63 protein-coding genes and 1 pseudogene are annotated in these 51,552 nt (G+C 43.0%); 15 read left to right on the top strand and 49 right to left on the bottom strand.

Annotation, left to right across the window (positions count from 1 at the left end; all coding sequences use genetic code 11):
* Positions 1-411 precede the first annotated feature (411 nt).
* The 7 genes and pseudogenes from H5300_RS10210 (at position 412) to H5300_RS10180 (ending at position 10,331) form a co-directional block, all read left to right on the top strand.
* Positions 412-1,512 (top strand): annotated as a pseudogene (locus tag H5300_RS10210) (glycosyltransferase).
* Positions 1,509-2,696 (top strand): glycosyltransferase family 2 protein, encoded by a 1,188-nt coding sequence (locus tag H5300_RS10205; RefSeq protein ID WP_102573093.1) that lies wholly within the window; start codon positions 1,509-1,511, stop codon positions 2,694-2,696. Before H5300_RS10210 ends, H5300_RS10205 begins: the two are co-directional and overlap by 4 nt.
* 9 nt (positions 2,697-2,705) lie before the next feature.
* Positions 2,706-3,365: a sugar transferase gene (locus H5300_RS10200; protein WP_182795916.1), complete on the top strand. Its 660-nt coding sequence runs from the start codon at positions 2,706-2,708 to the stop codon at positions 3,363-3,365.
* A gap of 216 nt (positions 3,366-3,581) precedes the next feature.
* Positions 3,582-4,460: a LysR family transcriptional regulator gene (locus H5300_RS10195; protein WP_182795915.1), complete on the top strand. Its 879-nt coding sequence runs from the start codon at positions 3,582-3,584 to the stop codon at positions 4,458-4,460.
* A gap of 99 nt (positions 4,461-4,559) precedes the next feature.
* A complete protein-coding gene (locus tag H5300_RS10190; protein ID WP_017091047.1) occupies positions 4,560-5,693 on the top strand; it encodes an efflux RND transporter periplasmic adaptor subunit in 1,134 nt (377 codons plus the stop codon).
* Positions 5,694-5,703: 10 nt separating this feature from the next.
* Positions 5,704-8,820, top strand: a complete 3,117-nt coding sequence (locus H5300_RS10185; RefSeq protein ID WP_182795917.1) for an efflux RND transporter permease subunit — start codon at positions 5,704-5,706, stop codon at positions 8,818-8,820.
* 2 nt (positions 8,821-8,822) lie between these two features.
* A complete protein-coding gene (locus H5300_RS10180) occupies positions 8,823-10,331 on the top strand; it encodes an efflux transporter outer membrane subunit (RefSeq protein WP_182795914.1) in 1,509 nt (502 codons plus the stop codon).
* Positions 10,332-10,440: 109 nt separating this feature from the next.
* Here the strand turns inward: H5300_RS10180 and H5300_RS10175 are convergent, their stop codons facing one another.
* From H5300_RS10175 to artP, 18 genes are all read right to left on the bottom strand, one after another.
* Positions 10,441-10,893 carry a hypothetical protein gene (locus H5300_RS10175; RefSeq protein WP_182795913.1) on the bottom strand — a complete coding sequence of 151 codons (453 nt, stop codon included), beginning with the start codon at positions 10,891-10,893 and terminating at the stop codon, positions 10,441-10,443.
* A gap of 87 nt (positions 10,894-10,980) precedes the next feature.
* On the bottom strand, positions 10,981-11,277 hold the full coding sequence (locus H5300_RS10170) for a hypothetical protein (RefSeq protein ID WP_182795912.1): 297 nt from the start codon (positions 11,275-11,277) through the stop codon (positions 10,981-10,983).
* Between the two features lie 104 nt (positions 11,278-11,381).
* On the bottom strand, positions 11,382-11,831 hold the full coding sequence (locus tag H5300_RS10165; protein WP_017088441.1) for a DUF3291 domain-containing protein: 450 nt from the start codon (positions 11,829-11,831) through the stop codon (positions 11,382-11,384).
* Between the two features lie 44 nt (positions 11,832-11,875).
* Positions 11,876-12,334: a GNAT family N-acetyltransferase gene (locus tag H5300_RS10160; protein WP_182795911.1), complete on the bottom strand. Its 459-nt coding sequence runs from the start codon at positions 12,332-12,334 to the stop codon at positions 11,876-11,878.
* 192 nt (positions 12,335-12,526) lie between these two features.
* On the bottom strand, positions 12,527-13,042 hold the full coding sequence (locus tag H5300_RS10155) for a GNAT family N-acetyltransferase (protein WP_182795910.1): 516 nt from the start codon (positions 13,040-13,042) through the stop codon (positions 12,527-12,529).
* Between the two features lie 78 nt (positions 13,043-13,120).
* Positions 13,121-13,402 carry a hypothetical protein gene (locus H5300_RS10150; protein WP_182795909.1) on the bottom strand — a complete coding sequence of 94 codons (282 nt, stop codon included), beginning with the start codon at positions 13,400-13,402 and terminating at the stop codon, positions 13,121-13,123.
* A 194-nt stretch (positions 13,403-13,596) separates the two neighbouring features.
* Positions 13,597-14,001 (bottom strand): DUF1801 domain-containing protein, encoded by a 405-nt coding sequence (locus H5300_RS10145; RefSeq protein WP_182795908.1) that lies wholly within the window; start codon positions 13,999-14,001, stop codon positions 13,597-13,599.
* A gap of 103 nt (positions 14,002-14,104) precedes the next feature.
* On the bottom strand, positions 14,105-14,557 hold the full coding sequence (locus H5300_RS10140) for a hypothetical protein (protein ID WP_182795907.1): 453 nt from the start codon (positions 14,555-14,557) through the stop codon (positions 14,105-14,107).
* A gap of 26 nt (positions 14,558-14,583) precedes the next feature.
* Positions 14,584-15,006, bottom strand: a complete 423-nt coding sequence (locus H5300_RS10135; RefSeq protein ID WP_182795906.1) for a hypothetical protein — start codon at positions 15,004-15,006, stop codon at positions 14,584-14,586.
* 197 nt (positions 15,007-15,203) lie between these two features.
* Positions 15,204-15,695, bottom strand: a complete 492-nt coding sequence (locus tag H5300_RS10130; RefSeq protein WP_182795905.1) for an ATP-binding protein — start codon at positions 15,693-15,695, stop codon at positions 15,204-15,206.
* Complete coding sequence (locus H5300_RS10125; protein WP_182795904.1) at positions 15,692-15,898, bottom strand: hypothetical protein; 207 nt, start codon at positions 15,896-15,898, stop codon at positions 15,692-15,694. Before H5300_RS10125 ends, H5300_RS10130 begins: the two co-directional genes overlap by 4 nt.
* Before the next feature lie 603 nt (positions 15,899-16,501).
* Positions 16,502-16,930: a VOC family protein gene (locus H5300_RS10120; RefSeq protein ID WP_182795903.1), complete on the bottom strand. Its 429-nt coding sequence runs from the start codon at positions 16,928-16,930 to the stop codon at positions 16,502-16,504.
* A gap of 139 nt (positions 16,931-17,069) precedes the next feature.
* The gene (locus H5300_RS10115; RefSeq protein WP_182795902.1) at positions 17,070-18,704 is read right to left on the bottom strand and encodes a UvrD-helicase domain-containing protein; all 1,635 of its coding nucleotides are present in this window, start codon (positions 18,702-18,704) and stop codon (positions 17,070-17,072) included.
* Entirely contained in the window at positions 18,697-20,421 is a 1,725-nt protein-coding gene (locus H5300_RS10110; RefSeq protein WP_182795901.1) for an ATP-dependent endonuclease, read from the bottom strand. The genes H5300_RS10115 and H5300_RS10110 overlap by 8 nt, the downstream gene beginning before the upstream one ends.
* Before the next feature lie 368 nt (positions 20,422-20,789).
* A complete protein-coding gene (artM, locus tag H5300_RS10105) occupies positions 20,790-21,458 on the bottom strand; it encodes an arginine ABC transporter permease ArtM (RefSeq protein ID WP_017087151.1) in 669 nt (222 codons plus the stop codon).
* On the bottom strand, positions 21,455-22,141 hold the full coding sequence (artQ, locus tag H5300_RS10100) for an arginine ABC transporter permease ArtQ (RefSeq protein WP_182795900.1): 687 nt from the start codon (positions 22,139-22,141) through the stop codon (positions 21,455-21,457). The genes artM and artQ overlap by 4 nt, the downstream gene beginning before the upstream one ends.
* A 3-nt stretch (positions 22,142-22,144) precedes the next feature.
* Positions 22,145-22,876 carry a lysine/arginine/ornithine ABC transporter substrate-binding protein gene (locus H5300_RS10095; protein WP_004733839.1) on the bottom strand — a complete coding sequence of 244 codons (732 nt, stop codon included), beginning with the start codon at positions 22,874-22,876 and terminating at the stop codon, positions 22,145-22,147.
* 120 nt (positions 22,877-22,996) lie between these two features.
* Positions 22,997-23,725: an arginine ABC transporter ATP-binding protein ArtP gene (artP, locus tag H5300_RS10090; protein WP_004733840.1), complete on the bottom strand. Its 729-nt coding sequence runs from the start codon at positions 23,723-23,725 to the stop codon at positions 22,997-22,999.
* A 541-nt stretch (positions 23,726-24,266) separates the two neighbouring features.
* Between artP and H5300_RS10085 the strand changes: the two genes are divergently transcribed.
* Together H5300_RS10085 and H5300_RS10080 are read left to right on the top strand one after the other, a co-directional pair.
* The gene (locus H5300_RS10085) at positions 24,267-26,090 is read left to right on the top strand and encodes an ABC transporter ATP-binding protein/permease (protein WP_108117439.1); all 1,824 of its coding nucleotides are present in this window, start codon (positions 24,267-24,269) and stop codon (positions 26,088-26,090) included.
* Positions 26,091-26,332: 242 nt separating this feature from the next.
* Positions 26,333-26,797, top strand: a complete 465-nt coding sequence (locus H5300_RS10080) for a thioesterase family protein (protein WP_182795899.1) — start codon at positions 26,333-26,335, stop codon at positions 26,795-26,797.
* A 202-nt stretch (positions 26,798-26,999) separates the two neighbouring features.
* On the opposite strand, the gene H5300_RS10075 is transcribed toward H5300_RS10080, so the two are convergent.
* Positions 27,000-29,255 (bottom strand): peptidase U32 family protein, encoded by a 2,256-nt coding sequence (locus H5300_RS10075; protein ID WP_017083618.1) that lies wholly within the window; start codon positions 29,253-29,255, stop codon positions 27,000-27,002.
* A 173-nt stretch (positions 29,256-29,428) separates the two neighbouring features.
* Here H5300_RS10075 and H5300_RS10070 point away from each other — a divergent pair, with 173 nt between their 5' ends.
* The 3 genes from H5300_RS10070 (at position 29,429) to gltS (ending at position 32,949) form a co-directional block, all read left to right on the top strand.
* Positions 29,429-30,025: a glutathione S-transferase gene (locus H5300_RS10070; protein ID WP_310736121.1), complete on the top strand. Its 597-nt coding sequence runs from the start codon at positions 29,429-29,431 to the stop codon at positions 30,023-30,025.
* A 249-nt stretch (positions 30,026-30,274) separates the two neighbouring features.
* The gene (locus H5300_RS10065) at positions 30,275-31,648 is read left to right on the top strand and encodes a patatin-like phospholipase family protein (protein ID WP_182795897.1); all 1,374 of its coding nucleotides are present in this window, start codon (positions 30,275-30,277) and stop codon (positions 31,646-31,648) included.
* Between the two features lie 77 nt (positions 31,649-31,725).
* Positions 31,726-32,949, top strand: coding sequence for a sodium/glutamate symporter (gene gltS, locus H5300_RS10060; RefSeq protein WP_182795896.1), 1,224 nt, complete (start codon positions 31,726-31,728; stop codon positions 32,947-32,949).
* A 174-nt stretch (positions 32,950-33,123) separates the two neighbouring features.
* Here gltS and H5300_RS10055 read toward each other — a convergent pair whose 3' ends face one another.
* The 3 genes from H5300_RS10055 to H5300_RS10045 form a co-directional block, all read right to left on the bottom strand.
* Positions 33,124-33,573: a GyrI-like domain-containing protein gene (locus H5300_RS10055; RefSeq protein WP_029224136.1), complete on the bottom strand. Its 450-nt coding sequence runs from the start codon at positions 33,571-33,573 to the stop codon at positions 33,124-33,126.
* A 67-nt stretch (positions 33,574-33,640) separates the two neighbouring features.
* Positions 33,641-33,874 (bottom strand): hypothetical protein, encoded by a 234-nt coding sequence (locus tag H5300_RS10050; protein ID WP_004733848.1) that lies wholly within the window; start codon positions 33,872-33,874, stop codon positions 33,641-33,643.
* A gap of 8 nt (positions 33,875-33,882) precedes the next feature.
* Positions 33,883-34,134, bottom strand: a complete 252-nt coding sequence (locus H5300_RS10045) for a Rho-binding antiterminator (RefSeq protein ID WP_182795895.1) — start codon at positions 34,132-34,134, stop codon at positions 33,883-33,885.
* Between the two features lie 244 nt (positions 34,135-34,378).
* Between H5300_RS10045 and H5300_RS10040 the strand changes: the two genes are divergently transcribed.
* Both H5300_RS10040 and H5300_RS10035 read left to right on the top strand, forming a co-directional pair.
* Positions 34,379-34,744, top strand: a complete 366-nt coding sequence (locus tag H5300_RS10040) for a cytochrome c (protein WP_017083614.1) — start codon at positions 34,379-34,381, stop codon at positions 34,742-34,744.
* Positions 34,745-34,819: 75 nt separating this feature from the next.
* Positions 34,820-35,998 carry a BamA/TamA family outer membrane protein gene (locus H5300_RS10035; protein WP_182795894.1) on the top strand — a complete coding sequence of 393 codons (1,179 nt, stop codon included), beginning with the start codon at positions 34,820-34,822 and terminating at the stop codon, positions 35,996-35,998.
* 82 nt (positions 35,999-36,080) lie between these two features.
* Here H5300_RS10035 and catB read toward each other — a convergent pair whose 3' ends face one another.
* From catB to H5300_RS10015, 4 genes are all read right to left on the bottom strand, one after another.
* Complete coding sequence (gene catB / locus H5300_RS10030) at positions 36,081-36,707, bottom strand: type B chloramphenicol O-acetyltransferase (RefSeq protein WP_182795893.1); 627 nt, start codon at positions 36,705-36,707, stop codon at positions 36,081-36,083.
* A gap of 93 nt (positions 36,708-36,800) precedes the next feature.
* A complete protein-coding gene (locus H5300_RS10025) occupies positions 36,801-37,532 on the bottom strand; it encodes an SDR family oxidoreductase (protein ID WP_102537096.1) in 732 nt (243 codons plus the stop codon).
* Between the two features lie 70 nt (positions 37,533-37,602).
* Complete coding sequence (locus H5300_RS10020) at positions 37,603-37,986, bottom strand: nuclear transport factor 2 family protein (RefSeq protein WP_017083611.1); 384 nt, start codon at positions 37,984-37,986, stop codon at positions 37,603-37,605.
* A gap of 96 nt (positions 37,987-38,082) precedes the next feature.
* Positions 38,083-38,799, bottom strand: a complete 717-nt coding sequence (locus tag H5300_RS10015; RefSeq protein WP_017091407.1) for an HAD family hydrolase — start codon at positions 38,797-38,799, stop codon at positions 38,083-38,085.
* A gap of 253 nt (positions 38,800-39,052) precedes the next feature.
* Between H5300_RS10015 and H5300_RS10010 the strand changes: the two genes are divergently transcribed.
* Positions 39,053-39,385 carry a PBPRA1643 family SWIM/SEC-C metal-binding motif protein gene (locus tag H5300_RS10010; RefSeq protein ID WP_004733856.1) on the top strand — a complete coding sequence of 111 codons (333 nt, stop codon included), beginning with the start codon at positions 39,053-39,055 and terminating at the stop codon, positions 39,383-39,385.
* 97 nt (positions 39,386-39,482) lie between these two features.
* Here the strand turns inward: H5300_RS10010 and H5300_RS10005 are convergent, their stop codons facing one another.
* The 23 genes from H5300_RS10005 to H5300_RS09895 all read right to left on the bottom strand — a co-directional run bounded on the left by H5300_RS10005 (position 39,483) and on the right by H5300_RS09895 (position 51,438).
* Positions 39,483-39,707 (bottom strand): hypothetical protein, encoded by a 225-nt coding sequence (locus H5300_RS10005; RefSeq protein WP_032555842.1) that lies wholly within the window; start codon positions 39,705-39,707, stop codon positions 39,483-39,485.
* Positions 39,708-39,839: 132 nt separating this feature from the next.
* Positions 39,840-40,355 (bottom strand): adenylate kinase, encoded by a 516-nt coding sequence (locus H5300_RS10000; RefSeq protein ID WP_182795892.1) that lies wholly within the window; start codon positions 40,353-40,355, stop codon positions 39,840-39,842.
* 266 nt (positions 40,356-40,621) lie between these two features.
* Entirely contained in the window at positions 40,622-41,080 is a 459-nt protein-coding gene (locus H5300_RS09995; RefSeq protein WP_029406454.1) for a DUF302 domain-containing protein, read from the bottom strand.
* 200 nt (positions 41,081-41,280) lie between these two features.
* Positions 41,281-41,802 carry a GNAT family N-acetyltransferase gene (locus tag H5300_RS09990; protein ID WP_182795891.1) on the bottom strand — a complete coding sequence of 174 codons (522 nt, stop codon included), beginning with the start codon at positions 41,800-41,802 and terminating at the stop codon, positions 41,281-41,283.
* A 69-nt stretch (positions 41,803-41,871) separates the two neighbouring features.
* Entirely contained in the window at positions 41,872-42,129 is a 258-nt protein-coding gene (locus H5300_RS09985; protein WP_004733861.1) for a hypothetical protein, read from the bottom strand.
* A gap of 199 nt (positions 42,130-42,328) precedes the next feature.
* Positions 42,329-42,727, bottom strand: coding sequence for a hypothetical protein (locus H5300_RS09980; RefSeq protein ID WP_065681846.1), 399 nt, complete (start codon positions 42,725-42,727; stop codon positions 42,329-42,331).
* A gap of 122 nt (positions 42,728-42,849) precedes the next feature.
* Complete coding sequence (locus H5300_RS09975; protein WP_102488014.1) at positions 42,850-43,431, bottom strand: HD domain-containing protein; 582 nt, start codon at positions 43,429-43,431, stop codon at positions 42,850-42,852.
* Positions 43,432-43,498: 67 nt separating this feature from the next.
* Positions 43,499-43,906 (bottom strand): GNAT family N-acetyltransferase, encoded by a 408-nt coding sequence (locus H5300_RS09970; protein WP_102488013.1) that lies wholly within the window; start codon positions 43,904-43,906, stop codon positions 43,499-43,501.
* 80 nt (positions 43,907-43,986) lie between these two features.
* Complete coding sequence (locus H5300_RS09965; protein WP_182795890.1) at positions 43,987-44,406, bottom strand: GNAT family N-acetyltransferase; 420 nt, start codon at positions 44,404-44,406, stop codon at positions 43,987-43,989.
* Positions 44,407-44,462: 56 nt separating this feature from the next.
* A complete protein-coding gene (locus H5300_RS09960) occupies positions 44,463-44,879 on the bottom strand; it encodes a VOC family protein (protein ID WP_017061801.1) in 417 nt (138 codons plus the stop codon).
* 110 nt (positions 44,880-44,989) lie between these two features.
* Positions 44,990-45,604 carry a LysE family translocator gene (locus H5300_RS09955; protein ID WP_182795889.1) on the bottom strand — a complete coding sequence of 205 codons (615 nt, stop codon included), beginning with the start codon at positions 45,602-45,604 and terminating at the stop codon, positions 44,990-44,992.
* Positions 45,605-45,682: 78 nt separating this feature from the next.
* Positions 45,683-46,027 (bottom strand): VOC family protein, encoded by a 345-nt coding sequence (locus tag H5300_RS09950; protein WP_017066545.1) that lies wholly within the window; start codon positions 46,025-46,027, stop codon positions 45,683-45,685.
* A gap of 88 nt (positions 46,028-46,115) precedes the next feature.
* Positions 46,116-46,586, bottom strand: coding sequence for a GNAT family N-acetyltransferase (locus H5300_RS09945; protein ID WP_017066546.1), 471 nt, complete (start codon positions 46,584-46,586; stop codon positions 46,116-46,118).
* 36 nt (positions 46,587-46,622) lie between these two features.
* Positions 46,623-46,979: a hypothetical protein gene (locus tag H5300_RS09940; RefSeq protein WP_017070704.1), complete on the bottom strand. Its 357-nt coding sequence runs from the start codon at positions 46,977-46,979 to the stop codon at positions 46,623-46,625.
* Between the two features lie 89 nt (positions 46,980-47,068).
* Positions 47,069-47,503, bottom strand: coding sequence for a GNAT family N-acetyltransferase (locus H5300_RS09935; protein WP_061024747.1), 435 nt, complete (start codon positions 47,501-47,503; stop codon positions 47,069-47,071).
* 34 nt (positions 47,504-47,537) lie between these two features.
* The gene (locus tag H5300_RS09930) at positions 47,538-47,957 is read right to left on the bottom strand and encodes a GNAT family N-acetyltransferase (protein WP_182795888.1); all 420 of its coding nucleotides are present in this window, start codon (positions 47,955-47,957) and stop codon (positions 47,538-47,540) included.
* An 80-nt stretch (positions 47,958-48,037) separates the two neighbouring features.
* Positions 48,038-48,469, bottom strand: coding sequence for a DUF2000 domain-containing protein (locus tag H5300_RS09925; RefSeq protein WP_182795887.1), 432 nt, complete (start codon positions 48,467-48,469; stop codon positions 48,038-48,040).
* Between the two features lie 133 nt (positions 48,470-48,602).
* Positions 48,603-49,010, bottom strand: coding sequence for a VOC family protein (locus tag H5300_RS09920; protein ID WP_182795886.1), 408 nt, complete (start codon positions 49,008-49,010; stop codon positions 48,603-48,605).
* A gap of 87 nt (positions 49,011-49,097) precedes the next feature.
* Positions 49,098-49,535, bottom strand: coding sequence for an NUDIX pyrophosphatase (locus H5300_RS09915; protein WP_102511426.1), 438 nt, complete (start codon positions 49,533-49,535; stop codon positions 49,098-49,100).
* Positions 49,536-49,560: 25 nt separating this feature from the next.
* Positions 49,561-49,977: an NUDIX hydrolase gene (locus H5300_RS09910; protein ID WP_182795885.1), complete on the bottom strand. Its 417-nt coding sequence runs from the start codon at positions 49,975-49,977 to the stop codon at positions 49,561-49,563.
* A 98-nt stretch (positions 49,978-50,075) separates the two neighbouring features.
* The gene (locus H5300_RS09905) at positions 50,076-50,333 is read right to left on the bottom strand and encodes a hypothetical protein (protein ID WP_004733879.1); all 258 of its coding nucleotides are present in this window, start codon (positions 50,331-50,333) and stop codon (positions 50,076-50,078) included.
* A 96-nt stretch (positions 50,334-50,429) separates the two neighbouring features.
* The gene (locus tag H5300_RS09900) at positions 50,430-50,783 is read right to left on the bottom strand and encodes a tRNA-binding protein (protein WP_108162260.1); all 354 of its coding nucleotides are present in this window, start codon (positions 50,781-50,783) and stop codon (positions 50,430-50,432) included.
* A gap of 139 nt (positions 50,784-50,922) precedes the next feature.
* Entirely contained in the window at positions 50,923-51,438 is a 516-nt protein-coding gene (locus H5300_RS09895; protein WP_182795884.1) for a nucleotidyltransferase family protein, read from the bottom strand.
* Positions 51,439-51,552: the final 114 nt, after the last annotated feature.

The raw sequence follows: 51,552 nt of genomic DNA, 5'->3' as shown, positions 1-51,552 counted from the left end.
TAGCTTCTTAGCTTCTTAGCTTCTTAGCTTTCTATTTTCGTGCTTCCTAGCTTCTTAGCTCCCTAGTTTCCTAGTTTCCTAGCTTCGTGCTTCCTAGCTCTTTAGTTTCCAAGTACTAAACGCCAACACTCGGTTGGCGTTTTGCTTTTATAAAGCCCCAATTATTAATCCCACTTTCGACTTCCCAAAGCGCCACGATTCAAATAGCCATTCACTCGTATCTTGTTTTGATTCCCATTTTGAGAAACGAAAACCTCCTTGGAACCATTCACAATAAGCCACTGAAATATAATAATTATTTAATTGGCATAACTCCTGCAATCTCCTTGTGTAGTCAAACGTTTTAAAGAAGTTACTTCAATAGAAACGTCAGAAAAGCGAAACAAGAATTATAAAGGCAGGGTCCAAATTATGAATAACCAGATAACAAAGCATGGCAAGAAGATCATACACGTTGTTCAACACCTTGCCCCAGGCGGATTAGAAACCCTAACGTTAGATTTGCTGCGCCTTGCTAAACCAACAGACCAAGTGTTGATCGTCAGTTTAGAAGGCACGAAAGCAGAATCCATCGCAAACTGGCCGAAGCTGAAGCCTTACCACAACCAAATCGTGTTTTTAGATAAAGAGCCCGGTGTTCAATTCAACATCATCATAAAACTCATCAAAGCATTTAGAGGAATTCGCCCTGATGTTGTTCATACCCATCACATTGGCCCACTGCTCTACGCGGGTTACGCTGCCCGTGTATGAGGGGTTCCTACTCGAATTCATACCGAGCATGATGCTTGGCATTTGAAAAATAACAAACGTCGTCGCTTACAAGCATTAGCACTTAAAGCCGCTCAGCCAACTTTGGTGGCCGATGCAACCCGTGTTTACAACCAACTGCGCTCTGCCTTTTCATACAACAACATCATCACGATTAAAAACGGTGTGGATTGCGAGAAGTTCAAACCGATGTCAAAAACAGACGCGAGAGCAACACTCGATCTACCAACCGATAAACACATCGTAGGTTGTGCGGGACGTTTAGAACACGTGAAAGGTCAAGACCAACTGATTAAAGCGCTTAGCTTACTTCCTACTAACACCGTTGTCGCATTGGCTGGTGATGGTTCAAAACGCAAGCAACTGGAACAACTCACTGACCGCTTGAATTTGAGCGACCGTGTGATCTTTCTTGGCCTAATTGAAGACATGACTACCTTTTACGGCGCGTTAGACACCTTCTGTCTACCTTCTCGTCATGAGGGGCTGCCACTTTCTACACTAGAAGCTCAGGCGTGCAACATCCCTACCGTCGCGATGAATGTAGGAGCTGTCGATGAAACCTTATGTCCAGTCAGCGGCGCCCTCGTCAAAAACGGCAGCATTGTGGGGTTAGCTAGTGCGCTATTAGAAAAGCAAAATGAACGCTTTTTGTCACCTCGTCGTTACGTACTCGACAACTTCGACATTGTAAAAATGGTTGCCTCTTACAACGATATCTCAAAAGGAGTTTGCGCATGATCGACTGGTTGCTTGCAGGACTTTGCTTATTCTCTGGTGCGCTGATTGTCTACCATCACGCTGCCTATCCACTGTTACTGCGTTGGTATGCGAAAAGTCACCCGGCGCGTCAGATTGAAGAGAGCCATCGTTGTTATAAAGACGAACAACAAGATTGCACACTACCCACCATTACCATTCTTGTCCCAGCATTTAACGAAGAGCAGTGGATCGCCGATAAAGTTCGTAACCTTGCTTCATTAGATTACCCAAAAAAGAAGCTACAAGTGATTATTGCTTGTGATGGCTGCACTGATAACACGGTAGAAATCGCCGAAATGACGATTCAAGAAGCGATGTGCAGCGATATCTATTTCGAGATACATGACCACAAGACCAACCGAGGAAAAGTTGCGGTTATCAATGAAGAAGTGACCAATATAGAAAGCGATATCACGGCACTAAGTGATGTATCAGCCCTTATTTCATTGGATGCATTGCTTATTGCAGCCGCTCATTTTGAAAGTGACAAGGTTGGTGTGGTAAACGCAACGTATCAACTATGCCCAACGGGCAACGAAGGTGAAAACGCGTACTGGCAGTATCAAACCGCCGTTAAAGAGTCTGAGGCTTCATTAGGTTCGAGCTTGGGTTCTCATGGCGCGTTCTACTTGTTTAGAACCCATTTGTTTGAACTACTGCCTCTAAACACTATTAATGATGATTTCATCTTACCAATGCAAATTGTTAAACAAGGTTACATTGCAGAATACGAAACACAAATGGTGGCACTGGAGCTAGAAGAATCGAACCTAGAAACAGACTTCAAAAGAAGACTTCGTATTTCAGCGGGCAACATGCAACAAGCAATTCGATTGTTTGGCTTGTTCAGCCCCAAGTTCAAAGGCATCGCGTTTGCGTTCTTCTCCGGAAAAGGGCTTCGCCTACTCACTCCATATTTAATGATTGTTTGCTTAGTGTGCTCAATCTTACTTAGCAACTACTTGGTATTTGAAGCACTGTTATGGGCTCAAGTTGCCGTTTATACCATTGGCGTACTTGGCTGCATCTTGCCAAAGCGTCTAGTAAACAAACCTATTTCATTAATCTCTTATTTGATAGTTGGACACTATGCCAACTTCATTGGTGGCATTCGTTACCTAATCGGACTAGAAAACTCACCTTGGACACGAGCGAATCATTAAGGACTTATTATGATGAACATTGAACAGCTATCTACTCAAAACTTATACCAATACAAAATCTCACGAGCTAAACGTACGTTCGATTTCGTAAGCTCACTAATTGCTTTGATTTTGTTAGCGCCAGTATTTCCATTGATTGCGATGGCAATTGCACTGACTTCTCGCGGCCCTATTTTCTACCGCCAATTGCGTGTCGGTAAATCTACGCCGGAGAAAATGGCAATCTTTGAAATCATGAAGTTCCGTAGCATGTACGAAGATGCAGAAACGCGTTCTGGCGCAATTTGGGCTACTGCGAATGACCCACGAATCACACCCGTTGGTCGCTTTTTGAGAAAGACACGTCTTGATGAGCTCCCACAGCTGTTCAATGTATTGAAAGGTGAAATGTCTCTAATTGGTCCACGCCCTGAACGCCCTACTTTTTACACCAAACTAGAGAACGAAATCCCTTACTTTGCTGACCGTACATACGGCGTAATGCCTGGTATTACGGGGCTTGCACAAGTAAATCAAGGTTATGATACCTGTATTGATGATGTACGTCGTAAAGTGGGCTTTGACCACAGTTACGCATTAAGCCTATGTTCTGTTAAGTCTTGGATTGTCGCTGATCTCAGCATCATTTCTAAAACTATCATTGTGATGGTCGACGGTCGAGGTCGTTAAACTGATATGGTGTGAGACGAAAGAACAAGCTGTCTAGTCCAAGGTGAAAAATAGAGCAGTCTGTCCCATGCGAACACAAAGCCAGCTTTGATAATGATTTGTCAGCTGGCTTTTTACTGTCTTAAAACAAGCCAAACCCAAGAACGCTTCGATTTTAAAATCCAATTGGTATACGATGCCAACATACTGTTCTAAAAACGATTAAATGCCGTTGTTATGAAAATCGCAGATCTTAAGCTGTTTACCACCGTTGTCGAACTGGGTAGTTTTACTGCCGCAGCCAATGCACTTGACCTTCCCCGAGCTAACGTTAGCCGTAGAATTAACGACCTTGAGAAGTCTCTCGGCATTCAACTGTTCTTTAGAACCACACGAAGCCTCTCCTTAACCAAATCTGGCGAGCTCTATTACAAAGAACTACTCAATGCATTGAGTGCGCTCGACAAAGCGAACCATGTCGCTTCCAACCTTTCAGAGGTTGCACACGGGCAAATTAAGATTGGTCTATTGCCTGAAACCAGCGACATCATGCAGTCGACTCTGTTTAAATTCCAAGATATGTACCCTCAGGTTGAGCTTGATATTCGCAACATTAGTAACGGCTTTGTCGACATGTACCGTCAAGGGTTAGACCTCGCTATGCATGGTGGTACGTTGAGCGATGCAAACGTGGTTGCTCGTAAAGTGATGGTTCTCCAGCGTATTTTTGTCGCAAGCCCTGAATTTCTAGAGAAACAAGGCAAGCCCTCAAACCTAAGAGAGCTCTCCAATTACCCATTTGTTTGCTTCAGATGGCCAAGTGGCGACATCGATAAACAATGGGACATCAAAGATCACACCATCAAAGTTGAACCTTTGGTCGTCAGCGACAGCATTGGGTTCGTGAAAGGCGGTGTAATTCGACATAGAGGCATCGCGTTGTTACCAGAACTCTTGGTACGACAGCAACTCAAAGACGGCACCTTGATTAACCTGTTCCCCGACGAGAACCTTCAAGAAGAAGAAGCATGGTTGCTCTATCCTCAGCGTAAAGCGTTAAGCCATTCAGCACAGCTTTTGATTGATTTTTTATTACAAGAGCTCCCGAAACTCTAGTTATTGTAACGAATATTGTGACAGTGTTTCACGTGAAGACTAGATTATCTAAACAAGACTGAAAGATAGAATTACTCCATAAATTGACAGGAGTAATCCATGAAGCCTATATCTCAACATTCATCTGTTTTGCAGCGTTCGTCTATCTTTCAGCAGACACCTATCTTCAAACACACAGTCATTGCACTAAGCCTAACCGCTCTGTTTGGTTGTAATGACTCTGAGGCGACGATAGCTCAAAAACAAACGCGCCCGATTCAAGTTATCCAACTTGAGCCTCTCTCTCATCAAGTTGAAAAATCGTTCACAGGCAAATTGCAGTCATCAGAAACCGCTGGCGTCGCGTTTCGTGTGCCTGGCACTATTCAAAAAATGATGGTCTCGGTTGGTGATTCAGTAAAGAAAGGCCAACCACTTGCGCAGTTAGACCCTCATGATTATCAAGTCGCGTTAGAAGAGTTACAAGCACGAGCACTAGAAGCGAAATCTGCACACAAATTAGCGAAATCCGAACTTGTACGAGTAAAACAAGCCATCGCTGATAATGCGATTGCCGATGTTAATCTAGACCGTGCAATCAGCGGTTATGAACGAAGTGAAGCGGCGGTTAAAGTCGTAGAACAGAACATACGCCGTGCGAAAGATTCGATTCGTTATACCCAACTGCTTGCACCCTTCGACGGCGTTGTAGCGGCATCGAACTTCGATCAGTTTGAACAAGTTCTGCCGGGCATTTCGGTTTTCACCATCCACAACCCTGATCAGCTTGAAGTTAAAATCCAAGTCCCAGAGAACTTGATTCATGAGTTCCAACCGAATCAAACCGCTGTTATTAATTGGTATGGCTCAGAGGAAAAGCTGATTGGGTACGCCGCTGAAATTGCCACGTCACCTCACCTTATCAAACAGACCTACGCGGTTACCTACCATGTAGAAACAACCGGCAAGTCAGTGTTACCGGGAAAAGCCGTCACTCTGACAACTCAACTTGGCGAAGCTAGCAACAATTTCTGTTTACCGTATTCAGCGTTGGTGAATCAATCTGGCATCGAGCAAGTGTTCACGGTTAAGAACGAGCAAGCTCATGGCGTGACTGTGGACGTGGTTTCGATGTCCCAAAATACCGTATGTGTTGAATCAACGCTCAACGATGGCGATTTCGTCGTGGTGAGTGGTGCTCAGTACGTCATGGAAGGCCAACACTTCTCCGATATTCAAGTTAAGAGTCTGTAGGTAAATCATGATGAATCTAGCTGATTTTGCGATCAAACAACGCACCTTCATCCTGTTTTTCACTGCATTGAGTGTTATCGCAGGCCTGTTTTCTTACTTTGATCTTGGCAAGCTCGAAGATCCAAGCTTCACCATCAAAACGGCCGTCGTAGTAACGCTCTACCCCGGCGCTTCTGCGGAAGAAGTGGAGCAACAAGTCACGGATACCGTTGAAACTAAACTGCAAGAGATGGGATCATTGAACCGACTGCGTTCATTGTCTCGTCCGGGCATGTCGATGGTGTTTGTCGATCTCAAAGAGTCTCTTAATTCAAAAGCACTTCCTCAAGAGTGGGACTTATTGCGTCGCAAAGTCTCTGACATGAAGCTGTTACTGCCTTCGACTGCACAGATCAGTGTCGTACAAGACGAGTTCTCTGAAGTCTACGGCATGCTTTTCTCGATCCACAGTAAGAATGCTTCTCCTGCTGAGCTAAGACGTTACGCAGAAGAGTTGCAACGTCGAATTAAAACCGTCGATGGTATTAAGAAGATCGAATTACACGGCGTTCAGCCACGCGTTGTTCATATCGACATCCCAGATGAAAGGTTAGCGCAATACGGCCTATCTATCACACAAGTTTGGTCGCAGCTGAATACGCAAAACATGGCGTTCGATGCCGGTAAGTTTTCAGCAGGAACTGAGCGAATCCGAGTTCAACAGTCGAGTGAGTTTGGTTCATTAGACGACATCAAAAACCTGATGATCAAAGGCGGCGTGAGTGAATTAGGAACCAGCTTAATCCGCTTAGGCGATATTGCAGACGTCACAATGGGCTACCAAGAGCCAATGATGACTGAGAACCGCTACAACGGCGTACCTGCAGTCACATTAGCGATGAGCCCAGTAACCGGCGTAAACGTGGTATCACTTGGTGATGAAATCAATCAAATCGTCAGCGATTTTCAAGCAACCCTGCCGTTAGGTGTTGATATCGCGACAGTTGCTAACCAACCGGAAGAAGTTCAAAAATCGATCGACAACTTCGTAAGCAACTTGCTAGAGAGTGTCGCGATTGTATTCATCGTCCTGTCTATATTCATGGGGCTAAAAAGCGCAACCATTGTCGGCTCAAGCTTACTGCTGACTATCTTGCTGACACTTATCTACATGAACATCACTTCAATCGATTTGCACCGAGTTTCGCTAGGTACCTTCATTCTTGCGCTTGGTATGTTGGTTGATAATGCCATTGTCATCACCGATATGATGATTGTGAAAATCAACAAAGGCATCGACCGAACCAAAGCCGCAATTGATTCTGTTAAAGAGACAGCCACACCACTCTTTGGTGCAACAGTCATTGCTATCATGGGTGCGAGCCCTGTTATCTTTTCAAAAACCGATGCCGCTGAGTTCGCAAGCTCAGTATTCCTAATTATCGCCTCTTCATTGTTGTTGTCATGGTTTGTCGCAATGACCTTTACAGCTTTGATGTGTTGGTTCTTCATCAAGCCGACTAAGCAAGCTGACAATACCAAAGTGAGCTTATACCGTAAGAGCGTAAACTGGACGGTAGATAACCCACTCAAAGCACTGACGGGGCTTATTCCGCTGATCTTGGTTACTGCATTGGCTATCCCGAATATTGCCGTTAACTTTATTCCACAAGCCGACAGACCCATTCTGTTCTTAGATTACTGGCTGCCAAATGGCGCCAAAGTTGAACAGACCTCAGAAGACATGAAGCGTATCGAACAATGGTTGTTAGAGCAGCCGGAAGTCGAGAGTATTTCAACGTACGTTGGTGCTGGCGCTCCTCGTTTCTCAGTGACCATTGAGCCAGAGCCGTTTGACTCTGCTTACGGTCAGATCTTGATTAACGCGACCGATTTCCCTTCACTCAGCCCGCTGATTGCGCGTGGCGACAAATGGTTAATGGAAGAGTTTCCAAACGCCGATCCTCGCTTTAGAAGCTTAAAGCTTGCGACTTCGGATAAATTCAGTGTTGAAGCGCGTTTTTCAGGCCCAGATATCGAGGTACTGCACGGCTTATCTGAACAAGCGAAAGCTATCTTTGCTCGACACCCAGACACCAAGTACGTGCGTGACGACTGGCGTCAAAAGAGCAAAGTGCTAGAACCTGTCATCAACCAAGACAAGATGCGTCTTGCAGGCATTAACCGTGCAGATATTGCATTCGCGATGAAACGCGCGTCAGAAGGCATGCCGCTAGGTCGTATGAACTTAAACGACGAACTGGTGACGATTCAACTGCGTGGTACAGAAAGCTCTATTCAATCGCTAGAAACTTTGCCAGTACGTTCTTTATTGGGCATCCACAGCGTTCCACTAGGTCAAGTCATTGACGGGTTTGAGCTTACCAGCGAAGAGACCATGATTTGGCGTCGCGACCGAGTAAAAACCATCACAGCACAAGCGGGCGTTGGTCGCTACACCACACCTGCAGCAGTGAGAGACTCAGTTAAAGAACAAATAGAATCCATTCACCTTCCACACGGTTACCACTTGGAATGGGGTGGCGAATATTACGACGAGCATAAAGCGGTCAGCGATATTCTTAAACAGCTACCTAAAGCGATGTTGTTGATGGTGATCATCCTAGTTGCGATGTTTAACGGCTTCAAACAGCCAGTGATCATCTTCACCACCCTACCGCTTGCGGCGACGGGTGCAACGTTCAGCTTGTTGCTGTTGGATAAACCGTTCGGCTTCATGGCGCTGATTGGCGCGGTAACGTTGACAGGTATGATCATCAAGAACGGCATCGTGTTGATGGACCAGATCGAGCTTGAACGTAAAGACGGTCGCTCACTGTCAGACGCAATTAAAGAAGCAACCGTGAACCGTACAATGGCGATCTCAATGGGCGCACTCACGACAGCACTTGGCATGATCCCGCTGCTTAGTGACCTGCTGTTTGACCAGATGGCGGCAACCATTATCGGTGGCTTGGCTGCGGCAACCGTGTTGTCTCTGTTTGTAATGCCTGCGCTTTACAAGCTCTTCTATCGAACTGAAGAAAAAAAGACAGTGGCCGAAGCCATTAAAGATGCAGTAGTTGTGCTCGATGCAACGCCTCAGTCTACAAACAACCGAACAACCTCATTCAACAAGGAGCAATAAACATGTATCCATTAACTAAGTTTAAAGTGGCTCCTATTACTCTTGCCTTCTTGCTGACAGGTTGTGCGGTTGGCCCTGATTACGATGAACCACAAACGACCATGGCTGAGACCTTCTTATATAGCCAAGGTGACGTGAACCAAGACGGAGTGAGCCAAAACGAACATCACAATCATTGGTGGACACAGTTCAATGACCCGACGCTCAATCAGTTAGTGGCCGATGTTCAAAACCAGAACATCCCACTTAAACTGGCCGCCGAGCGAATCAACATGGCGAACTCATATAAGAGCGTTGTGGAGTCATTCAAAGTTCCGACCATCAATGTCGGTGGCGGTTATTACAACTACCAATTGAGCGAGAACGACTCCCTACTCGGCCCGGTATTTGGCGCTTCTGATGCGGTTGAATCGGCCACAGGTATGTCGTTGCTTGAAGCACAACACGATGGCGGGTTCTTAGGCGCAAGCATCGCGTGGGAAATGGACTTGTTTGGGCGTATCGATAAACAATCCAACGCGGCGACAATTCGAGTGGAACAAGCTGAGATCTTTCAATCGGGTTTGAACACCTTGATCACCGCCGATGTTATTCACAACTACCTGCAATATCGTGGCGCTCAAGAGCGAAAAGCGATCGCACTAGAGAACATTGCCGACCAAAAGCAGACTTTAGAATTGGTCACCAAAGTGGTTCGAAGCGGCTACGGCTCTGAGTTAGATCTTGCTCAAGCCAAAGCCATGCTTGCCGCAACTGAATCCATTGTTCCTCAACTTGAAATCGCAGAGCAAGTACATAAACAACGTATGGCAGTGTTGTTAGGTGAATCACTTACGAACGTGAACCAACGTTTAGCGGGTGAATTTACCTTGCCGCGAATGAACGATGTGATTCCGACAGGCTTACCTTCTGACTTGTTAGAACAACGCCCAGACATCCGAATAGCAGAGCGTGAAATGGCTGCCATTAATGAAGAACTCGGCGCAAGCATTGCCAATCGCTATCCAAAGTTCTTCCTAACGGGCACGCCAGGTGTGACGGCAGGAAGCTTTGATGACCTATTCAGTAGCGACTCGTTCGGTTGGGCGGCCTCTGCAGGCATCAGTTGGAATGTATTCGATGGTGGCCGAGGCGAAGCCATGGTGGAAATGAACGAAGCAAGGTTCCGTTCTGCAGCGCTTAACTACCAACACTCGGTAGACAGCGCCTTTGCAGAAGTCGATTCAAGCTTGTTTGCCTATGGCCGTAGCCAAGAGAACCAAAAGCGCATCGATGAAGCCACCCTCGCCGTCGATAATGCAGTGAGCAAAGCAAAGTCACTCTATAAAGCAGGCCTAGTCGATTACTTGTCGGTGTTAGACGCACAAAGACAACAAAAAGCGATGCAAGATCGTCAAGTAGCCGCCAAGCTTCAAACCGCCAACACGACGATTGCAGTGTATAAAGCGTTAGGTGGCGATTGGAAAGTCGCCAATGAAACACTGAGTGTCGAATTAGCCCACGTTAACTAGGCTCTTTGTTCTCTGCTGAATGATGTTATAAGCGCAATAAAAAATACCGCCGTTGATTACGGCGGTATTTTTGTTACTGAAAGTCGCTGTAGCAATTGTGCACTTATGTTTAACGGATACGTACCTTTCCAATTGGGTTTAAACGACTAAATCGGTATTTAGGGTAATAGATCCAAAACAGTTCTTCGTTCTTAGAGTCTTGAGCTATCAATAACTCAACCTCGCCAGAGTTAATAACAATACGTACTTTACTTTTTGACAAAGGTTTCGTTCTATTCATCGTTACGTAGTTACTACTTCTCAAAGAATCTAACAATTTAGATTCTTCAAACTCCTCATGAGCCTCCACAACGAAACTCGACACGCTCAGCTCTTCAGCTAGGATCTTTCGGATTTGATACTTCTGAGAGAGAAACAGAACGATACTTATTGCTGCGACTCCACTTAATAGAATCAACGCTTTTATATTTTTACGCCAGACCCCAACAAAAAGTGCTAAAAGTAAGCTTACAATAAAAACTAAGGAGGTAACCGTAAACCAAATATCTAAATAATCGCCCATAATTACCCTATTCACCTCAACCTAGTTTAAGTACCCCTGATCATGTCTTCCATGACGAAAGTGAACTATTTTCGCGACAATCTGTGACTAGGAATTAGACGCTTCGTTGCTGTCTGTATCTACGGTTTTGATCAGAGGACCAGCACACTCGACAAAATCACCGATATCGAAAGTATCTGGCGCATCGGCTCCGCCCGTCACACCAAAACTGCCTTTGACCGTTGGATCCTTCTCAGTCTTATCTACGTCTAAAATGATCTCTACTTTATACGTGTGACCATCAGGAAGGAGTTTGGCACACTCTTCCAGTGTTGAAGCGCTAGCACTCATGCTGAAACCGCATAAACACACCGTAAGTACACTACTTTTCATTTTCAACATCATAAAACCTCTCGAAGACTATAGAAACATCATACCAATAATCGACTCATCTTCACGGGAATTGCCATAAAACGTCTAAAAAACATAACGTTGGTTATCTATGAACGCTATTTGGGCGCTTCTGACTCTGTAAAATTGGTTTTAAAAGTGAAGGCATACGGCGTATCACCGATTTCTCTGAGGTGTTCAAGTCGCTCTATCGCTTCTTCGAGTGTGGGAATATGGTCTTCTTCGATCCACCAAAGAACATAAGTATCTTCAGGTAAACGATGAAACCAATCCCCCTTTCGGCGCATGAAATCACGGTGATGTGTGCGGAACATGAAGTTCTTTAACGAATCCACAGAGTCCCACACCGACATGTTCACGATCATATTAGGATCCTCGAAAGCTTGGATGTTGGTGGCGTCCCCAGATTCATCTTTCAGACGCCAAACAAACCCTTCACTGCTTTCTGCGATTCCATTAACCAACTCTAAGTTATCGACAAACTCTTTGATTTCTGGCGCATCTAACGGGTATTTCGCCAGAGCGATATTTAACTGAGCTAATTTCATAATGTTTCTTCCTTGATAAATTATGAGTAATAAGCGACGTTTTGTTAGGCGTTCTTACTCAAGTAAACCCTAACAAATCCAAACTCTTCGTCGGTTTCTTCCCTATCAATCGACCAACCATTTTTCAGATAAAACTGAATCGCTTGCTCATTACCTTTGAATGTTTCAAGACGATAATGTTCATGGCCCAATGTGCTCATCTCATTCTCAACATGCTTGAGAAGAGTCGCGCCAAAGCCTGAACGTTGAATGCTCGGGGAAACCATTAAGATATGTACGAAGTCATTTTCAAACGCACAATAACCTTGAATCTGATTATTTGATTCAAGCACGACACAATTTGAGAGTTGTTTCTCAACTTCTTTATCAGACTCGCCACTGTTGATGAACCAATCCACGCCCTCGTCGCCTAAAAACGAACGGTAACACGCATTGATTGTGTCTCTCGCTAGCTCTTGGATTGACGCCAAATCAGATGCTTGGGCTTTTCTAATATTTTCCATATAACCTTTTTTGTTCTCGCGAATAACGCTTCACTCAATAGTGAGCAACGCGACTACTTTACCTAAAAGTTTGTGCTGTAAACACTAAAGTTGAATCAAACTGGTATTTTAAGCATTGGGGATGAATGTAAAACGCAGATATGACTTGAGTTAGGGATTAGAAATTAAGAACTGAGAGCTCAGAGTTAAGAATTAAGAGTTAAGACGAGAAAGCTTATATTGATAGAAAACCACGGGACTTTCATCAGAGGCTTGCTCAACAAAACCTAGCTTCTTAAGTAAGTTTGCAGAGGCTATGTTTGAACGATCGACGCCGCCAATCAGTGTTAACCATGACTCCGTTTTAGCGACTTCTGTGATGAAACTCTTCAGTAACTCACTAGCTAAACCCTTGCCCCAGAACTCTTCTGCAAGCAAATAGCCAATATGAGCATCACTTTGCACTTCCACATAAGCGAACAGAAAACCAATCAATTGATTATCGTTGGATTTCACTTGAAGTAAGCGGCTCTCCGACAACATTCGGTCGAGCCAAATTTCAGCCAGCTCACCTGACACAATACCGTGAAAGTATGGTGGAAGGTTTTCAACTACTGACGGGGTTAGAATTCCAGGTACTCGCTCAAGTAGAGCCGAACGTTCAGGAACAGTAAGTTCACCTGCAACTTCTTCTACTTTTAGTCTTTGAGTTTCAAACGAGATCGCCATGTGTTGTGCCTACTTCGATAAAAATGTGGATTATACACCTGAGTTCCCGTGTTGGCTTCGTTTCCAAACCAAAGCAAACTAAAGAGCAGCCACGCCTTCAACTTCAATCACAGAGTTAACATTAGCGCGTTCGATTATCTTGAGTAACGTTGTTTGGATCAGCTCATTATCTCGGATTTCAGTTTCACAAGAAAAACGTTCTTCTTGGACACCATCGCCCTCACCCAGCATAAATTGAACCGCGACTTCCGTTGCGAGATCTTTGGTCGTACCGTAGTACGCTAACGTGATTTTTGGGTATCCGTGGTCACCTTTTTTAACTTGCTTTGCGATACGTTTCTTGGCTTTATCTAAATTCATACAACTTCCTTTTAAGTCTGAAATACAAGGTGACTAGAACACCTTTTTAAACGGTAAGCAATACAATCAGCGTTGGTTATAGAGATTCCCTAGCCTCTTGATACTAATCAAGATGGTACAGTCTTAGCGCTTTAAAGAGTGATAGCTAGAACACAGATAACCAGTTTAAAAAATATAATGACAGCGCGTAAGAGTTACGCGCCAAGAAGCGGTAGATGTTTTCGTTGTTGATAAGTTAAGGCTAACTCTAAGCACTGCTTAATTGGTGCCTTGGGAAGTGGTTCAGTTAGGTTCAAGACGATTGCCCGATTACCTTGAAATGCCAATGTGCCATCGTGCAATTCTCTGAATGTGTCGACTAGCTTTGTTTGACAGTTAAAGAACAAGTAATACTTGTTTGGTGATTTTAATTTCCAGTCGATTCGAATTGGGCTACCCGTCTTAACGCTGTAACTCGGTTCGCCCCATTTCAGAGACTCTTCGACTTCACCTAAATCCAAATCAGAGCAAAGCTCAAAGATTAACGAACGCAACTCGTCAAGCCTAGCTCGAACATCATCGGGATACTCGTCGAAATGTGTTTTGATTGCTTTGTCCATTCAACCTCCGATTCACTTGTTGCGATATTAAAGTGTACTCACTTAAAGCATAGAACCTTAAACATTAGCCCAACTCAAAACAAAAAATGCCAAGCCTAATAAATCATTTTTCGGTTATCTGTTCGTTAGCGGTTTTCAAAGCTAGCTTTAAACCGTCTGTATCCTTACAACCAATGTAAACATGCTTTCCATTGGTTAGGCTTAACTTCAATGCTGAACCTATCGATGCATTATACAACCAGCCATCGCTCAGCATTCGGATGCCAATACCTTGATACCACTTGCTTTGATAGAACGATGCATCGGTAATGTCTGACACTTCTACATTCTTACGCCAAACACCAAAGCCGAAATACCAGCTTAGTACATTGTCTTTGACCTCAATGGTCATGGAGAAAAAGAGCAAAGCAATTAAGCCATTGATGGCATGAGCGACTAATGTCCCGGGGTTATTATCAGAGGTAACGACAATGAAAGCACTTATCGCAACAAGGATGAGCAGCAATCCCTTGTTGAATTCCTTACTATAAAACACAGCGACAACTCCTATAGACAACGAACAACCCACTAACTAGCCAACAGCTATCTTACTGCAGCCTTTCTAAATAATCGTAGCAAGTAATGCAGGCATACTCCCACAACCAAACCAAGTAGCATCGCCTTGATACTGCCAATCCAAAGTATCAAACCAGAATAACCTTGTCCCGGACCTAAGCCTTGTTTATTAATCACATCGATAAACATAAAACCGTTCCACAGCACATGTAGTGAGGCTGTAAATCCATGCACACAAATTGCGACGGTTCCAAGTAACTTGTACTTGCTAATGACTGGTGCGCCACAAAAAATGACAACAAGCGCAAAGGTAAAAATCAGAGGGCCAGACAGTACTAAAGTGAGTGTGATTACTTCAACGTGGCTCTCTATGCCATAACTGTATGTACAAAATACCATTGTCATTGAAAACAAAAGCGAAATGAGTGCGAACCATAGCGTTCTATTCATTGGGGTTCCCTGCCTTATAGTGGGTTTAGGACAAATTCGATAATCGACAGGAAGAACTAATTACCAAAAATACGGCATGAGAAATGCCCTTGTTACACGACTATTCGATGGACAACTCAGACTTTCATAAACCCAATGTAACGGAAGACTTAGAACACAAGCTAGATAATAAAAATACCACTCACCTTCGCGCCTGACTACATACCTTTTTGAGCTTGCTGTTGAACCCAAATAACATTTTCATTTGAAGTGGGAACCTCAAACCAAGACCAAAACAGATCTAACATTTCAGGTGTCATTTCATAAGACTGACCATTAAGTTCCGAGTTGCGGCTAAATGCTCTCTGCTTGCAAGTCTCAAACGGGACATCAAGGTAGTGAACTTCGCTGTCCACGCCTAGGTTTGATGCCCAGCTTGTAAAAGAATCCCGATCAGACTCACGCCAAAAACCAAAGTCAAAAATCACCGGAACACCCAAAGAAAAGAGCTGCATTGCAGAGTCCTTGAATAAACCTTGAAGCGCAGCCAGCCGGCTATCAAAAACTTCACGCTCCATATGTTCGCCATACAAAGGAATCATCCACTCATCAATCGAGAAACGAAAGGCGCCATGCTTTTCTTCAAGCGCTTTCGAGTAAGTCGTCTTACCCGAACCGATAAAGCCACATACGAAATAGATTTTAGTCATGATGTCCCTTTAGTCTGCTTGTTACGCATGATTCTTTCTTTTAGAAGTGTACCAATACTGCTCACTACAAACGTAAAAGCAAACGCCACCATTGGCCGATAGAAATCAAACACACCATCCGTCATAAAAAAGTACTGATGAATGGCAACACCAAAACCAACACCTAATGCCAACTTCAGATTCTTGAAAATTCCTTGTCTCATGTTCATTCCCTCGTAGAAAGCAACACTATGTATAGGTGTGAGTGACGCTACGACCAGATCTTAAATCATTGCGACATAAACACTGAAATTGAAGTAAGCCGAAAATAACGCCGTTGAGCATCCGTTTTCAGTGCTATGTCAGGCTAATTTTTCCTGACGTTCTTGAGTGCATGTTTGACCTTGTCGTAAATAAAACTAAGAACTGCACCGACAAAGACAAATAAACCAAGGTCAATCAGAGCAAGCTTAAGACTGAACGGATCTGAAAACAGGTTATAGGTGAATCCCATTTGCAAACCAATAAATTTAGCTAAAAAAACTGTAGGTATGATCAGAAGTATATTCACGTATTACCTGAAAAATTGACTAAAAGTAGAGTTCTAAAGCACATACTACTTTTGCTCATTTCTCGGGCAAGGAAATAGGTCTCGATTTACCCTGAAATGGGGATGCAATATGAATTTCAACACGATGAGTGGTGCGCCCTGTTCAGGTGGAAGTGACTCAATGCCGAAGCAGATCTATACCTCTTAGATAACTAATACAAAGGCATAGTATAAATGCCACGTATTGAAAACCCATCTTGAACAGTTTGTTATAACACTACTCTGACGGCTTCGCTTTCTCTCCAAGGTGCTGGGTAAACCTTAGTAAATAACCATCTAGATCTTGTATTAGAAACTCTCGTTCACCTGATAGCTTTTCACCAATGTCATACCATGTTTCTTTTAAATCACGGAAAAAACGTACGTTAGCTTTCTTCAGTCTTTCAACTAGCGGCTCTAAATCTGAAAGCTCTATTTGAAAGTTTACTCCACGTCCTAATGGAGTAACTAACTCACCAGTATTCCACCCTGAATCCGTGATTTGTTCGAGCATGATCTGAACCTGTTCTTGTTCAAGGTATACAAAGTCAGGGTTTTCTCGCTTAATACGCACAGAGAAGCCAAGCACATCGACGTAAAATGATAACGACGCTTCAAAATTACTAACTGATAATTCGGGAACCATCGGGTTCCAGTATTCTTCCATAATCTATCCTTGCTATATGCTGTAATACTGCTTGTGGTATAACGCCCAAATAACAGGCTAAGTAATAGTTGGCTAAAATTGTGTAGCGAAGCGTAGCCAACTGTTACGTGTCCTTGTTTATTTTCTTGTTATGTGTTGTTTAAGCGTACAAGCCATTAAGCCCGTTTAAATTAAGAAACGCTGATGGTTGCCCGCTTCTATTCTCGCCGTTTGAGTTTAAACGCCTTGTACTATGAGCCAAAATACAAGCTGATTTAGCTCTAGTTATTCCAACATAGTGTAAGTTCAAATCCTGCTCCCAGCTTGGGTATGAGTACTCGCTAAAATCACCTGTATATTCTCGAAATGGAAAAACCCAATCGTAAAGATCTAAATGAATCACAACCTCAAATTCAAGACCTTTAGACTTGTGGAGAGTCATTACTTGCACTTCATTAGTATTGCTAGGCGTATATTGCTTAATTGCCTCTTCGTTAGAAAGCACTTCTTCTAATGTTAAGAGTTCTCTTTCAGAACCAACTGTTCCTGTGAGAGAAAGACTAATATTTTGAATTGCAGAGCTGAGTTCACCAACATTTTTTCCTCGTAAACCTTTAATATTAGCTCTCACTAAAGCTAAGTTACTTCTTCCAAGCACATCCTCATTTTTTGTAAGCTCAGAAATGTCAGCGAGTAGAAAACTAGAATCAAAATGATACTTTAAAAGGTCTATATACAGATTAGTGTTTTTTGAATTCATTAAACTTAATGCATCATCACTATATACTCTAAATGGTATTGAAAGGTTATTAGTCAAATAACCTAAGCTCCTATTATTCCTAACTAAAACTGCAACTTCTGCCAAGTTAGAAATATTTAGCACCTCTACCACCCTTGGTATAAAAGTATTCAATTGCGTTGCTAATTCTGATTGAGTTCCATCAAAAACTCTACGATAAACTCGTATTTCATCACTATCTAATAGCTCACATTCACTTGAAAATAGCCTATTAGCATAGTTTGTAATAGAAGGGTGACACCGATGATTTATATCAACAATATGATGTTCAAATACATCACGCTGTTGAACTAAGTCATTAATATAATCAGGACTACTTCCTCTCCAAGCATATATAGATTGTTGAACATCACCCACAGCCGTAGCTCTAAGCCCTGCATGTAATAAAGCAAGGAAAAGTTGGTGTTGTGGTTCAGAGGAGTCTTGGTATTCATCGACATATAGTGAAGCATACCTTGAAGTGATATAACGCTTACAAGCAAGTGAATTGTTTATAATATGATTGGCTATAACTCCTATTGCTTCCAATAATACAAATCCATTTTGGTAATGTCTTTCAAATTCACTATGGTATAACTGATACTCAGAAGTACTGAATACAGTATCAGCATTACTTAGATCTGGTATCGACTCTTTGTAACACTCCTCAATATCATCATATGTTTTACATTCAATATCATAGGCAGTACGGCCAAATATACGATTAGCAAATGGAAAGATAATTTCACTTAAACAGAAATGATCAATAGTTCCAAAGAAACTAGATTTAATATCAAAAGCATTTTTCTCGCATTTCTTTTTCAATTCCTTACTAGCTTTTACAGTAAATGTAATACCTATTACACCTTGAAAATTGTTCAATAAAGGTATTTCTTTACGTATTTTTTCAACAATAACTGTAGTTTTACCACTACCAGGGCAAGCAGTAATAACCATATTTTGTTCTGAATTAATCGCAGCTAGTTGATCATCAGTAAGATTAAATGAATCACTCATCCTGCACCTCTGGAATAATGACATGACTTAAACAGTCTAATAATGGTTTAGCTAATTCACCTTGCCTAATATTTTGTAATTGGTCTTTATGTGCAGTTAAGAATTCCCTCATCCTGATTGCTTTTTTAGCAGCCAGATATTTTACAGCTTCCGGAAGGGTATTTTTACCAGAAAACTCTAAAATCTGTTCTGGTAGCTCTAGAGCAAGATCTTGTTCTAAATCTATCTTCGATAAATACATGTTATTTGTATTTATAATATTTGAAATTCTTTGCCAAGTCCCATCGTCAACTAATGACTGTGAAGTCGTAACCATTGGAGCATGTGGCAACTTTGTTTCATCAGCCAATGAAAGGCACCGATTAATACCTGCTAGATTTCTTTTTTCTACATTTTGCACTGTTATTTTTGATACATCATTATCTGTTCTTAATACCCAAGGTATTTCCATTGCATTTAATACATTGACATAAACTTCAAACTGAACGCCATCTACAGTAAGTATTGATATATTAAAAAAATCTAGATCTATATCTAATGCTTTTGCTAACTCAGTATAAAATAACTTCTCTGATGGTCCTTCAACTAGCAATACAACTCTTGAAAAAAATGCCTCAGCTGGGAGTATACTCATGCGGTAACCTAGGTTATCCCATGCTTCACTTATACAACTTGAACACCCTTCGCTAGCCGCGTAACTTCTCGAATTTCTATTGATAATGTGCGCTATTGAATCAGGACTATATTGCGCTGTTATTTGCGGAGAATGCGTAGTAATTATTGTTTGGCCAGATAATTCATTAATTAAGTAATTTGCTAATTTTCTTTGTTGGTGTGGGTGTAAGTGGGCTTCAGGTTCTTCTATACAATAAAACACAACTTCATGATCAGGATTAAATTCTCTCTGACTTTTTGCCTTCCAAAGTGCTAATAGTATTTGGTTATTTCTACCATCTCCTCCCAACAACATTTTTGAGCCATTTGTTGAAGCACTCAGTTGCAAATTATCTATAAATTGTTGAACTTTAATTGCACCAGAATCTAAGTGAATTTCGTAATCTGAAAAAGTATGTGCGATTTTCTGCAACTCTTCATTTACTAGAGCTGTTGAGTCTTTAACATAGTTTAATTTCCTTACTCTTTCATTTACAACATTTAAGCTTTTTCCTATCTTTGTTAATTGTAATTTATCTGCATCGCTATTTTCGTCAGTCAATTCGGCTTGAGAAATTCTTAATAAATGTTTTTTTTCGGTTTCAATGAATTTCTGGAGATTACGCTGTGCATTTACATACCGTAAATTAATGTAACGCAAGTAAAACCTACTGCTTACTTCCTCAAGGTCGTCAATAGTAGAGCCAACGAATAGCTTATAATCTAAATTAGAACGTTGTGCCACAAGTCTAAAAATAGTTCGGCAATCATCACTAATATGACCCTTTAATATTGAAAGAACCGCATCTTCATTGATATCGCAAAACTGCACTGTGATCGAAAATTCATCAGCTTGCTCTCCATCAGGTGAGATATGAAAATCTGTCTCTGAGGGCTCAATATCACGTTCAGACAAAGATTTGTCTAACAGTAACCTTAAACCAAAAACTAGATTTGTTTTACCTACATCGTTCGCTCCGATTATTAACGTACTAGAAGAAAAGTTAATTACAGCGTTTGAGTAGTTTCGATAGTTAAAAATACTAACTTGTTCTATTTTCATTAATTAATCGACCTTAATTTTTTAAGTCATCTGAGGATTAGACAGAATTTATTAGATGGCAAGACTGAACACATAACAGCTATTAGACCGAAAAATTCTGCATTTAAATACGGAGTTTTTCTATCTAGTTTCATATGCACAGCAATTTACCACGATTAATCACAGCATTTCAGTGACTTAAAACATAGATAGACTCATTGAATGGCAAGATACAGAATATTTCCGCATAATATGATTCTAGCGAACACCCTCTAAGACTGTGCATAAAGACAACACCCCTACACATACCCCAAACACAAAAAAGCCTGCCATCTATGCGAACATAAATGGCAGGCTTTATACGTTAATTAAACTTGTTAGTGGCTAGCTTACGCCGCTTCGAATGCGAGGGCCTTCTTCTCTACTTGGCGGAAGATCAGCGTTAGTATGCCGTTTACTGCTAAGTAGAATGCGCCAGCAATGCCGAACACAGTGAGTGTGTCGTAGGTTTGGCCGTTAATACGCTGAGCGTAGCCCATCAAATCCATGATGGTAATGGTGCTTGCCAGTGACGTGCCTTTGAAGACTAGAATCACTTCGTTCGAGTAAGCTGGAACGGCGCGGCGTAAAGCGTATGGCAGTAACACTTTAAGCGTTGCTACTTTGTCCATGCCAAGTGCACGACATGCTTCCCACTGCCCTGCTGGAATCGCGTTGAATGCGCCTCTGAACAGTAGCGTGCTGTATGCCGCGGTGTTCAATGCTAATGCTAACATTGCACAGAACCAAGGTTGGCTTAACCAAGTCCACATGAAGCTTTCACGAATCCAATCGAACTGACCCGGGCCGTAATACACCAAGAAGATTTGAACCAACAATGGTGTGCCGGTGAACAACGTAATGATGCCACGTGTTAACCAGTGAATCGCCGGTATTCTTAGGATTAGCGTTACCGTCATCAGCAATGACAAGATGCAACCAACAAGTAATGAAGCGCCTGTGAGTTGCAGGCTGGTCGCTAAGCCCTCAAGCATTTGAGAGAGGTATTGTTGATTCATGCCATTGCCCCTTTGTTACCCAAACCTTGAATAGAGAACTTACGATCAATCACTTTTACCAATCTTTGTGTGATTAAAGTGATGACCAAGTAGATTGCTGCTGCTGTCGCGTACCAAGTAAATGCTTCGTGCGTTGCCGCTGATGTTAGTTGTGCTTGTTTCAACAAATCCGTTACGCCAATCAGCGATACTAATGCAGTGTCTTTTAGTAACACTAACCATTGGTTGGTTAACCCTGGTAGCGCGTGTCTTACCGCTTGAGGTAAAACTATACGAAAGAATGAACGTGATTGAGAGATACCAAGCGCGCTTGCTGCTTCTCTCTGCCCTTTGCTTACTGCTTTCAAAGCACCACGGATGGTTTGTGAAGCGTAAGAAGCAAAGATAAGTGACAGTGCAACAACACCAGATAAGAACGGGCTCACTTCTATGAAGTCGCCAGTGATCATGAACAGAACTTGTGTCGAACCAAAGTAGATAAACAGCACGACCAGAATTTCTGGTAAACCACGAACAATCGTCACAAATGCAGTCGTTGGCCATTTGATTGCAATACGACGAGACATCTCACCACTTGCAAACAAAACTGCTAGAACCAATCCAACCAATAGACTTACGAATGCAAGCTGAACAGTCATCCAGCTTGCTTCGACGAGCCCTAAAGAGTAACCCGTTAATTCCATAAATTACTTACCGAAATACTTGTTGAAGATCTTGTCGTATTCGCCGTTCGCTTTCACTGCTGCAAGTGCAACGTTAAGCTGGTCTACAAGTTCTTGGTTGCTCTTGTTTACTGCGATACCAAAGCCGTTACCGAAGTACTCTTGGTTTGTTACTTGGTCGCCAACGTACGTTAGGTTGTCTTCTTTCTTGAACCATTCTGCTACAACAGCTGTGTCACCGAATACAGAATCGATACGACCGTTTTTCATGTCGATGAATGCATCTTGGTAGCTTGAGTAAGGTACCGCTGTTACGCCAGTCATTTGCTCAAGCAGGAAGCTCTGGTGAGTAGAACCGTTTTGAACACCAACACGCTTACCTTCTAGTGCTGCTTGGTCTGCTACTTTGCCTTCGAAAGAGATGAATGCTGCAGAGTTGTCGTAATATGCGTTAGAGAAGTTCACCTGTTTAAGACGTGCTTCAGTGATGTCCATTGCTGAGATAGCTGCATCGTAACGTTTGAATTTAAGCGCAGGAATCAAGCTATCGAATGCTTGGTTGTGGAAAGTACATGTTGCTTTCAGCTCTTCACAAAGTGCGTTTGCTAAGTCTACGTCAAAACCTTGAATTTGGTTGTTCTCATCCATGTATTCGAATGGTGCGTACGTTGCTTCCATTGCGAATTTGATTTCTTCTTGAGCAGCTGCGTTAAAAGAAGCAAGGCCGATAAGTGAAGCTAGTAGAATCTTTTTCATTTTGTTACTCCGAATACTGTGTAATAGCGGCCTGTGGCCATTCTTATAATTTGATTGTTTTAATTGATGTTGTGTTTAGCTAAATCTAGTGAGTCAACTTTCTTTAAATACGTGACTTACTTAATGAGTCAAATACTCGGCAAACTCAGGTGTCTGCGGATTAACGAATGAATCACTGGTGCCGTGTTCAACGATGTACCCTTTCTCTAGGTACAGAACGTGGCTAGCAATCTTCTTCGCGAAGTCGACTTCGTGCGTCACGACCACTTGGGTAATGCCCGTTCCGCTCAATTCTTTAATAATGCTCACGACTTGGTTGGTGATCTCAGGATCAAGCGCCGCTGTTGGCTCATCAAACAACAACACATCCGGTTTCATCATCAGCGCACGTGCAATCGCAACACGCTGTTGTTGACCGCCAGACAGTTGAAGTGGCCAAGCGTCAGCTTTGTCGGCAAGTTGAAGTGTCTTTAGTACTTCTTGAGCTTGCTTGATCGCCTCTTGCTTATCCAAACCCGCAACTTTGGTTGGTGCTTCAATCAAGTTTTCCATCACCGTCATGTGTGGCCATAAGTTGTATTGCTGGAACACCATGCCGACTTTACGACGAAGTTTAAGCCCTTGCTTCTCTTGGATCTGACCAGCAAAGTCGAATTGCTCGTTAGCAATATCTAATTCGCCGTTGTCCGCGATTTCTAGCAGGTTCAAAACACGCAGTAGTGAACTCTTGCCAGCGCCGCTTGGGCCAAGCAATACCAAGGTTTCGCCACTCTCACAGTCGAAACTGATGTCATGAAGAACTTGGGTATCACCGTATGATTTGTTGATGCTCTTTACTTGAATACTCATGCCACAATACTGCATTAATTGTCATTTGTTGGTTATTCTATTCAATCCGAGGTTTTATGCAAGAAAAATGTATAAAAAGCTACTTTGTTGAATTTTTGTAACAAATATTGCACAAAAAACAGTCGCTATAACTGGTCTTACAACCAAAAATTGCAAGCCATTGATAAGGTTAGTATCGAGATAAAAAGCAAACGTTTTTCTATCAATTTATAAATCACAACTCGATTACTAGTTTATGAACGCACTCCCCTATTAACGCTAATTTACTTGCATAAAAATTAGGGTTAAACCCCCTACTTTCCTATCGAACTGACTGGATCAGAATGCTTAGTTTTCCTTTAATGTCGTTTCGAACTATGCACTTGGTGATGATCAAATATTGGAAATTGAGTTTCCTAGGGAGCGTCACGGAGCAATAAATGCTTTAATGGGTTCTATTCTCAACAACAAGTACTTCCCAGCGAACAACACGCAGTACAGGCAATAAGTCATAAGCAACAAGCCATCTATTTTTAAAGCGACAACACATTAAGGCAGTCATATGCAAAACGATGTCTCTTCTACGCTCGACTCAACTCAGCGCTCTACTCAAAAAGCGCCAGAACCCAAACCTGAGAAAAAAAGCCTCAGTATTTTGTTTGAGCTGAGTAAATTCATTCAGCCTTATAAAGGTCGTGTTATTGCTGCGTTGATCGCGTTGATCTTCACGGCGAGCTTAACCCTTTCAGTCGGTCATGGTATTCGCCTTCTCATCGACCAAGGTTTTAGCCAACAATCACTCTCAGATTTAGGCAGCGCGATTCAATTCATCATGGTCGTGGTCGTATTGATCTCGATTGGTACTTTCTTCCGCTTCTATTTGGTTTCTTCTGTTGGGGAGCGCGTGAGTGCGGACATTCGCCTATCGGTTTTCAATCATGTCGTGACGCTGCATCCGAGTTACTTCGAGACCAATGGCAGTGGCGACATCATGTCGCGCATTACAACGGATACCACTCTGCTTCAAAGCATCATAGGTTCGTCGTTCTCCATGGCGATGCGCAGCGCGTTGATGTGTATTGGTGCAATCATCATGCTGTTTGCGACCAATATTAAGCTGACGTTGATTGTATTGGCCTCGGTGCCATTTATCTTGATTCCGATTCTTGTGTACGGGCGCCGTGTAAGAGCTTTATCTCGCCAAAGCCAAGACTCCATGTCTGATGTGGGTTCTTACGCAGGTGAAGCGATTGAGCACATTAAAACGGTGCAAAGCTACAGCCGAGAAGCGCAAGAGAAAGCGTCATTCGCGGTTGAAGTGGAAAAGGCTTATGAGATTGGTCGCCAGCGTGTAAAACAGCGTGCGATTCTTATCTCTGGTGTGATTGTTATCGTGTTCAGCGCAATATCAGGGATGCTGTGGGTTGGCGGCAGTGATGTCATCAACGGCACCATGTCAGCGGGTGACTTAGCGGCGTTTGTCTTCTATGCCATTATGGTTGCTTCGTCATTAGGTACCATTTCTGAAGTGATGGGGGAACTGCAACGCGCGGCAGGTGCGACCGAGCGATTAATCGAAATCCTACAAGTTGAAAGCCATATTGTTGCGCCAGTAGCGAACCCAACATCACTAGATAACGTGACACCAGAAGTCGCATTTGATGATGTGACCTTCTGTTATCCATCAAGACCGGATCAACCCGCAACAAGCAAACTCACGCTCACTGCCCATGAAGGTAAAGTATTGGCACTGGTTGGCCCATCTGGCGCAGGTAAAACCACCCTGTTCGAACTGCTGCAACGTTTCTACGACCCACAAGTGGGTAAAGTGACGTTAGGCGGTGTTGAACTTAATCAGTTTGATCCAAATGAGCTAAGAAAGCAGATGGCATTGGTTCCACAGCAACCTGCTCTGTTCAGTAACGATGTGTTCCATAACATTCGCTACGGCAACCCGCAGGCAACAGACGAGCAAGTTATCGAAGCGGCTAAGAAAGCACACGCACATGAGTTCATCCAAAACCTACCTGAAGGCTATCACAGCTTTCTTGGTGAACGCGGTGTAAGGCTTTCTGGCGGCCAGAGACAACGCATTGCCATCGCTCGTGCCATCTTAAAAGATCCAAACATTCTATTGTTGGACGAAGCAACCAGTGCGCTAGACAGCGAAAGTGAGCATCACGTACAACAAGCGTTAGAAGAGTTAATGCGTGGCAGAACGACGATCATTATCGCTCATCGTTTATCAACAATTAAACACGCCGACCAGATTGCGGTGCTCGATAAAGGCCAGCTAGTAGACATCGGCGACCACCAGTCTCTCATCAATAGCTGCGAATTGTACCAACGCTTAGTTGAACTGCAATTCAAACACCTTAGTGCGTAATCATTGAGTGGATGTGCGTAAGTCGTTTGTTTAGTGAGACGCTAATCAATAAGTAACGGAAAGTTAAGTCACTGACATTGTGTGGTTTCAAGCTTCAAAAACTTAAATCACACGTGTTGCAGTTTTGTTAATTTAGCGGTAGGGTTTTTATTCCAATAACAACTTATCCCGATGAAGGATAAGCCGATAATATTAATTACCCAGATAACATTAACTATACAGATAACAATAAGAGAGTTCGCATGGAAGCACTATTATCTGACTACCCGGTAGTAACAGAAATCCCTGTCGCTTGGGGAGAAATGGACGCACTCAATCACGTTAACAACGCGGTATATTTTCGCTATTTCGAAACCGCTCGCTTAGATTTCTTTAAGCACGTTGAGCTGATGGAAGAGATGGCGATTACCAAAGTTGGCCCTGTTCTTGGTGACACTTACTGTAAGTATTTCCGCCCAGTCACGTATCCAGATACCTTAATGATTGGCTCTCGTGTCACTGATATTCAAGATGACCGATTCACCATGGAATACGCGATTGTCAGTAAAAATCAGCAGAAACTGACGACCATAGGCACCGCGACTATCGTGATGTTTGATTTTTCTTCAAACCAAAAAGCCCTGCTCTCGCTACGCTTAACCAACGAAATTGAAAAGATGAACACGTTGAAAAGCCCATGCTTCAAACAAGAAGCCGTGACGGAATAACGTATTCGCTGATTCAAAATGCTCAGATACAAAAAGGCCACTCGATTGAGTGGCCTTTTGTTTATTGGTTCAGAGTACTTATAAGCGGCTATAAACGGTTATAAGCGGTTAATACTTATAGACCTTGAATGCTGAACGCTCTTTGCTTTAGAAGCTATAAGCCGTGCAGCCTATAAATCTATAGACCTACAAACCTTGAACCCTATAAACCTTGAACGTACTGAGCATTAGTTCGAACTTCAACCATCTGTTCTAGGTTCTGTTGTGAACCGTCAACACCGTTAATCAAACCTTGGAAATGTTTAATCAGCTCTACTTTGTCTTGTACTTCTTTCGAACCCGCGCCGATGTTGGTCAGGTCAATGAAGAACTCGTCGAACAGACCTGAGAAATCCGTTACAGCGTCATGGTTTAAGAACTGCTCATGGTTGTAAATGCTTGGGTAGCCACCCTTCTGTTTATCAACAGCGAAAGAGATGCCTTTCACGTTGGTAATCGTGGTCGCTTTCTCACACTTCAACATACAACCGGCTTCAATGCTTGGCTTGTTACAACCCACGGTTCTTTGGAAGAAACACTGGCGGCTGGTCATCATCAAGATTGGGTGGTAGATGCTGTAGAACAGTTTGAAGTTCTCTGGGCGACGAATATGACGAATCTGACCTTTGTTGATCTCGTTCGAAATGAAAGCACCAGCACAGTTCAGCTCTTCTTTCAGCGTAACCAGTGCGTGAGAGTTTGTGGTGTTCATGAATGGGCCTGCTACCCACTCAATACCCATCTCGTAAGCTTTGTAAGCAATACCCGTGTTGTTGGTCACGATGCGAGCTGGCTTGATCTCTTCAAGAATACGAACTGCTTCGTCGTAATCTTTGCCGATTAATACTGCAGGGAACCAAGGAATCAAACGTGGGTTTGCTGCCAAGATGTCGATGTACTTGTTACAACGCTTCTTGAAGCTTTCAGGCAGTTTGAAGTAAACATCCGCGTCAGTTACGTCACACAGGTGCAAGTCTTCCACATCAGCGATAAGCATCGACATGGTTGGCTTCTCGTTAACCTTTGGTTGCTGAGGCAGTGCCGGCACTTCAACGTGCTTAATCACTTTCACAGAACCGTTTAAGATGAAATCGATTTCGTCTTTTAAGACCGACACTTCTTTCAAAGGAAGAATCAGACCTTCATCTAAGTTGTCGTAGTTACAGTTTTCAAGCGTATGAACTGCACTCTTCACTGATTTGAAACGCTTCTCAAGTAACGCCTGAGTAATCGCAGTCTCTTTAGCTGTTGCCAATAATGATTGAGATTGAACCGTAAAGTTTTCTTTTGGTGTGTTCACTGTCACCGTAAATGGTTGACCCACCTTAGCGCTAAACGACAATGACACGGGTGTTTTACGAATATCAAGGAACTCGATCTTGTCGCGCATTTCGCTGCCTAGGGCATTTTTCGCTTCATAAAGATCGCTGGTCACTTCTTGGATTTGTACCACTGAGATTTCATTGTTCTCTTTCGTCGCTTTATCAACGGCGTAGTTCATGCTGTTGTCACGAGGATTATCAATGAACATGTCTTTCGTTAGGTTGCCCTTAAGGAAAGAGTTAGTGAAATCACGGTTGAATACTTTGTGCAGGTTTGAATCGTCTTCGATCAACAAACCACTTTCTACAAAGCTATCAATTTGTTTGCGCCACGTATCAACCACTGTGTATACGTAGTGTGCGCCTTTGATACGGCCTTCAACTTTCAATGAGTCGACTTTCGCGTCAACCAATTCAGGTAGGTCGTAGTACGCTGAATTATCTTTCAGGTTCAGTGGAAACTTGTTTCCTGCATCAGTGATTTCGTATTCATCACGACATGCTTGGCTACAACGACCACGGTTACCTGAGTTACCCACACTTACTGAGCTTGAGTAACATTGGCCAGAGAATGCGATACACAAAGCGCCATGTACAAACACTTCGGTTAGAACATCGTGATCGTGTGCCACTTCCGTCAGCATTTTGATTTCTGGCAGATTCAATTCACGAGACAAGTTAACGCGTGTTGCGCCAATTTTAGACAAGAACTTAATCTGGCCTTCGTTGTGTGTCGTTAACTGAGTCGATGCGTGAACATCTAACGATGGAAAATGCTTTTTCACCAAATCGAACAAACCAAGATCTTGGACGATGATGCCATCAAGCTTAGTGTTCACAAGCTGGTTCAACAGTTTAGTGATGCTCTTAATTTCATGCTCCAGCAGCACAACGTTAAGAGTCAGAAACACTTCACAACCGTATTCATGAGCAAGGCGAATCACACCATTCAACTCATCTAACGATAGGTTAGAGGCTCTGTTACGAGCGTTGAAGGTGTCTAAACCGCAATAAACCGCATTAGCACCTGCTACGATAGCTGCTTTAATCGCCTCTACATCGCCACCTGGGGCTAATAACTCAATCTTTCTGCTCATTTTTGAAGTCGCTCACTTACTTATAATTTTTAAGCCGCGTATTCTACCTACATCACGATCTCTTTACCACCTAACAACACTTTTCAAACTAAATGACCTCAATAATGCCAAACGAATTCGATTTACCTATCCTTTATTCTTTACGTCGCTGCCCTTACGCCATGCGCGGACGAATAGGCATCGCACTATCACAGCAAAAAGTGTTACTTCGAGAAATCGTTACCAAAGACAAGCCTAGTGAACTATTGGCCAGTTCGCCAAAAGGTACCGTTCCGGTATTGGTGTTGCCAAATGGACAAATCATTGAGCAAAGCTTGGATGTGATGAACTGGGCACTTCAGCAAAACGATCCTCAAGATCTTCTGCGTTCAAGTAATCCAACACTGAGCCAACAAGTCCACCAGCTCATAAAAACCAACGATAAAGATTTTATTGGCCTCTTAGAAAAGTACAGAGCGTCTGTTCGTTACCGAAACATCGATGTTGAACAACGTCGACAAGCCTGCGAAGCGTTCATTAGTCAGTTAGAAGCGCTACTCACCGATCAGCCCTACTTTTTCGGAGAAACCCCAAGCTTAGCCGACTTTGCCGTGATGCCTTTTGTCAGCCAGTTTGTGCGGGTCGAAAAGAAGTGGTTTGTGCAATCTGAATACCAAAACGTAGGACGTTGGTTAAGAGCGCACTTGGAAAGTAAGCTCTACACTCAAGTCATGAAGCAATACCCTTTGTGGAATGAAACCAAGCAAGATTGTATTTTTGGATGCCAGTAAGTCGCTATGAATTGCTGGAGATGACTCCAAATTGTTGAAGATAACTCCAAATTTCTGAAGATAACCCTAGATTACCGAAGATCACTTTAGATTCCTGGAGATGACTGTAAACAGTTCTAAATAAGCTTGATTACCTCTAGATTGTTATGAAGATCGTGACACTGAATTGCAGGTGGCGCCATTGATGGCATATTAGATATCAACGAAAATAGCCTTTCACTCAACCTCAACGTTAGTTTGAAATGCGCTATGCCAAAAAACAAAGTGAATACGTTCAACACACCTAGTCCCGATTTTAAAGGGTTCGCGAAAGTTTCACTGTTAGTGGCCTTCTCGCTTGCCCTTTCAGGCTGTAGCGCGAAAAACAAAGCAACCAACACAGGCCAATCTGCCGCGCAGCAGAATCAAGCCTACACGGCGAAGAGCTTCAATAAACCCAATAGCAAAGTCACGTTAATCCTCTCTTTTTCTGGTGGCGGCACACGTGCAGCAGCGCTCTCATATGGCGTGTTGCAAGCATTGCGCGACACCAACATCGAAATCGATGGTGAAACGGTCAATCTGTTAGATGAAGTCGATATGATCAGCTCGGTATCCGGTGGCAGCTTTACCGCCGCCTATTATGGTATCTATGGCGACCAGATATTCGAAGATTACGAAGAAGCATTCCTTTATCACGAAGTCTCGAAAGATCTGCTTTCCATCCTTTTATCTCCTACTTATTGGTTCTCGTACGCCACCAGAACAGACGAAGCCACCGACTATTACAAAGCCAACATCTTCGGTGAAAGCACGTTTGCCGAGATGCACCGAGAAAATGCGCCCTACATTGTGATTAACGCAACCGACATTTCAACGGGTTCGCGTTTTTCATTCACACAAGAGTACTTTGACCTGATTTGTTCAGACTTAAACAGCTATTCCGTGTCTAGCTCGGTGGCCGCCTCTTCTGCTGTCCCTTTTGTATTTACTCCTGTCGTGCTTGAGAACAAAAATGACTGCGACAAAACAGAACACACAAAACCCTCATTCGACGACACCAGTTACCGCAACCGAAATCTGATCAAGTCGTTAGAGTCATATAGCAATAAGGATGATGTGAGTTATCTCCACCTTGTGGATGGCGGGATTACTGACAACCTCGGTTTGCTGTCGGTGTATGAGATGTCCGAATACTTGCGTTACAACGACAACGAAGAACTGAAAAACTTGTACGACTACCAGCACGCGCGTCCTATTGTCATCATTTCGGTTGATGCATCGACAAACCCAGAATCTGGCATTGGAGAGTCAATTGAAGCGCCTTCCATGAAACAAACGGTGGACGTCATCACCGATATCCAGCTGCATCGCTATAACGACACAACAAAAGATTTGATCGTCGACGAGTTGCAGTCTTGGTCGGAGCTGGCCTCTCATCAAGGTCGTAAGGTTTCTCCCCACTTCATTGAGATCAGCTTGAATAAATCAGACAACAGTGCCAAGCGATACTTACTCAATCAAATTCCGACGGACTTTATGATAGACAAAGAAAACGTCGACCTATTGATTGAAGAAGGTAACAAACAACTTGTTGCCGATCCGGAATTTCAAAACTTCTTATCATTTGAATATAATAAATGATGCTAATCTAGTTGCTTATTAAAGTGCAATCTGGCAATCAAAAATCACGTCATAATTTCACCTTTACAAGGATCACTATGGAATTTGAAAACAACATCTTACATCTCGGGTCATTCTTTGCTGTGACCATGGGGATCGTGGTTCTATTTATCGGTCGGAGGCTCAATCAGGTCATCGGTTTTTTGAAAGAGTTCAGTATTCCAGAACCTGTCTCTGGCGGGATTTTGGCATCGCTCCTGTTCGCGGCTCTTTACGCGACGACCTCAATCGAAGTGCAGTTTGATCTGTTTGCTCGCGATGTATTATTGGTCTACTTCTTTACCACGATTGGTATTAACTCAAGTTTGAAAGACCTGTTCAAAGGCGGAAAGCCCTTGGTCATTTTGCTAGCAATCACTATCTTCTTCATGATCATGCAGAACATCGTCGGTATTTCTGTCGCATCAATGTTTGGCCTAGAGCCTGTCTTTGGTCTACTCAGCGGAAGTATTTCACTGATTGGCGGACATGGCACCGCGATTGCTTGGGCACCTAAGGTTGCAGAAGAGTTCGGCCTAGAAAGTGCAGTGGAAATTGGTATCGCCAGTGCAACATTCGGGCTTATTTTAGCCAGCCTTATGGGTGGTCCTATTGCGAAGTTTCTCATCAAGCGTCACAACCTCAAACCTACCGATGAGCAATCAGGTTCAATCGATTCAAATGCCAAAAAGCAACAACAAGCCCTCACATCATTTCAATTTTTGGACGCCGTATTAGCGATCCATATTTGTGTCATTGTCGGCGCGTTGCTTAATGAATTGATTAGTCAGACAGGATTACAGCTTCCACTGTTCGTATCGTGCTTGTTTGCGGGTATCGTGATCACCAACGTAATGCCAGACTCCTACCCTAGAATCTCGGGCGCGAAATGGCCGACAGGCTCGCCCGCTATCGACTTAATTGCTGAAATCTCCCTGGGTACATTTTTGGCGATGTCACTAATGAGCATGCAGCTTTGGACGCTCATTGACTTGGCGGGTCCTATCTTCGCGATATTGGCAATGCAGCTGCTACTGGCGGTGATAATCAATATCTTCATCGTGTTCCCATCAATGGGTAAGACCTATGATGCGGCTGTTGTATGTGCTGGGTTCGGAGGGATTTCGTTAGGTTCAACACCGACAGCCATGGCAAACATGTCGGCAGTAAGTCAGAAGTATGGACATTCAGCACAAGCCTTCATCATCGTGCCATTGGTATGCGCGTTCTTCATTGATTTAGCGAACGCCCTGATTATTCCTTACTTCATGAGAATGATGTAGCTGACCTTTGTTAAGACGGTGCACCACAATTTGTTAAAGCGGTGTACCGCAATTTATTTAGGCGGTGTACCCCAATTCATTAAAGCGGTGTACCCCAATAAAAAGAGCCGCTCGTACAGAGCGGCTCTTTTGCTAATGACTAAATTTGCACTATCACTAACGACAACCCAAAGCTTATTGAATCGCTATCGAAATCTCGACTTCAGTTTCGCCTTTGTAGAATTCAAAGTCTGTCGTGTAAGTTCGAACATGTGGGCAATCTGCAGCGTTGAAATACGCCCACACTTCACCCCATAGGTCGATCACTGCTTGAGGGAGTTCACCTTCAGCAGAAAACGTTAAGTATTTTCCTGCTTGTATTTCGGTTTCGACAAGCGCATCTAAATTGTTATCGGTAAGTGCGCTAGTACAAGCGATGACATCAAATTCACCCGTAAAGTCAGACTCGTAATTGGTGTAGACACCATACACTTTTGAATCCGGCGTTAATTTTGGAAACGCTTGGTCAAAAAAGCCCTGCCACAATTGCCCTATCTTGGCTTTGGCCGGGTCAATCTCATCGGTATTAGTGGTTCTTACTGAAAAACCATACGCCTTTACGGCTTCAATCGTTTCTACTTTCATTCGTTTTATTCCTAAGCCAATTGACGATCTAACTGTATTGAATCCAATGTTTTGTAAAATAACGCGACTAATCTTGTATCTCTTTATGGCCACACTTTTCACAGACAAGGTGACGAGAAAACTCATCCATTGACGCGATAAACGGGCCAAGGAACCAACCTTTTATCATGCCTGCCCAAAACTCGCTTCGCTTTTGGTTAGGTTTGTCTGCAAACGCACTCGTCTTTCTGACCAACACAACAACATGTTGTGTGTCTTCTCTGCACGCGGTGCAATAGCATTGTTCTATGGTGTTATTCATTTGAAAGCCTATGACGTTTTGAATGAAATCTGCTGAAAATGAGGATTGTCGACACAGACTTCTAGTGTGGAAAGATCAGTGAGTACGACAAGTTGTTCTACACCTTGAATACTGACCTTAATGCACTCTTCACGGCTATCATTGCGTTGAGTATCTAATCCGATACATTCAATCTGCTCGCCAGACTTCAGCGTTAATTTGATTGGGTATCGGTGCATACACACAATCTCAATATAATCGTAATCGTTGCAACTAATCATAATACCCCTCCAATTCATCCACCACGCTAATGCGACACGCCATACTATGCAATATGCATATAATCAATCATTTACCCAAGTCACATTGATGTTCGTCCGAAACTAAACTTGCTTCTAATCCTATTTCTAAACGTGCTTCTAAACCTACTTCTAAACTTAGCTTAATCCAGCTTAACCCATTCACGTTTCTTCTACTCACGCCTGCTTATTCTTTCATTGTTAAATAATAATCGAGAACAAAACAATGAAAACCATGAACCATTTACACGTGTTAGCTTTTTTAGGTTTAGTCGCTTCAATGATGACGTTTAATGCGAGTGCCGCCTCAGAAATCGATGCGAGGCACTTTGCCAATGGTAAAGCCAAATACACGCAGCTTTGTCAGGTGTGTCATGGTGACAAGGGACACGGTGATGGCCCCACTGCCGCTTCATTGCCACACAAGCCCGCCAATATCGCTAATAAACTAGGCGGCTTTTTTACCAGCCCAAGTTCTTTGGCAGATGACATTTTAGAAGGTAACGTAGAACAAGGTATGCCAGCGTGGAAAGGGACAATTACCAAGCAAGATGCTCTGGATATTCTGACGTACGTAGAAACTATCCAATAGTAAACGCTGTTCTATTGCGCTATCTATTTGATTGATTACACTCAATTTAATGGATAGTGAATAATACGGAATGTTATGACCTTTAAACCTTTAGCACTAAGTAGCCTGATACTTGTTTCTACGGCGACACACGCCGTCAGCTTTATCGATGAAATTGATGGCCAACTCGATATGGGAGAATACCTCGCAGAAAATGCCTACGGTTTTCTTCCTGTTCCAATTCTAATTACAGAGCCTGCGGTAGGATACGGTGGCGGCTTCACTGGTATCTTCATGCACGAATCTGAAGAGCAAAAAAACACACGTAAAGAACTCGCTGAAAAATCAATCGATGGTGGCGCCCAGCTTCTCACCCCTGCAATCACTGCGATTGGCGGCTTTGCGACAGAGAATGGCACTTGGATGGCGTTTGTTGGTCACAAGCGCAGTTGGAATAAGGACTCAATACGCTATCTTGGTGGATTAGGTTATGGCGATATCAACATGACCTTTTATAGACAAAGCTCTCCGAACGCCTTGTCTCCACTCGATCCAAACGAAGGTGTTGAGCTAGGACTCAAAGGCATGGGCGGGATACAGAAACTCCAATTTAGAGTACCCGACTCACAATGGTTACTGGGGTTTTCTCAACAGTTCTTCGCACCAACACTCTCACTTAATAATCATCCTAAAGCGCAAGAGATCTTAAACAACATTGGCAACACGTCACCGACCTCTTCCGGTTTGGGTCTAATCGCTGAGTACGACAGCAAGAACAGCTTCTTGAATCCGACGCAAGGATACAACTATGTCGCGGAATACCTTTGGTTTGGTGATGCCATTGGCAGTGATTACACCTATCAAACGTTTAATTTGGAAGGGCTGAACTATTGGGAGTTAAACAAGGAGTGGAACTTAGCGTTGCGAGGACAGTACAAATCATTGTCGACCAACGAACGAGTGCTTTCTCCTCAATATTACCCAGACATTGAACTGAGAGGTATCGCCCGCAATCGCTATCAAGGTGAACACACGGTCGCGGCAGAAGTTCAAGTAAGCAAACAGTGGACACCACGTTGGTCAACCGCGGTTTTTACGGGAATTGGCTATGCGGGTGACAGCGATAAAGACATGTTTGATCAAAGCTCTCACGCGGCTTACGGTGTCGGTTTCCGATACCTTATAGCAAGACGCTATGGTTTGATTTCAGGGATTGATATTGCGTTCAGTGAAGAAGATACCGCCCTCTACTTCCAAGTCGGTGCTGGTATCTAATTCATTACGCTGTGCTTACCCGATAAACCAAAGCGATAAACTAAAGCGGTAGCGATGAGACAAAGTGCTCAGGTAACAGCGATTACTTAAGCGCTTTCCAATATTGATAAAGCCCATCGATTTCTGAAGAGCACATCGACGACATTGCGCCTTTGATTTGTTCTTCGCTCCACTCCCACCATTTCATTTCTAGCAACTGAGCGATTTCAGTCTCATTGAAACGATAACGGATGTGACGCGCTGGGTTTGAACCCACAATCGAGTATGGCGCGACGTCTTTAGTCACAACCGCTCGACTTGCGATGATGGCTCCATCACCGACCTTAACACCACTCATGATCATGGCTTCTGTGCCAATCCACACATCGTTACCAATCACGGTATCACCAGAGCGTTCAAAACCGTCTATCGCGCCTTCAAACTTCTCGTCGTCTTGGTAGAAGAACGGGAAGGTACTCACCCACTGATTTTGGTGGCCTTGGTTGCCCGCCATCATAAACACAGCGCCAGATCCAATCGAGCAATAGCTACCGATGATCAGCTTATCGATGTCGGTTCTATCCGGTAATAGGTAACGTGCACAGTCATCAAAGCTGTGGTTATGGTAGTAACCCGAGTAATAGCTGTGCTCGCCCACGATGATGTTTGGGTTGGTCACTTGTTCTTTGAGTGACTTTCCGACAAACGGACTTTCAAAATAGTTTTTCATATTTGTACTCTTAGTTTCGTTCTTTTAGTTAGGTACTTTTGTTGCGTGTTAATAGTTTTTACTGGTCTATCTTAGTGTAAAGGCTAACGCGCCCTATCGCCCACCCGCAATATCAATAAATGAACCAGTTACATAAGAAGCTTCGTTTGACAGTAACCACGCGATAGAGTTAGCGACTTCTTCTGGCGTGCCACCTCGTTGTAATGGTAACTGCGAAGCTAGTCTGTCTACGCGATCTGGCTCTCCGCCGTCTGCGTGCATCTCAGTATAAATACAGCCTGGCCTTACACCATTCACTCGGATATTGCGTGAAGCCAATTCAAGCGATAAGCCTTTGGTGAGTGAATCCATCGCACCTTTGGATGCTGCGTAATCCACATACTCAAACGGTGCGCCTGTACGAGAAGCGGCAGACGATACATTCACAATCGAACCCGCGCCATCAGCTTGTTTAATAAAGGCTTTACTGCACAGAAAGCAGCTTGATACGTTAGATTTCATCACCTTTTCAAAGCGATCCAATTCAATATCAACCAATGGTGACTGGGTAAACAAGATCCCGGCATTATTGACCAAGTGAGTCACTGGGCCCAGCTTATTACGAGCAATCTCGAATAAGGATTTCACGTCCGATTCAACAGACACATCCGCACGCACGCTTATCGCGGTTCCGCCTTGTTCGCGAATCTCGTTCACTAGATCTTCAGCTCGCGACTCATTGTGTATAAAGTTAACGCATACGGCATAGCCTTTACTGGCCAATAATTTAGATGTCGCCGCGCCAATCCCTCGGCTCCCGCCTGTTACAATCACTACCTTGCTCAATGAAACCTCCTAATGCCACTTGTTTGTTATAACCTGATTTTTCGCTACAAACTGATCGTATCAATACAAACTAATTACTCGATATAACCTGAACCCACTGCGATCGCCACGCCGGCGCTTCGAATGGGTCTGGCCAAAACTCAGTTTGTTTTTGAATTAAACCATCAACAACCGTGTGAAAGGTAATCACTCGGTCTTTCAATACACTGTCAGTAACCGAAACGTCCGTTACTACGGAATCTCCTTCACAGACAATCGAATTGAGTGTGAATTCCCAAACACCATTAGCTGGGTATTCAGAGTTGATTGCCGTAAAGTTATCGCGCCCTAATGTGAGTTCAGATGACTGAGGCCAATAGCCTTCAAAATCTGCGGCTAGCCATTCGCTTGCCTTGGCAAAATCATTACTGCGCATTGCATCCCAAAAACCTAATACCACTTGTTTTGGTGTCATTATTCTTCCTTAAAATCGTTCAGTTATAACGAATTTTTTACATAGCTATTTAGGCACCTGAAGACATCGCTTTAAGCGTACTTAAGCTGTATACCTCTATGCGTACTTACCGATGATCGTTAAAAGATCATCGACATGGTCGGCAATATAATCGGGCTTGGTTTGCCAATTTTCAGGCTCAGATCGACTATAGCCGGCGGCTACTGCAATCACTTTTGCGTTCTTACCCAATGCTGCTTCAATATTGCGAGCAAACTGTGTGTCCGCTTCATGGTCGCCGATGTACATCAAACAAAGCTCGTTAGACTGATCGGCGCCAAATATGTTCTCAACACATTTCACGCCACCAAACGGGTGTGGCTTTTGGTGGCCGTTCGAGACATCGTCATAGCCCACTACCGATTTAAACAAATCGCCAATGCCATAACTGTCGAGTACACCACGAATATTCAATTGAGAGTTTTGAGAACAGATCCCATGAGGAAGATGAGCAAACTGACTTACCACAGTGTTCATCCCGTCAAACAAGGCGACAGCAGTTTGGTTTTTCTCTTGATGCTCCGCCCACATTCCACCGGCGATCAACATTTCGTCATGCGATAGGCCATAATAATCGACATATAAAGCTTGCCAGTTTTTAGCACCGTGGTTGGCTTCGTGATAAAGCGTTTCGCTCAGCAGATATTTAGGTAAGTTCTCACCTGATAAGTGTGGCGCGACCACAGAGATAATATCTTTAGTAATTGCGATATTCTTTGGAACTGAATTCACTAAGGTTCCATCGTAATCCCACAGGATGGCATCTAACTTCATGGGGTATCTCGTTGTTTAAATTGACGATTTCAATTTATCACTTGAGGCCCTGTTAAGGGAAATCTTATTGTCTTGAGTTTCAAAATTAGTCTAATTAGAACAAAGCTATAAAACAAATAATTGCTGGCAAACAAAAACCAACAATCTTTACTCACATCACTGCTTTATCAATTGGAATATATGCGTATAATCCCCCGCTCTATAACGCTACCTAACATAGGAATAGCGTCATCCCAAATTTTGTGAGTACCCAATGTCGAAACTATTTTTCAAAGGCCGTATCGAAACAAGACAGAACCACGTTCTTGCTGGCTACAATGTAAACCGCGATGTTAAAGTGGGTACTGAAGAGTCACCAGTTGCGGTAATGGTTCAAACTGAAGCTCGTAAAGCAGAAGTTGAAGCAATCGCGGCCGAGCATTCAATCTTTGTTACTGTATCTGTTGATGCAACTAAAGAAGAAAACACGCTTGAGTTCGACACGTTGCTAAACAAGCCAAAAACAATGACGTTCGAAAAGACACCTAACCGTAACGACCCATGTTCTTGCGGTAGCGGTAAGAAATACAAGAAGTGTTGTGCATAAGGCTTCTCACTCAAACTGCCAGTAGCACGATGAGTTAAGTAATACCTAACGGGAAGATCATTGATGATCTTCCCGTTTTTATTTGCCTAAGCCAAACTCAGTCTAGATTGTCTGGTGTTCGCAAATTGGTTCCACACTTTATACATTTATAGTCACCGGTTCCGCCGCTTGAAGCTAATGACGATAAAATCATTCCCAGCAACCCTGGCTTCTTTACATCTTGTGGCGCTTTTTCGGCTTGGTTACTGAACATAGTGTACTTATGCAGTGTAAGTTCCTTACAGTTACAGCAGAACGCTCTCGTCTTCTCACTTCCATACATAATATCTATAGCCTTAACTCAAAGCACAAATTAAACACATGGCAAATATGCCACATGTTGAATTAAATCTAAATATTTTCATGAAGTTATGAGCAAATTAAAGCGTTTCAAAGAAAGGTAAGCTCTCACCTGTTAAGTGACGTGTTGGCGGACAAAGTTATTCAATTCACTCACGCTTCTGATGATGTGAACCTCTTTCTCTTTTGCGCGTAATTCCAACCGTAGTCTAAAGTCGTCATTCCAAAATTTCGGGCACAATTTTAGTGTCTTATAACTTTGTATCGTGCCTTTTATCACTGAACTTCCATCAGGCCAGCCTTCAGGTTTAACCAACAACCCTTTGAGCATTCGCTTGGTAACAAACCAGTAGCTAATTGGATAAGGAAGGTCGATATAAACCAAAGTATCTGCAGCTTCTAAACGTGTGTTGAATGAGCTTAGAGGGCCAAAACCATCGATGATCCAGCTTTCAGAATTGATTATGTTGTCGTGTGCTAGGTCGAACACTTCACGCTCAACAAACTCTCCGTTGGCCTTATAAACAATAGAGTCCAACTGGTGAAGCTCTATGCCTGTAGCTAGTGCTAACGCTTTGCTGATTGTGGACTTTCCACTCCCAGGCTTGCCAAAAACCGCGACCTTTTTCATATGACTTCCTCTATTCAGATAAAACCCATAAGACAGCGACAAAAAACCCACCTTACAGGTGGGTTCGATAAACAAAGCGCATCAACAATCCCACCATTCCTATGGAATGATGATAATTCGTTGGTTAGATGGCGCTAAATTCAGTTTCATAACACTACTTTTATATATTGTTGCTTAGTTGTCAATGCAGCCAAACGTTGATTGGGAAGCTATATCATCGTCAAGTCGCACCCATTAATGGTCTAAATGAGTGCTTATTGGCTCAGTTATTCAGCTTTCGCCACTGTCGCTTCTGAAAGCTTGCTTAGTACACCCGATATCTTCTTAACCACTTCGTCACAGCCATTGATTGCGTGACGCTCTACCAAGTAATTAGGATCGTTGTAAGATAGCCATACTTCTTTATTAGAATCCTCAGTGACTAATACCTTCTGCGGTAAATCTATCGCGACATCTTGAGCGCATTGCATTAATGGTGTCCCTACTTTTGGGTTACCAAAGATGATGACTTCCGTTGGTCTCAATTCAAGACCAACCTTACTCGCGTTTTTCTGATGGTCGATTCTCGCAAACAAGGTCAAACCTTTGCTTTTGGCGATTTCTTCAAAGCGGTCTGCAGTCTCTTTCACTGAGTAATTACTTTGGTATTTAATCAAACCATCAGAAGCCGCAGCTGAAAATGATGCCGAGAGTAAAATGGCGCATAGTGGTAGTAATTTTTTCATCGTCACCTCTGAGATTTAGCCTAATCAAACTTACATTCATAGCGCCACTTCTTAAATCAGTGACGTAACCCATGTCAGTATAGACGCGTTTCCATTCTCAGTTTGCAGAGAGGATCACTTTTCTAATGCGTCTTATTATCATCAGTTTACCTAGGGTTTATTCACATCGTTAGCTCATGGAGTAACTTCAAACAAGAGAGCTAATACATATAGCCAAGCCAATCAATATCCCCTAAAGGCCATTGCTTTCCGTTCAATGGCTTTACATATAGGTCATCAATCTCTTCAACAGCTACGCCATGACTAAGGTGCTCATGAAGCCTTAACCAAGAGTTAGTGCTTGGAGTTTGGACATAGCCTTGTGAGGAATAGAAATCATGAAGATCTGATATCAAAATAATGAAATCGACATCCCTATCCTTCGCATACTCATCCAACTCAGACAGCATAGATGTACCAATACCTTTGCCTCGGACATTCTCAGCAACACAAAAATCAATAACACCTAATACTTTGTACGCACTGTCACCAACACTGACCATACGGTAATCAAGACCAAGGTAACCGACGAGTCGTCCTTCACGGTATTGCAGAGCTCGCATATGAGGGAGTTGTTTATAATAAGAACGCTCTACCTGATGATCGGGGAAAGCGCTATTTCTCAGAGCGGTAATAGCATGATGTTGCTCTTTAGACACTTCAATTTCGGATATGATTTCCATACAGTCCCTTGTAATTTCTGACTCATATTTATTATTGTCATGAGATTTACATCAAATTTTCATACCCAATCAGTGCCACGACTTAGTCCCGCATTTTTCACACTGGTATTCGTAATCACTGTCGACATAAAAACCGGGAACATTATGGTCACCTTTGAACAATAACGTCATCAGGTATTCCATCAACACGCCTAATTTCCATTGTTTCTTTTCAGATTCAGCGTCCGCTTTAGATTGAGCATCGGAAGCGTTAACAGCAAGGTGCGGGGTAAGTGCGTTGCACTGCTCACAGTGATAAGGGTGTTTAATATACTTATTATCAAGCATTTATATAAGCCAACTAACATTTATAAATTTGATGCATACTAACAACTTATCACTCGGTTCTCGAACTTATTGTTGTCCATTAGAGTTTTATTAGAAAGAAATGAGACACAAGATAATACCATGTGTCATGCATCTACTTTAATTGGCGTTGCGGTGTTCAATAGCAGAACAAAAAGAGTAACCGTGTATCGTTTGAAGTTTAGTTAAGCGCTTTAATTAGAACCGTGTATTTCCACAGGTTTGCTTCATCTTCTCCAAGCTCGATACTTGCTTCTCCACCCTCTTGATCAAGAATAAAAACCGGCATCTCACTACTAGACTCACCATTTTCATAATCGCATGACATTTTGGCCTCTAATAGAATAGCGTTAGCTTCATGCTTAGAAAGAACACCCGAATAAATGCACTTTTCAGTTTGAGATGTGACTTCCTGCCCGAAAGAGTCGAACTTAAAGGTTGGGAAGTTGAGTTTTGATTCAGAATCCTCGACAGTGACCGACACTTGGTAATCGATCGCTTCAATATTGGTATTGGTATTGGTTGCAAATGCACTACCAGAAACACTAAGCAGCAATAAAGCTAAAGCAGTGGTTTTCATGTGGTTCTTATTCCTTTAACAATGGGCTTGCTACGCTGAAGTAACACTATGAATTCCCGAGTTTAATTTAAACGTTGTTAGGTTGAAACTTCTTTGTCATTCCTTGGCAAGATAGTTAACTTTTACTTTAATAACCCTTTGTCCGCAGCACCTTCAAGTTGCACTTCTAGCTCTTTCCATAGAGCACGACTGCCTTTAGAAATACGCTCGCCATTGAAGCTCAGTACTTTGTCTTTGGATATGTTGTGCTTCTTCCAGCTATGACCACCACCATGGATGTTATGAAGCAAAGGCGGCACTCTATCGATCGCCTTACCAAATCGAGCTTCCGGTGACTCACCCGCTTCGAACTCAAGCCATAACTCCAAATACTCGGTTCTTAAATGATTCGGCAATGATTTCAGCAACCGCTCAACGCAGTTTCTCTCTTTAAGCTTGTTTTCTTCGGTTTCACTGGCATAAATGATGGTATCTCCGGCATCGATTTCCCCAAGGTCATGAATCAGCAACATCTTCATCACTCGGGTAATATCGATTTCTTCATTGGCATAGTCTTTCAACATAAGTGCGCTCAAACAGACATGCCAACTGTGCTCGGCCGAGTTTTCATATCGATCCAATCCAACCGGTTTTGTCTGTCGATGAACATCCTTTAATTGTTCAATTTCGACCATGAATTGCAGAATGCCTTTGATTTCTTCCACGATGAGCTTCCTTAACTTAAGTTGATGATTTATCGGTGCGGAGGGTTAACCTAGCGACAGAGAAGCGTTACTCCCAATGAACCGACATTTTGTAATACGCAACGCCCGATTTTTCAAATTCAGAGCCTTCTACAGCCATCCCAAACTTTTGATAAAAACCTAAAGCCGTTGTACGCGCATCGCACCAAAAACATTGGATGTTTAAATCTTTGATGCTAGAGATTACATGCTCAATCACGTTTGAACCTATTCCCTGCCCTTGGAATTCAGGCAGCGTGGCAAACTTTCTCAGCCTCGCTTCATGGCCTTGGATATAGATAGACGCGACACAAACCAACTGCTCACCAATAAACGCGCCGTAATGCGTTGCGTGTTCGTCATCTGGCACCATACAAAACGACATCGATTTATCAGGCCAAAGCACTTGATGCCTAACCGGAAGTACCTCCGTCGCTGACAGCTGTTTTATTTCCATATTCTCGGTTTAAACTCCCGACTTGATGACCCTTGTTGTAATTGCAGAGATTGTGATTGTTATAACTAAACTTATTATTACTAAACTTGGTAAGTCATTAAGTGATAACGCTCTAATCCCTCTCCCTCGGTAGACGAGATTACAAAGCCTTGCGACTGATAAAAGCCAACCGCATTTTCATTAGCAGTCAGACACTTCAATGTCAGACCAGAATAATGTTGTTTGCAGGTATTGAGTAAAGCAGAGCCTAATCCAGAACGTAGCGTTCGCGGGCAAACATAGAGGTGATGGATGAAGCTTTCAGGTTCCCAAACAGAGGCAAAACCTAAAACCTTGTCGCCAGAAACAGCCACCCATATTTGCTCACCTTCTGTATCTAAATCGAAATCGGACAACTTAAAAGCGTCTGCATCAGCCCAATGAAAGGTGTTCTGTCTTGATTCTAGATAGATCGCCTGTAAAGCGTTTAAATACTTGGGTTGATGCCTTGTGACTTCCATGTCGCTCCTGCAAATCCGTATGACTAGAATTATGGTTGTGGGCTCAGCTTGCTTATCTATCTGTTAGCCATAGGGTGTTCAGGGTTTAACTGAAGCAGATCCCACAAGTTACCGTAAAGATCTTCAAACACAGCAACGGTACCGTAGCCTTGCTCTTTAGGCTCTCGGACAAAGTTAATGCCCAAAGACGTCATACGTTCGTAATCACGCCAGAAATCATCGGTGTTTAAGAATAGGAATACGCGTCCACCAGCTTGGTTGCCGATGAAATCAAGTTGCTCTGGCTTGGAAGCTCTAGCAAGTAACAGGCTCACACCGGTTGAATTTGGTGGAGCAACAACAACCCAGCGTTTATCTTCTTCTGGTAGATACGTGTCTTCGATGAGATCAAACTTAAGCTTGTTTACATAGAAATCAAGCGCTTCATCGTAGTCTTTTACCACGAGTGCAATGTGGACAATATTCTGTTTCATAACATACCTTGTTGGGGTTTTAGCTGCGTGGAATGATGCCATGAAGCAAGCAAAGACACTAGGTGTTAACGCTTAGTTTGGTGTTATGGCTAAAACAGTCCAAAGAGTACTCATGTTTTAGTTGCTAACAAAGCACCGCAAGTCGCCAAAAAGCCACCTGATAATCTGTTCAAGAGCGTCTTTGCTGAGCGCCCTTGAAATACAAAACGAGCTTTAGAGGCAGTGCAAGCATAGAGACTCAATACTCCACCTACAGCTACAGTTGAAATCACCAAAATCATCATCACATCTGTTGTGGTAAATGTTTTTAGGTCTATGAATGCGGGAAAGAAACCCATGTAAAACAAAATCGCCTTTGGGTTTGAAACTGTCATCAATAACCCGATAATCACGCTTGAAGCTTTCATTCCTTGCTCCGAAGATGTACTCGATGATTCACTAACATCTGACGTCCATGTTGTGTAAGCCAACCAAAACAAATAGGCAACGCCTACATATTTAATTACCGTAGCAAATTCACCCATTGCGCTAGCTAAAGCCGTTAAACCAGATAAAGCTAAGAATATAAAAATGTAATCCGCGATTAGTACGCCAAGCACCACTAACAAGCCTTGTTTCCAACCATAGCTTAGAGACCTCGACAGAACTGCGAGACCGCTGGGTCCCGGTATGGCTGCAGATAGTAACATCGCAACAAATAGAGCTATTCCTGATGTAATTGACATGATCCCTCCCTAGATCGTTTTTCGTTCAAACGTAAAATTACTATCGTTATTTTACGTATTCTAAAAGCCACGCATAACCTATAACTCCCAGAATCCGAGTTCGACGCCACCTTGAATAACAATGGCACACATCCCGTGACGTGGTAACTCCATTGGCGGCACCGCAACTTCGGCGCCAAGTTTCTCGGCGGCATTTACTGCAGACTGAATATCATCTACCAGCGTGTAATGACGAACAGTTGGTTCTTCAGTTTCACGAAGCGGCGCTCGAATGCCAATTACCCCACCATTAGATAGCTTTGCAGTGCGCGCCCCACCAAGGTTTACATCTGCACCACTGAACTTCACGTTGTAGAGCTGAGCGTATGTTGCACAAACAACATCGACTTCTGGGGTAACCACTTCAAGATATTGAACCTTCATCAAATTTCCTTTTCGTGTTCTTTAAGACTCTCAACCTGCATATAGCTGTTCAGGAGTGTCCCATCAACAATTAATCGGTTTCATATTACTAAGCAATTCGACCGCGCATGATAAATTGCGGGCCTGCTGCGCCACCTAAATACTGTTCATTGGTATCTTCGAAGCCGCCTTTCTGATAACAGTTAAATGCTGCGGGATTTTTGCAATTCACAGTTAAGTAAATCGACTGATACGCTGAGTAATTCGCTTTTAAATATGGAAACAAAGCTTTGACCGTGCCAGTTCCTAAACCTTTACCTTGCTGGTTTTTATCAAGCACAAAAGCTCTTAGCCCAATGCTTCCTTCAGGGCAGAATTGGTAGTGCTCTGCGTAAGCGATATCCAGCTTAAAGAAACCAACAATTTCGTGATCAGACTTAATCACGTGCAAGTGCGTCGTTTCACTGCCGTCTAATAAAAACTCTGCAGCTGTACCAGCGAACTTAACCTGTTCATCGGCGAGTTGGATGGCCTGAACTGACGCCACATGGGATTCTTCAAGCCTTTCGATAGTTATCATTGTTGTTCCTTCTGTATAACACGCACGAAAAACCGACTAAAGCTCATCGCTAGTGTCTCGAGAACCGTAGTTTGGGAAGTTGATATTAAGAACGTTATCGTCCTCAAGAGTGAATAGAACACTTCCATTCTCTACACCGGTTTCGTTCCTATCTGAACATCCTAGAAACAGCTCCCAATCAAACGAATATTGAAGTCGGTATTGATTCGCGTTGATGTGTAGAACGTCTTTGATTTTGATACCGTTCACCACATGTGCCATATCATCGATGTATGACAGATCAGGGATTAACTTTTCTTCGAATTCACGTTTATGCTCGGTTAAGAAGTTGAGCAGTTCAGAACATAACTCGGAGCCATGAACCAATGGTTTAGACAGACTAGAAAACAACATTTCTAAATACTCCAAAGATTGTTTTGATATTGGGCGTATGCGCGCGAACCTGTTACAAATTAAAGCTCAGCCAGCGCGAACCTTTAAGGCTAAACGTTACTATTATCCGAGCTATTAAACGAGTACATTCGAACTTCATCGCGAGGAAACCAGCCCAACTTTTCGTAAAACTGTTGAGCATTGATGTTGTCGTTATAGACAAACAAGTGGGTCTTCGGGATGCCTAACCCTGCAAGGGCGTTGACCGCCTCTGCGACAAGCTTACAACCTAACTTTTGCCCTCTAAAGTTGGCCGAGACAGCTAAATGTTGTAAATACCCACGACGTCCATCCGTTCCGACTAACACAGCGCCAATGATCTCGTTGTTACTTTCAGCCACAAAACTCAGACCGGGGTTACGATCTAAATAGCTCGCAATGCTTTCTTTCGAATCGGCACCTCGAATACTCATGCCTTCTGTCTGGCACCACAACGCAATCACTGAGTCGTAGTCTGAAATTGCCATTTCCCGAATGTTGACCACTCTACTCTCCTTGTATAAACGGGCGCTTAATACGCTACTTTTTGACGAGCGACTTGGTGAGAAACGATAGCGAGGAATCTACAGGGTAATTTTCTAACACCACCTGGCATTCATACCCTCGTTTCTCATAGAAAGGTTTGGCTTGGAAACTTAATGTATCGACCAATGACGACGTACAGCCTTGAGACTGTGCATACTCTTCAATACGCTTAAGTAGTTTACTGCCGACTTGCTTTCCTCTCATCGAATCATCGACCCAGAGAAACTTAATCAGTAACCAGTTTCCCCAAAGATCAGCGACAATACCACCAACTTTGTTGCCTTCCACCATCGCGTAGTACGCAACTTGAGACTTGGGTATCCCTTCCAGAAACGGTGTGTTGTGTTTGATTAACCCGCCTCGGACTTCATTAATGTCTTCATCGGAGGGCTCGATATCTAATTGGTATTCCATTGGCTTCCTATCTCTGGATTAACGGCTTATGTAACATGTTCGATGCACTTACTAGCAGATAGCTAAACCACTAAAGTGAGCTATTTGTACAAGCTAAACTTCTTTGTAAACTCACGTAGAATCTCCGTGTCACCAAACAGGCATACACCAAGATACTCAAGGTCTTCTTCTTTGGTTTCTTTGGTTCGTTGCTGCTGCTCAACAGAACCACCTTCGATCATTGAGCTCGTAAAATCAGTAAATTTAATACCACGACTGAACGCTTCTTCGCGCACTTTTCTAAGCTTATTTGAGTTGTCTGCTTTCAGCACGATGAAAGGATAATGAGATAAATTAGGGTGGACATTGCCATCCAAGTCTTCATAGTCAACGTAGCAAGCCTCTTCACTTTCTAATAGGTTAGATAGGCCAACGCTCAAGTGCCCTAGCACGTTCAATGTTCTTCCTAAATCCATCTTTTTGCTTAAAATCGCTAAGAATCGTTTTTGGCTTTCGTCTGGTAAATGGCTCACTACATATCCTCATTCATTCTTAATCACAGTATTTGTATAACGCATTACTGGGGCGTGAGCAACGCAACCTTAGTACTCAGTTAATAGTGCCGAGCAAAGACCAGTATTTGGTATCCAACCACAAGGTCATGACTTAATGAATATCTTGGCAGAACCTAAAGAGATAACCGTCAGGAGTTTGAACGATGAACTGCTTCTGAGTCGCGATCGAACCCCCACATTGATAAGACTTCGACTCTAACGCTAAGTAAATAGAATCAGCGGCACTTTCGTTAACTCTCTGATATAGAGGTTCGATATCGATTACATCCCATTGGAAGTTAACACCACGCCCTAACGGAAACTCCAGATCACCTGAAAGCCATTTTCGACTTTTGCCCGCAATCCCTTCAAGCATCACATCAACACCACCAAGCGTTAGATAAGCAAACTCCTCATCTGGCCGCTCGTATTTCACTTCAAACCCTAACACATCGACAAAGAAGGATTTGCTCACATTAATATCGAAACAATAAAGCTCTGGAACTACTCGTAATGTCATGATTTACCTATTCACTAAATAGCGAGAGATTAGTAAGAATCTAATCAGGATTTCCACTCTAATATAGAGTTAATTAATCTGTGTACTTTAGCTCGCTTTGTAAAGCCTTTCGTTGATCTCCCAAAGCGCGTTTCTGTTCGAGTCATATGTTAGAAGTTCAATAGCTTCTTGGTAGTCACACCAACGGTAATCTGTGTGTTCATTTGATAATTGAGGATCTTCCGTCACTTTAACTGAGAAGGAATGCTCAGGAATTACGAATGGATGCTCAGTCCAATTGTGATTTCCTGCATAAAAGACTTTTGGAAGCATGCACATTGAATCGAGCAACTGCCAATTACAACCGACTAGCTGAGTCTCTTCAGAGAGCTCTCGTTTTGCTGCTTCAAGTAATGATTCATTGTCTTCGCCACCACCCGATATTGCCTGCCAAACACCATTGTCCCTTCTGCGTGCGATTAAAAATCGAGATTTGTTATCGACTGTTTTGTAGGGAAAGACTAAAACTTGAAAAGGTGCTCTCATTGATGTGCCCTCCAATCATTCGCATTTACTGCGCTAGCTTCCCAAGGATGACCGGATCGCTCAACAGATTCGTCAGAGGAAGAAACAATGGCTCAGGTAACTCATCTAGCTTAAACCATTTCCATTGCTTACATTTATCAGGTTCTGTCACCTGCGGTTCGCCGCTAGCGTCAGAAGCAACAACAAACAGCGTTATATAGTGCTTGTTCTCTTTTTCAAAAATATCATTGGTAAAAGTCAGCTTCTCAAATCCACTAACAACTAGGCCAGTCTCTTCAAGTGTTTCACGTTTGGCACACTCTTCAATGCTCTCACCCCATTCAAGGTGTCCGCCCGGCGTTGCCCATGTATGAGCCCCATGAGAACCAAATCGTTCTCCAAGTAGCACTCGTCCTTCACGTAGAATAACCGCAGCTACACCTACTCTTACTTCCTGACTCACTTAAAACTCCTTAAGAAAGAAATCCAACCTTCAACGATAAGTACCATGTATACCGAATCAATCTCGATTAATTCACTGTTCTACTTCGACCAATATCTTTATGACTCTAGTATTTTGTTACCACGTACGATCTGATAAATAGCGATATTTTTCTCAGTCAAAAGCCTCACGAGATCTGGTACACATTGGATAGGCATCGCAAGTTCATACCCAAACTCCAAATGTGAAATAGACGTTGACGGTGACTGACCAACAAACGACTCAAGTATGCTGAGAGCCGTTCCTTCCCACTCTCCAACTTCAAAATAAACGTTATACATGTCTTCGCTATAATCTCTTGGCGTACCAGCTTTCATCTCTTGCACCCTGTTTTGTGTTCCATCTATGATGTTCGCTTTAAGTTAAGATACGCGTTATGCCGTCTTACATTATTGTTCACGTTTATGTGTACGTTACCCAGCTCGAGCACCATTAGGCATTTCGGTTTCAGGACAAGCTAAACACGGATTTAATTTGTCTTCATAACCAATATCAAACAACATCCCTTGAGACATTTCACCCGCCATCTTTCTTTCGGGTAGATTCACGACAAACAAGGCTTGCTTACCTTCGATTTCTTTCGGGTTTTCTCGCTCTTGTTTAATGCCAGCCAAGATTGATCGCTGATGATCGCCAAAGTCGACGGTGAGTTTCATCAGCTTATCTGATTTAGCGACGTCAGAAACCTTTACGATTAGGCCGACACGAATATCTAATTTTGCGAAATCATCAAACGTAATTTCATCTTTAATTGGTGCGTGTTTCATAAACCAGACCTCGTTGTTTCCAAATCACATAACGTACAACTAAGTCACTAACAATGCTGAGACTAGATTCAAATTTAGCAATGACGCCAAACTGAATTAAATACCCAATGTTAAGAGCGATCCCACAAAGCTTTATAGATCAATTCCAAGGAAGCACTTTTACTTGCTGCCATCGAACCTTATAGCCAGTGGTCATTTTGTTGTAATTTACTTCTGTCATTGCTCGCTTATTCGGCTTAATCAGCATATCAAAAGCGTCCTCTACACCGTATGGGGCAAACAACTTGATGCCGCCTGAATCATCCAAAGTAAACCCGATAGCAAATGCAGAGAGCCAAGACTCGATACCTTGTTCAACACGATCGTATGGTTGAATGAAGCAACCGAACTTCTTAGCGTAATGCTCATGAATGGTCGCTTGGTTCTTTACGTCCACGTCGACACAATGACTTAACCGCGAACGAATGCGGTTTTTGAACTCATCTTCGGTGATAGCTGAGGTACTATTGAAATAGACAACATCGAAGTCTTTGACTTGTTCTAGAAGCGGTTTGTTTTCGATATCATTCCAGATGATTTGAGTGATAGCACCGCCTGCAATATAGAAGTTTGGCAAGCCCACCTCACGACATACTTTGGCTGTATGAAGTGGCATAGTGAATTTGGCCACCTGATTAAGAGGTGATGTATGATCATCTCGATACTAAAACAGGTGACATTATGACTAAGCGTGAAAGACGCACTTTTAACCCAGAATTTAAACTTGAAT

Origin of the sequence: Vibrio sp. SG41-7, from assembly GCF_014164465.1 — a bacterium.
GTDB lineage: Bacteria > Pseudomonadota > Gammaproteobacteria > Enterobacterales > Vibrionaceae > Vibrio > Vibrio splendidus.
The sequence above is the reverse complement of the archived record's forward strand: the minus strand, read 5'-3'. Positions and strand labels throughout refer to the sequence as shown.

Coding starts and splice junctions, on each gene's coding strand:
- H5300_RS10205 (WP_102573093.1), top strand. CDS start 1,509: ATGATCGACTGGTTGCTTGCAGGACTTTGCTTATTCTCTGGTGCGCTG.
- H5300_RS10200 (WP_182795916.1), top strand. CDS start 2,706: ATGATGAACATTGAACAGCTATCTACTCAAAACTTATACCAATACAAA.
- H5300_RS10195 (WP_182795915.1), top strand. CDS start 3,582: ATGAAAATCGCAGATCTTAAGCTGTTTACCACCGTTGTCGAACTGGGT.
- H5300_RS10190 (WP_017091047.1), top strand. CDS start 4,560: ATGAAGCCTATATCTCAACATTCATCTGTTTTGCAGCGTTCGTCTATC.
- H5300_RS10185 (WP_182795917.1), top strand. CDS start 5,704: ATGAATCTAGCTGATTTTGCGATCAAACAACGCACCTTCATCCTGTTT.
- H5300_RS10180 (WP_182795914.1), top strand. CDS start 8,823: ATGTATCCATTAACTAAGTTTAAAGTGGCTCCTATTACTCTTGCCTTC.
- H5300_RS10175 (WP_182795913.1), bottom strand. CDS start 10,893: ATGGGCGATTATTTAGATATTTGGTTTACGGTTACCTCCTTAGTTTTT.
- H5300_RS10170 (WP_182795912.1), bottom strand. CDS start 11,277: ATGATGTTGAAAATGAAAAGTAGTGTACTTACGGTGTGTTTATGCGGT.
- H5300_RS10165 (WP_017088441.1), bottom strand. CDS start 11,831: ATGAAATTAGCTCAGTTAAATATCGCTCTGGCGAAATACCCGTTAGAT.
- H5300_RS10160 (WP_182795911.1), bottom strand. CDS start 12,334: ATGGAAAATATTAGAAAAGCCCAAGCATCTGATTTGGCGTCAATCCAA.
- H5300_RS10155 (WP_182795910.1), bottom strand. CDS start 13,042: ATGGCGATCTCGTTTGAAACTCAAAGACTAAAAGTAGAAGAAGTTGCA.
- H5300_RS10150 (WP_182795909.1), bottom strand. CDS start 13,402: ATGAATTTAGATAAAGCCAAGAAACGTATCGCAAAGCAAGTTAAAAAA.
- H5300_RS10145 (WP_182795908.1), bottom strand. CDS start 14,001: ATGGACAAAGCAATCAAAACACATTTCGACGAGTATCCCGATGATGTT.
- H5300_RS10135 (WP_182795906.1), bottom strand. CDS start 15,006: ATGAATAGAACGCTATGGTTCGCACTCATTTCGCTTTTGTTTTCAATG.
- H5300_RS10130 (WP_182795905.1), bottom strand. CDS start 15,695: ATGACTAAAATCTATTTCGTATGTGGCTTTATCGGTTCGGGTAAGACG.
- H5300_RS10125 (WP_182795904.1), bottom strand. CDS start 15,898: ATGAGACAAGGAATTTTCAAGAATCTGAAGTTGGCATTAGGTGTTGGT.
- H5300_RS10120 (WP_182795903.1), bottom strand. CDS start 16,930: ATGGAAGAATACTGGAACCCGATGGTTCCCGAATTATCAGTTAGTAAT.
- H5300_RS10115 (WP_182795902.1), bottom strand. CDS start 18,704: ATGAGTGATTCATTTAATCTTACTGATGATCAACTAGCTGCGATTAAT.
- H5300_RS10110 (WP_182795901.1), bottom strand. CDS start 20,421: ATGAAAATAGAACAAGTTAGTATTTTTAACTATCGAAACTACTCAAAC.
- artM (WP_017087151.1), bottom strand. CDS start 21,458: ATGAATCAACAATACCTCTCTCAAATGCTTGAGGGCTTAGCGACCAGC.
- artQ (WP_182795900.1), bottom strand. CDS start 22,141: ATGGAATTAACGGGTTACTCTTTAGGGCTCGTCGAAGCAAGCTGGATG.
- H5300_RS10095 (WP_004733839.1), bottom strand. CDS start 22,876: ATGAAAAAGATTCTACTAGCTTCACTTATCGGCCTTGCTTCTTTTAAC.
- artP (WP_004733840.1), bottom strand. CDS start 23,725: ATGAGTATTCAAGTAAAGAGCATCAACAAATCATACGGTGATACCCAA.
- H5300_RS10085 (WP_108117439.1), top strand. CDS start 24,267: ATGCAAAACGATGTCTCTTCTACGCTCGACTCAACTCAGCGCTCTACT.
- H5300_RS10080 (WP_182795899.1), top strand. CDS start 26,333: ATGGAAGCACTATTATCTGACTACCCGGTAGTAACAGAAATCCCTGTC.
- H5300_RS10075 (WP_017083618.1), bottom strand. CDS start 29,255: ATGAGCAGAAAGATTGAGTTATTAGCCCCAGGTGGCGATGTAGAGGCG.
- H5300_RS10065 (WP_182795897.1), top strand. CDS start 30,275: ATGCCAAAAAACAAAGTGAATACGTTCAACACACCTAGTCCCGATTTT.
- gltS (WP_182795896.1), top strand. CDS start 31,726: ATGGAATTTGAAAACAACATCTTACATCTCGGGTCATTCTTTGCTGTG.
- H5300_RS10055 (WP_029224136.1), bottom strand. CDS start 33,573: ATGAAAGTAGAAACGATTGAAGCCGTAAAGGCGTATGGTTTTTCAGTA.
- H5300_RS10050 (WP_004733848.1), bottom strand. CDS start 33,874: ATGAATAACACCATAGAACAATGCTATTGCACCGCGTGCAGAGAAGAC.
- H5300_RS10045 (WP_182795895.1), bottom strand. CDS start 34,134: ATGATTAGTTGCAACGATTACGATTATATTGAGATTGTGTGTATGCAC.
- H5300_RS10040 (WP_017083614.1), top strand. CDS start 34,379: ATGAAAACCATGAACCATTTACACGTGTTAGCTTTTTTAGGTTTAGTC.
- H5300_RS10035 (WP_182795894.1), top strand. CDS start 34,820: ATGACCTTTAAACCTTTAGCACTAAGTAGCCTGATACTTGTTTCTACG.
- catB (WP_182795893.1), bottom strand. CDS start 36,707: ATGAAAAACTATTTTGAAAGTCCGTTTGTCGGAAAGTCACTCAAAGAA.
- H5300_RS10020 (WP_017083611.1), bottom strand. CDS start 37,986: ATGACACCAAAACAAGTGGTATTAGGTTTTTGGGATGCAATGCGCAGT.
- H5300_RS10015 (WP_017091407.1), bottom strand. CDS start 38,799: ATGAAGTTAGATGCCATCCTGTGGGATTACGATGGAACCTTAGTGAAT.
- H5300_RS10010 (WP_004733856.1), top strand. CDS start 39,053: ATGTCGAAACTATTTTTCAAAGGCCGTATCGAAACAAGACAGAACCAC.
- H5300_RS10005 (WP_032555842.1), bottom strand. CDS start 39,707: ATGTATGGAAGTGAGAAGACGAGAGCGTTCTGCTGTAACTGTAAGGAA.
- H5300_RS10000 (WP_182795892.1), bottom strand. CDS start 40,355: ATGAAAAAGGTCGCGGTTTTTGGCAAGCCTGGGAGTGGAAAGTCCACA.
- H5300_RS09995 (WP_029406454.1), bottom strand. CDS start 41,080: ATGAAAAAATTACTACCACTATGCGCCATTTTACTCTCGGCATCATTT.
- H5300_RS09990 (WP_182795891.1), bottom strand. CDS start 41,802: ATGGAAATCATATCCGAAATTGAAGTGTCTAAAGAGCAACATCATGCT.
- H5300_RS09985 (WP_004733861.1), bottom strand. CDS start 42,129: ATGCTTGATAATAAGTATATTAAACACCCTTATCACTGTGAGCAGTGC.
- H5300_RS09980 (WP_065681846.1), bottom strand. CDS start 42,727: ATGAAAACCACTGCTTTAGCTTTATTGCTGCTTAGTGTTTCTGGTAGT.
- H5300_RS09970 (WP_102488013.1), bottom strand. CDS start 43,906: ATGGAAATAAAACAGCTGTCAGCGACGGAGGTACTTCCGGTTAGGCAT.
- H5300_RS09965 (WP_182795890.1), bottom strand. CDS start 44,406: ATGGAAGTCACAAGGCATCAACCCAAGTATTTAAACGCTTTACAGGCG.
- H5300_RS09960 (WP_017061801.1), bottom strand. CDS start 44,879: ATGAAACAGAATATTGTCCACATTGCACTCGTGGTAAAAGACTACGAT.
- H5300_RS09955 (WP_182795889.1), bottom strand. CDS start 45,604: ATGTCAATTACATCAGGAATAGCTCTATTTGTTGCGATGTTACTATCT.
- H5300_RS09950 (WP_017066545.1), bottom strand. CDS start 46,027: ATGAAGGTTCAATATCTTGAAGTGGTTACCCCAGAAGTCGATGTTGTT.
- H5300_RS09945 (WP_017066546.1), bottom strand. CDS start 46,586: ATGATAACTATCGAAAGGCTTGAAGAATCCCATGTGGCGTCAGTTCAG.
- H5300_RS09940 (WP_017070704.1), bottom strand. CDS start 46,979: ATGTTGTTTTCTAGTCTGTCTAAACCATTGGTTCATGGCTCCGAGTTA.
- H5300_RS09930 (WP_182795888.1), bottom strand. CDS start 47,957: ATGGAATACCAATTAGATATCGAGCCCTCCGATGAAGACATTAATGAA.
- H5300_RS09920 (WP_182795886.1), bottom strand. CDS start 49,010: ATGACATTACGAGTAGTTCCAGAGCTTTATTGTTTCGATATTAATGTG.
- H5300_RS09915 (WP_102511426.1), bottom strand. CDS start 49,535: ATGAGAGCACCTTTTCAAGTTTTAGTCTTTCCCTACAAAACAGTCGAT.
- H5300_RS09905 (WP_004733879.1), bottom strand. CDS start 50,333: ATGAAAGCTGGTACGCCAAGAGATTATAGCGAAGACATGTATAACGTT.
- H5300_RS09900 (WP_108162260.1), bottom strand. CDS start 50,783: ATGAAACACGCACCAATTAAAGATGAAATTACGTTTGATGATTTCGCA.
- H5300_RS09895 (WP_182795884.1), bottom strand. CDS start 51,438: ATGCCACTTCATACAGCCAAAGTATGTCGTGAGGTGGGCTTGCCAAAC.